This window comes from Parajatrophihabitans canadensis (genome assembly GCF_053764775.1).
This window is the reverse complement of record NZ_CM132445.1, coordinates 1,656,569-1,713,268: the sequence shown is the minus strand read 5'-3', so window position 1 is coordinate 1,713,268 and position 56,700 is coordinate 1,656,569. Positions and strand designations below refer to the sequence as shown.

Here is a 56,700-nt window from a genome sequence, read left to right as displayed (position 1 = left end):
AGCGAAGACGCACGCACCCGTTCAGAAGCGGGAAAGGACCGAAACAGGATGGCAAAGGTGCTCGGAACGGTCGCCGCCGCACCTATTTGAGAAATTGTTCGAAACGCGATGAGGCTCGTGGCACTCCAGGCCGCTGCCGTGAGCAGCGAGAAGCTCCCGGCGAGAATCAAGCCGAACAGATACATCCGGCGGTGACCGCGTAGGTCACCGATACGACCCAGCACCGGGGTCGCTACGGCCGCAGCGAGCATCGGTGCCGTGGTGACCCAGGTGATCGTGGTGGGAACGGAATGCAGATTCTCTGCAATGCGCTTTACCGAGATCGTGAGGATCGTGGCCGGGAACGTCGTCGAAAACATGCCGATGAGGCACACCGCGAGGACCCGACGCCTCTGACGTGGATCTACCTCGGCCTGCTGCGGTGGGCCAGACGAGCGGTCACCCGATTGCATCCATCACTCCTCAACCCCGCCCCCGTCATCGAGGCTCACCCCCGATGGCGGCCATCTTGACGAGCACCAGACACATCGTCGTTGGCTGTGGCGCACCTGTGGCATACAGGGTGACGAAGTCCACTCGTGGATCGAGGCGCCAGGCGTCGATAGCGACCGGTCGTCAGGCCATCATGTTGGCGTGTTTGACGAGGGAACCGGCATCGACGCGAATCTGCTGACCGGTGATGTAGCGTGCCTCCTCACTCGCTAGGAACAGCACCAGATTCGAGATGTCAATGGGCTCGATGAACGGAATGGGCATCGCCTGCCACTCGACGAATGCAGGCAGCACATCGTCAAGCGTCGGGTTCTCGAGGTCGGGGCGAAATACCTTGTACAACTCGTCGTTGTGCAGCAGATGCGTGTTGACGTTGGTGGGATGAATAGCGTTGACCCGAATGAACCGCGGCGCCAAATGCAGCGACATCTGCTCGACATATGACACAAGCGTTCGCTTGGCCCAGCTGTAGCCTGCACCGCCGGGACCGAACACCGGGTTGTCAGTGGTGCCTTTCATCAGCCCCGCCGTCGAGCCGGTGACGATGATCGAGCCGAAGTCGGCGATGTGTGGGATCGAAACTGCGACCGCATTCATCACTCCGAGCAAGTCGACGTCAGTGGCGTCGACAAAGTCCATCGCTTTCGCCGTCTCGCCCATGCGCATCGGCATGATGCCCGCGTTTGCGGCGACGATGTCCAGACGGCCGAGCTGCCCGATGCCCTCGGCAACGATCTCGCTCAATTGCGATCTTTCACGCACATCGCCTTGACGCGCGACGATTCGCCGATCGAGTGCTTCGACCAAGCGCCGTGTCTCGTCCAAATCTTCAGGAGTAGACAACGGATACAGGTTTGACTCGATCTGCTTGCAGATATCCACGGCGATGATGTCCGCGCCCTCTTGCGCGAGCCTTATCGCGTGGCTGCGGCCCTGCCCGCGCGCCGCTCCGGTGATGAACGCAACCTTGCCCTCGAGACGACCAGTCATGAAACTTCCTCTCAGGTAGACGAGGGCGCTGGGCCCTTGTAGGTACTGGTCTCGGCAAGTTCAGCCGCACGCTTCATCAGATCGAGCACCACTCGACCGAAGGACACCAATTTCGGATCATCGCCAGCCCGCGCGAACCCCTGTTCAAGGACGATCGCCAGCTTCCAACGCGCCAAAACCGTGTAGTAATCGAAGTCATCGACCTGTCGCCCCGAGACCTCCGAATAATGCTCCAGCAGCTCGGTTCGTCCGGGCATTCCGCTGACATCCATGAATCCCTCGGCTGCCCCCGCGCTGCCGGTGTCCTCCGGCCAGCTCTGCAGCGCCCACGCGAGGTCGAGTTTGGGGTCGCCGACGGTGCCCATCTCCCAATCGATGATTGCGGCTAGCTTGGGCGGCGAGCCATGCTTGAACATCACGTTCGCGAATTGATAGTCGCCATGCATGATGCCCGGGACGAAATCGATCGGACGGTGTGTCTGCAACCACTGCGTCGCTTCGTCGAGGCCGGGGATCTCCCGAGTCTTGACCCGATCGAGAAAGCGCGTCCAGCGCTCCACTTGACGGTCGTGAAAGCCCTCCGGCCGACCGAAGTCCTGAAGTCCCTTAGCCTGCCAATCCACTGCGCCCATCAGAGCGACGCCCTCGATCAGCTCCAATGCCAGCCCGCGACGACCGTCGGGATCGGTGTCGAACGGCGGCGGCCATTGCGAGCTGCCGGCGGGCGACCAACCCTCGACAAAACCCATGATGTAGAAAGGCCGGCCAAGCACGCTCGAGTCAGCGCACACTCCGATCGCCTCGGTGTGTGGCACATCGGTTCCGTCCAGCGCTTCGATAATCCGCCACTCGCGCAGAATGCCCTCGTCGCGGGGCGCCGGCGCCGTCGAGGGCGGTTTGCGTAGCGCACCGCGCAGTACATCACCGCGCCTGATCTCGAAGATCTCGTTCTGGCTGCCGCCGGATACATAGCTCTGGGTGACCGGAAGTCCCTTGCCGGGAAGATCTTGGGTATCGAGCCAGCTGGCAAGCGCCGCTACATCGATCTGCGGGTCAGCGATCGTTTGCTCACTCATGCCTGCACACTCCCTTGTTCTGCCGACAATGCCTGGTCACCCGTAGGAGCGCGGCGTCGCTCGCCCCGCTCAAGTACAATATGATTCTGCATGCACAGAGTCAACATTCTGGCAGAGCGGATTCTTATTCACCGCTACGCGATCGGTTCGTTGTCCTGTTCTGATAACGCGCGACGGTAGGCGCGACTGCGGAAGACCAGCACACCGGACGCGAGGACGGCCGCAAGCAGCGAACCCGCCAGGACGCCGACCTTCATGTGATCGGCACGCAGCGCATTCGACGAGTAGGCAAGTTCGCCGATGAGCAGCGACACCGTGAACCCGATACCGCCGAGGACAGCAACTCCAGCGACATCGCTCCAGGCGAGGTCTTCATTCAACTCGGCGCCGGTGAACCTCGCGGCGAGATACGTCGTTCCAAAGATCCCGATGGATTTGCCCACGACGAGCCCCGCGATGATGCCGACCGCCACCCGGTCACCCAGTGCCGACCGGAGTCCCGACCAGCCGCCAAGCACCACTCCGGCTGAACACAGGGCAAATACGGGCACGGCGACGCCGCTCGACAGTGGCCGGACGCGGTGCTCGAAATGTTCGGCCAACCCGGGCCCGGCTTCTGGGCCGCCTGCCGCTTCGCTGCGAACAACGGGAACGGTGAACGACAGGAGCACGCCCGCGACCGTGGCGTGCACCCCTGAGGCGTGCATCAGCGCCCAGGCCACCACGGCAAGCGGGATCAACAACCACCAGGACCTGATTCTGCGCTGAACCAGCACCCCGAAGATCGCGATCGGCACGAGCGCGAGGACGAAGTAACCCGGTTTCAGGCTCGATGTATAGAAGATTGCGATCACAACGATCGCCAGCAAGTCATCGACAACGGCCAGGGTCAGCAGAAACGTGCGCAGCGCCGTCGGCAGGTGTGTGCTCAGAATCGCAAGCACTGCGACCGCGAAGGCAATGTCCGTTGCCGAGGGGATCGCCCAGCCGCGCAGCGCACCATCGCGCGAGCCAAGGTTGACGGCACTGAATACCAGCGCCGGCACGACCATTCCCCCAACGGCGGCAAGCACCGGCAATGCAGCGCGGCGCACAGTGCTCAAGTCGCCGGCAACGAACTCCCGCTTCACTTCCAGCCCGGCGGCAAAGAAGAAGATCGCCAGCAAACCATCGCCGGCCCACTCAGCGACACTGAGGTGCAGGTGCAGCGACTCCGGGCCGAACTCGTAGTGGACGAACCGGAGATAACTCGTAGAGTGCGGCCAGTTTGCCCATATCAGAGCGGTGAAGGCAGCAATTAGAAGGAGAAACCCGCCGACCGTCTCCTTGCGTAGCAGTGCTCCGATCCGGACACCTTCGCTCGCGGAGGGCCGTCGGAACAGTGTCGTCGGACTAGTCATTCTTGCTCATCGCCGGCATGCTCATCAACGGCGTGCTCATGAACGCACGCGCTCGTCAACCCACGCCGCTATCTCCGAAACGTCCGGGCCTGGCTCGGTAATGTCCTGATGCCACCAAGGTTGTGCTTTCGCCTCGGCGTAGAGCTCCCTATCGCGCGACTCCGACCAGGGGCCGCCGAGAAGCAGGCAACGTCCTGATTCCACATAGACGAACTCGTGGTCGTCGTTCCACCGCCCTTCGACCGCATAGGCGATCAGGTAGCCGTGCGTATCGGCACCGGCTGGCACAGCGAACGTGACGAGCCATCTGGATCGGGCTTGATGGCCCTTCATGCCCATCCCGCTGCCGCGGTACGTCCAGTCGGATTCGCGCTCGAAGCCGTGGACGAGTCCGTCGCCCGCCTCACCGCCAAGGCCGATAGCGGTGGCGAGCTCCTCGACACTCGCGAACTCGTGCATGATGCCCCTCGATCAGATCCGATAGGTGCGCGTGTCGCCTGCTGTCATATTCCCATACTGCAGCACTTCACCTGTGCGGCGAAGGCATGTGCAGCGGCACCTTCCGCGGCGACCAGCGGCGACCAGCGGCGGCAACTGACGACACCTCAACGTCGAACAAGACCTCGAAGCTGCGTTCTTGAGGGACTAGCCGATCGCGGCTGCGTGAATCTTCCTAAGGGCGCCTCCTAGCGCGAAAGGCAAGTGTCTCGCATACTCGGTACGGTTGCGGGGGCAAACAGGCTCCCCATCCCTGGATTAAGGGGTTGCGATGACGAGCGGAACAGCAGCTGCGCCACCACCATCTGCCGGCCCGTCGGCCGCGATTGTCGACAAAGGCCTGAAAGGCGGGGCACTCGGGCTGGCGGCGAGCGTCGTGATCGGGGTCGCCTCGACGGCACCGGCTTACAGTTTGGCCGCGACCCTCGGATTTATTGTCGTCGGTGTCGGGCTGCAATCACCGGTCGTCGTGATCCTGGCGTTCGTCCCGATGCTGTTCACCGCGATCGGCTACTCCGAGCTGAACAAGGTCGACCCGGATTGCGGAACAACATTCACCTGGGCGACGCGCGCCTTTGGCCCCAAAGCCGGCTGGTTGGGCGGCTGGGGAATCCTGGCCGCTGACATTCTCGTCATGGCGAGCCTTGCCCAGGTCGCCGGCCAGTACGTGTTTCTGCTCTTCAACGCCGACGGAATCGGGCACAATCCGACGAGCGGCTGGGTGCTGCTCGTCGGCATCCTGTGGATCGTGCTGATGACCTACATCTGTTTCGTCGGCATCGAGCTGTCCGCCCGACTGCAGCAGGTTTTGCTGACGATCGAGCTGATCATGCTGCTGGTCTTTTCGATCGTTGCACTCGCCAAGGTAGGCAGCGGTCACGGGACGTCCGGTTCCATCGATGTCGCCTGGTCCTGGTTCAATCCGTTCGACATCCCGTCCTTCTCGGTGTTTTTCAGAGGCCTGTTGTTGATGATCTTCATCTACTGGGGCTGGGACTCAGCGGTCTCGGTTAACGAAGAGACCGCCAATCCGACGAGGACGCCAGGGCGGGCAGCGGTAATCTCGACCGTCACGCTAGTGGTCACCTATACGCTGGTCACGCTTGCCGCGCAATCGTTCGCCGGCACCGGCACCGACGGCATCGGGCTGGGTAACGAGGACAACTCAGGCGATGTGCTTTCGGTGCTGGGTAAAGCCGTCTTCGGTAATGGGGGTCTGGGGACCTTCTTGAGTCACCTTTTGATATTGATGGTGCTCACGTCGGCCGCTGCATCGACCCAGACCACCATCTTGCCGACTGCCCGTACCTCTCTGTCGATGGCGGTCTACCGGGCGTTGCCCCGGGTGTTCGCGAAGATCCACCCGAGATACCTCACTCCTTCAGTCTCGACGTTGACGTTCGGCGCCATTTCGATCGTGCTGTACGCCTTGATGAACAGCTCGCACAACCCAACCAGCGTGATCGCCGACGCCGTAACCGCCCTGGGCATGCTGATCGCCTTCTACTACGGCCTTACCGGCTTCGCCTGCGCCTGGTACTTCCGCAAGACGTTACGTGGCAGCCAACGTGACCTATGGATGCGCGGCATCCTGCCAGCACTTGGGGGCGCGATCCTGTTCTTCGCCCTGGCCTGGAGTATGCACGACAACTGGCTCGACCCGAACGCCGAGGGTGCATCGAGTTACACCGTCTGGCAGATGCCGTTCTCGCCGCACTGGAGCATCGGCGGCACGTTCCTCCTCGGCGTCGGAACATTCCTGTTGGGCGTCGTGCTGATGGGGATCTGGCGGATCGTCGCACCGCCGTTCTTCAAAGGCGAAACGCTCAATCGGGACACCCCGACCCTGGTCCCCGACGACCCGACGTTGGACCCAGCTGTCGTCGCGAACACCTAGGACTTCGGCTGTGGGCTGAACTCGCTAGATAGCGCTCGTGACTGACGGCTGGCAGGCGTTGCTGCACGCGCTTAGCGTGATCGGCTCGATGACGTGGCAGATCACGTGGTCGCTGATCCTGGGTTTCGCCTTGTCTGCAATGGTCGAATCGCTTGTCCGCAAGTCGACCATCGCTCGGCTGATGCCCGACCACGGGCCTCGGACTCTCGCCACGGCGGCCGGATTGGGCGCCGCTTCGTCGTCGTGCTCCTACGCCGCCGTGGCGTTGGCCCGCTCGTTGTTTCGTAAGGGAGCTGACTTCGTCGCGGCTATTGCGTTCCAAATCGCCTCGACGAACCTGGTGATCGAGCTCGGCCTGATCCTGGCACTGCTGATGGGCTGGCAATTCACGGCCGCCGAGTTCGTCGGAGGCCCGATCATGATCGTGATCGTTGCAGTGCTGCTAGGACACCTGGCCTCACCTACCTTTCTCAGTGCGGCGCGAACGCAAGCAGACAAGGCGGTACCAGGTTCGATGGAAGGGCACGCTGCGATGGACATGTCCATCGCAGCGCACGGGTCATTCATCCGCCGGCTCGTCAGCAGGGACGGCTTCACGTCCGTCTCGCACAACTTCGTCATGGAGTGGGCGGCGATCTTGCGAGACCTGATCGCCGGCCTGGTCATCGCCGGCTGCGCGGCGGCGTGGATACCCGACGCGTTCTGGCAAAACCTCTTCTTCTCCGGGCACCCGCTGCTTGCCAAGATCTGGGGGCCGCTCATCGGCCCGCTGGTAGCGATCGCCACGTTTGTCTGCTCGATTGGCAACATCCCGCTGGCGGCAGTGCTGTGGAATGGCGGAATCAGCTTCGGCGGCGTGGTGTCCTTCATCTTCGCCGACTTGCTGATCGTTCCGATCCTGTTTATCTACCGCAAGTACTACGGCACGCGGGTGATGTGGACGCTGACCGGCTGCCTTTACCTGGCCGCCGTGGCGGCCGGCTACCTCGTCGAGCTGATCTTCACGGCGCTCGGCCTGATCCCCACCGGAGCACGGCAGGCCAGCGTCGCAGACATGGGGATCTCCTGGAACTACACGACCTGGCTGAACATCATCTTCCTCAGCCTTGCGGCGTTACTGGTCCTACGTTTCGCCACTACCGGTGGAAGGCAGATGCTCGCGATGATGTCCGGCTGAGGCGCAAGCGTGACCCGAGTTTCCGGTTCTCCGTGATCGAGGCGGAAACTCGGGCCGCACTATTCGTTAGGAGACTGCAGTTTCGGTCCGGTGCGGAAGCTTCCAGCCGGGCCGGACGAAGTGACAGGTGTAGCCGTTGGGATAGTGCTCGAGGTAGTCCTGATGCTCAGGCTCGGCCTCCCAGAACGGACCTGCCGCCGCAACCTCGGTGACTACCTTGCCGGGCCACAGCCCTGAGGCGTTGACGTCGGCGATGGTGTCTTCGGCTACCTTCTTCTGCTCATCACTCGTGTAGAAGATGGCCGATCGGTAGCTCAGGCCAACATCGTTACCCTGCCGGTTCTTTGTCGTCGGATCGTGAACCTGGAAGAAGAACTCCAGCAGGTCGCGGTACGACGTCTGCTCCGGGTCGAAAATGATCTCGAGCGCCTCGGCGTGCGTTCCGTGGTTGCGATACGTTGCGTTCGGTGTGTCTCCGCCCGTGTAACCGACCCTGGTGCTCAGTACACCTGGACGGCGCCGGATCAGATCCTGCATCCCCCAGAAGCATCCGCCCGCCAGAACCGCTCTCTCCGTGGTGTTGCTCATCGTTACTCCGTCCCGTCTGTGTCGTCGAACAGGGTGCGGTAGGACCCGTACCCCTCGGTCTCCAGGTCCGCGAGCGGGATGAACCGCAGTGCGGCTGAGTTAAGGCAGTACCGTAACCCGCCGGCGTCTCGTGGGCCATCGTTGAACAGGTGGCCAAGGTGGCTGTCACCGTGCGCCGAGCGCACCTCGATCCGCCGCATGCCGTAACTGTTGTCCGCCTTCTCGACCACGTTGCCCGGCTCGATCGGCACCGTGAAGCTTGGCCAACCCGTCCCGCTGTCGAATTTGTTCACCGAGGCGAAGAGCGGCTCACCTGAGACGATGTCCACGTAGATGCCCGGCTCCTTGTTGTCGCAGTAGGCGTTGTTGAACGCCGGCTCTGTCGCGCTCTCCTGGGTTACCCGGTACTGCTCGGGCGTCAACTGGGAGATGGCTGCTGGGTCCTTGCGATATGTGTCTGTCATTTTTCCTCCTCGCTCTCTACAACACACTCGCTACCGGATTTGGTCCCACCCCATCTGGTCCGTGCCGCCAAACCCCCCGGATCAGAACAAACGGGCCGCAGCGAGCTCTGGCGCCTCGAGATCGAGCAGAAACTGCTTGCGGGTGAGACCGCCTGCATAGCCCGTCAGTTTGCCGCCTTTTCCGACCACGCGGTGGCACGGCACGATGATGGACAGCGGATTCCGCCAGACCGCCTGGCCAACCGTCTGGGCCAGGGCCCGGTCGCCGAGCTCGTCGGCGAGCTCACCGTAGGTGGTCGTCTTACCGAAGGGGATCTCGGCCAGCATCGCCCAGACGCGGCGCTCGAAAGCGTCGCCGATCGCCGCCGTCGGCAGCTCGAAGGACGTGCGCTGCCCGCTGAGGTACTCCCCCAACTGCGTGCCGGCCAACTCCAGCACGGCATCGGCACGGAGGTCGACGCCGGCCCCGAAAGTATCCGGAGCTGGCTTGGTCCAGTGCTGAGGGAAGTAGACGCCGATGAGGGTGTCGTGGTGTGCGACGAGCGTCAGGTCGCCGATCACCGTCGATGCGATCGCGTGGCGGGTGTTCATGGTCTTCGCCCTTCCGTTTGCCGGGAGATTCCGTCACCCAGAAGACGTCCCATCGCGGGTCAACGTGAGGTTCTCGGCTCGCCTTTACGTCACCGGCGCTTGCCGCACTCCGAACAGGTTGCCAAAAGGGTCCTTCAGCTGGCAGAGACGTTCGCCGGTGAAGATCGTTTTCGGGCCACGATGCGCGATTGCGCCCCGGGCAACGAACTGGGCGACGACCTCGTCGACGTCATCGACACCCCAGTAGGCGACGGTGCCGTGCAGCTCGGCCGGTGTGTTGAAGTCATCGCCGAGATGCAGGGTCAGCCGGACGGAACCCACGGCGAACGTGACCAGTTGCGGTTGCACCTCGATCGGTTCGAACCCGAGCAGCTCGGCGTACCACGCACGTGCGGACTGCAGATCGTCGACGAAGTAGAAGACGTTCGTAACCCCACTCAGCATCGCCAACGAACTCCTCTCCAACGAAGCCCCTCAACAACGAAGCCCCTCAACAACGAAGCCCCTCAACAACGAAGCCCCTCTACAAAGAAGATAGTCGTGGCCGATCGGAGCCGCGTGCTGCTCAACACTCGGTCGGCTCGACTCGGGCCCCACGGCAGCGCCACACTGAGCTGTGACCACTAACCAGCAACGGCCACCGGCCGCGGAACTGTTGGCCCTGTCCGCAGATCTGCCGACCGTCTCGATCCAAGCCGGTGAGAAGGTGGTTGAGCAGGGCGTCGCGGCGCCGGCGATTTACGTTCTCGTCCGCGGAAGCCTGGTGATGGACCGCGACGGGACGCCATTCGCCACCGTTGACTACCCGGGGGCGGTCTTCGGTGAGATGTCGACGGTGCTCGCTCGGACGGCGACGGCAACCGTCACGGCGGGTGCGCCCTCGGTGTTGCACGTAGCGGCCGACGTTGATGCGTTTCTGGGTCGACCTGAGGTGGCCCTGGCTGTGCTGCGCTTGACCGCGAACCGTCTCGATGCGATGACTCGCTATCTGGCTGATGTGCGAGGCCAGTACGCGCACCTCGACAACCATCTCGGCATGGTCGGCGGCGTGCTCGAGGCGCTCTTGCATTACCAGGCGCCGGCCGCTCGTCCGGGATCCGCGCGTGATCCGCTCGGGTGATCGATGGGTCAGCCGATCGGGCTACCCCGCTGCGGCATCGAGATCGACCAAGACAGGCTCATCCTCGACGGTCGCGAACCATTGCGCGGTTGCGTGGCCGGTATCGAAGACGATGTGCGGCGGGACGCGCGCCGCGAGGTGGCCCGCGTTGAATACCCAGGTCGCACCCAACCGGTCATACCAGCTGCCGCCAGGAGCCCACGGCGCCTGATGGATGTGCCCGCACATCACTAAGTCCGGTTGATGCTCCTCGATCCATCCAGCGAGGTCACGATCGGGAAAGGACCGACGGCCATCGGAACACAGCACTGTTCCGGCGGGGGGCGAGTGGTAGACCCAGATCCACGAAGCGGGGCGATCAGCGGCGGCCGAGCGCAACTGCACATCGACACCTGTGCGGGTCACCGGACCGTCCCACCATGGGCAGACGGTGATTCTGATCGCACCGAGATCCACGGACTGGCCGTCGGTGTGCAGGGCACCGGTTCGTGGCCGACTCAGCCATGAACTCACCTGCTCGCCGTGTACGCCGGGGCCATCAAGGTCATGGTTGCCCGAGGCTACGAATACCGTCGACAGCTGGGCCAGTCGCCGTAGGTAGGAGGCAACGACAACGATCTGCGCATCGAGCGGCACCGGACTGGCTGTGTCGAGTAGATCGCCGGCAAGCACGAGAGCGTCGTAGTCGGCGGCAACTGCGCAGAGCCAGTCCATTGATGGCAGGCGGTAGTGGATGTCCGAGGTGAGCAAGATCCGCACCGTACAAGAATGACCTACCCGCAAAATGACCTACGAGCAACCGGGTGCGGGTTTATGGTTGCGGTGGCTGGCCGCGACTCGCGGTTTGCGGTTCGCGCGGCTTGCCGAGCCCTGGATACGCGCGCACGTTGTCACACCCCCGCGCAATACTCGGACCATGCCATACGACCACGACTTGGCGAACCAACTCCGCGAGGCACTCCAGGGCGAACAGGGCCTGACGGAGCGGGCAATGTTCGGCGGTATTGCCTTCTTGATAAACGGACATCTGGCGATCAGCGCCAGCAGTCAAGGCGGTCTGCTGCTTCGCGTCGACCCCAGCCAGAGCGAGACGTTGCTGGAGCAACCGCATGCCCAGCGCTTCGTCATGCGAGGACGGCAGCTGGACGGCTGGCTACGTATCGACGGCTCGGGACTCATGACCGACGACGACGTTGGGCGGTGGGTCAGTATCGGCGTCAAGTACGCTCGCAGCTTGCCGCAGAAGTAGTCGAGTCTCGACGACCGTCGCCGCCAGAGCCGCGGCCGGTGCCCAAACCGGAAGTGGCTATCGCACACAAATGAGTACAACCTGTGGCTTCGCTCTCGGGGCAGTTCGGCGGGCAGTTTCAGGAATGTCCTCAGTTTTGAATTTGTTTTGTGTTTCGGGATTATTAAGGCCGTTCTCGTCATAGCCAGGAGAAAGCTTTGTCTGTCCAAACCCCCGCCCCAGCAGGCTCGGCTCAGGCCGAATCGGCAGCCAAGACCACCTCAGCCAAGGCGGCGGCGGCCAAGCGAGCTGCGGATCACAGGTGGCTCATCCTCGTCTTCGTATCCGTTGCACAACTCATGGTCGTGCTGGACTCGACCATCGTGAATATTGCGCTGCCATCGGCACAGCGCGACTTGGGTTTCGCTGACAGCAATCGCCAGTGGATCGTCACGGCGTACGCCTTGACCTTCGGTAGCCTCCTGTTACTCGGTGGCAGGTTTGGTGATTTAGTCGGTCGCAAAAGGGCATTCCTCATCGGCCTCGCGGGTTTCGCCCTTGCCTCAGCAGTGGGCGGTGCGGCCACTTCCTTCGGCGTGCTGGTAACCGCGCGCGCTTTCCAAGGCATGTTCGGCGCGATTCTTGCGCCGGCTGCGTTATCGACACTTGTCACGACGTTTCACTCACCGAAGGATCGCGGCAAGGCATTCGGCGTGTTCGGGTCGGTTGCAGTCGGCGGCGGCGCGGTCGGGCTCATCCTGGGCGGCATCCTGACTGAGTACTTGTCGTGGCGATGGGCGATGTACGTCAACGTGATCTTCGCTGCGGCTGCCGGTATCGGTGCGTACCTGTACATGGTCAACGAACGGTCACCGGTTCGACAACGGATAGACATCCTCGGCGCCGTACTCGCCTCGACTGGCCTCTTCGGCCTCGTCTTCGGCTTCTCCCATGCCGAATCTGCCGGCTGGACGGAAATGACAACGGTCATCTCTTTGGCACTCGGGGTCGCTTTGCTCGCCGGGTTCTTCCTCGCAGAAAAGCGTGTTCGCGCCCCACTGCTCCCGCTGCGGGTGATCACCGATCGCGCCCGTGGTACCGCGTACCTGTCCATTGGCATAGCGGGAATCGCCATGTTCGGGCTGTTCCTCTTCCTCACGTACTACCTGCAACTGGTTCGCGGTTACAGTCCGGTGGCTTCAGGGTTCGCGTTTCTGCCGATGATCGGCTGCATCGTGATCAGCTCGAATACGTCGAACATGGTGACGCTGCCACGATTCGGCCCGCGAATCGTCATCACCACCGGCATGACCCTCGGCTGCCTTGCGCTCGCCTACCTGACCAGAATCGATGTCCACTCCAGCTACGTAACCGGCGTGCTACCGACGCTGCTTTTGATGGGCTTCGCGATGGGCATGGTCATGGCGCCCGCAATGAACACCGCAACCGCTGGAATCGCTCCTCAGGATGCCGGCGTCGCCGCCGCCTTGGCCAGCACGATGCAGCAAGTCGGCGGATCGGTCGGCACCGCAGTACTGAGCACCCTCGCCGCCTCGGCTACCTCGAGTTATCTCGCCGATCATTCCAGCGTTCCGAACGCGGTTGCCGTCGCGGCAACGCACGGCTACATCGTCGCCTTCGCTGTTGGATCGGGACTGTTCCTGGTCGGTGCGATCGCCGCGGTTTCGTTCTTCCCGTCGAAGGCCCGCATCGCAGAGATCCGCGCGGCCGCGGGCGGTAACAGCCCGGCACCGCAAGAACAAGAAGCGAAGTCATCTCTCTGAGGTGATGGCCACCGAAGTGCGGTGACGCACCCTCGTGTTACCCGATTCCCGTGCGTTCACAAAGGATTTCAGCCTCGTACGCCTCGACGAGCTCAACGGCTAGGTCTTCGCGGTCGCGGCCGATCGCATCGTTGACGAGGTAAACAAGCTGTTGGTGCTTCAGCTCGGTATCTGCACTGCGGTTTAGGTAGATCGCAACGGCCATAATGGGTTCCCCCCAATTCAGAGCGGCTCTCGCTGAGCCGCGCTATGTGGCACCCCTCAATGCTGACTCGGCCGGATGTCCAAGAGGTAACCGTAGTTTTGAATCCGGGCTCGCCTTGGATCACACACCGCTAACTTCGCGTTAACAGGTGCCGGCCAGCTAGCCGAGTTCAGCCGTCAGGCTCGGTCTCGGGGGCTGACTCCAGCCGCCGAGACCGCTACTCTTGTGAGATAGCTGATCCCTTGCTGGGGGGCACCCGTGACCGTGCTGTGTGGCTGCCACATTGATGGGCTGTGGGCCATCAATGAGACCGCCAATGCGTGGATCTGGGTGCGTAACCGTGGTTGGCGCAAGCTCGACAACCGTTCACCCGCCGACTGCACCCGGCTGTTGTCGATCGCCGCTATGGCGAAGGAGCGCAACCTGGCGATCTCCGTGCACGAGGAGCAGCGGGGCAGTGATCGCGTCATAACCGAGATGTACGACTTCCCCAACGGCGAGACCGGACCGTTGGAAGAGATCTCGTTCGCCGTGAACGAATGTGTCTACGGCTGGACTGCGGCCTATGCCCAGCGCGGGACGCACATCACCGTACGGATTCGGCTGGTTCCCGATCGCGGAATCTCGGCGGCGACGATGGATTCGTTGCGCGCAACCTGGCAACAAGGCATCGAACAGAAATGGAGCAATCGATTCGGCTGCTGCGATACGAAGGACTGTGATTGCGAATGTGCCCTGACGTTCTCTGTCGAATGGGTCGACAATAACGAGCATCACACCGTTCAGGTATCAGCCGGGGCGTCCCGTAGCGACATGACGCACTGGGATACCGAGGACACCGGAGATGTCGCCTCGCACGAATTCGGCCATATGCTCGGTCACCCCGATGAATACGCCGACAGCGCCTGTCCAAGCCGAAGTCCCGTCAACACCGGGACTGTGATGGACGACAACACCGAGGTCGTCGCACGGCTGGTCACCCCGCTGTGCGATCGACTGTCCGAATCGACCTCGACCTGGGGGTCCTGATGGCTGACGGATCACTCGGGCGCCCAGCGGGCGTTCCGAACCTACCGGGGCGGATAGCCGACGGAATGCGGCAGGCCGCAGCGAACCCGGGCAGCCGGCCGCGAGCATATGTTCAGCTGACGGCGAGCGGCGGCGCGCACAGCGAACGTTACGTCTTCGAGTATCGAGTCGATTCGATGGGAAACGTCTCGTCATCGCTGCACGATGACCTGAAGGACCGGCACCACGAGGCAACTCGCGAACGTAAACGGCAAGCCGATCCTGAAGCGTTTCGACGACTGGTCGATTCCATAGACGTGGACGCGCTGGTGCGCGCTGAGCAGGCGGCGACGGGCTTTCCCCCCGACAGCCTGGTCGGCCGGCTGGAGATCAGCGACGGCGAACAGTCGACGAGCTTCGTCTTTCTCGCCGACGACGTACAAGCAGCCAGGGCTGAGCGGCAACTGAACCAGCCGCTGCGGCACGCCATCGACGCAATCTACCGATCGGCGTCAGCACATCTCGAGGCCGACGACCTGAAGCCCTGACGCCCGCAGACAAAGACCGAGGAGTACACGATGGCATGGCATGACAACGTGAAAGTCGACGCTCTCTGGACGATCAATGAGGCATCCAACGCCTGGGCTTGGATCGACGGTGCGTGGCGGAAATTCGACGACAACCACGAAGACTCGGTTACCAACATGACCATTCTCGCTTCACACGCCAAAGCCGGAGCGCGGAACGTGAACGCTCGGGTGGAAGGCGACCGCTTGAAGGAGATCTACGTATGGTGACATCTGGAGCGTCCTCGCCGGCCGAGTTCACCCAGCGTCAGGTCGATGACCTGGCGCGGGGCAATCACGAACACCTCGCTGCGATCAGGCGAACGCCCACCCGCGAGGTCCCGCCGGATGGGATAGCCGGAGCGCGGCCTGCTGCGCTCTCAGCGAAAGAGATCGAAGCGATCCGCCGAGCTGGGCATCCTTCCGCAGCGGTGGCCAAGCGAATCGGCACCACCGAACGGCCGCAACCAACGCGGGCCGCACGTCCAAGAAAGGGCGCCAACGTCCCTACTTCAAGGCGCGGGGGCAAGGGGTCGAGCTCGCCCGAGCTTCGGCCGCCGCCCTGATTGGCACGACTCGTACCGCAGCAAGGTCCGCGCGAAGGGGTCCATTCGGCCTACTGGCAGTTAGCGGGCCTGCGGCAGCTTTGGGGCTTTGCGCGCACCACGAGGCGCGGACGGCGGCGGAACCATCGGCCCGATGTCGCCGTCCGGTGCAGTATCGAGATCGACGATCACCGGGGCGTGATCGCTCGGGCCGGTTCCCTTGCGGGCCTTGCGATCGATCCACGCTGCTGCAACCCGCTCGGCCACTTCGCCTGAAGCCAGCACCAGGTCGATGCGCATACCGAGGTCTTGGTGGAACATGCCCGCTCGATAGTCCCAGTACGAGAAAACGCGCTCGTTCGGCCAGCGGTCACGCACCACATCGTGTAGCCCGAGCTTCAATAGTTGAGTCAACGCCGCCCGCTCCGGCTCCGTGACATGGGTCTGGCCGATATAAGCCTTTGGATCGAAGACATCGGCGTCGGCGGGGGCGATATTCATATCGCCGCAGACCACCGTCTCGGCGGGACCGCCCGCTACCTGTCTGCGCAGGGCTTCGAGCCAGGCCAGCTTGTATTCGTAGTGGTCCGAGCCTACGGTGCGCCCGTTCGGCACATACAGCGAGTGCACCCGGATACCACCGCACATCGCCGAAATCGCACGGGCTTCGGGGTCTGGGAAACCCGGCGCATCGGGTATGCCACGCACGACCTCATCGAGGCCGACCTTGGACAGCAATGCCACCCCATTCCACTGCGCCTGGCCGTAATAAGCGCCCTGGTAGCCCCGCTGTTGCAGTTCGTCCTGCAGCAGTTCTGAGATGGCTTCGTCGTTCAACTTGGTCTCTTGCAGGCAGACCACGTCGGGTTGGCGCTCGTCCAGCCACGGTAGAAACCTCGGCAACCGCTGCTTGATCGAGTTGACGTTCCAGGTCGCTATTCGCACGCGTCCAACCTAGTGCGCGCGCTGCGGATCGTGCCAGAACCGGGTCAGATCTCAGGCTGGACCGCGTTGGCCGTCGCGCAGCCCAGCCTTCGACAAGAGCTGTGCGACTACCAGTAGTGTCGCCGGCCACCCACCTCCCGGCCCATGGCGCCGAGCAGAAACAAGACGGCTCCGATGACGAGCAAGACAATGCCGATAGTCCACAGGATGGGAATGCTGAACACGAACCCGATAATCAGCAAAACGATACCCAAGATGATCATGACGTCTCCCCAGCGATAGGCGGAACGCTGCCGCAACAGCCAGGAGGGGCCGTCCACGCAAGTGGACAACGCTAGAGCTGAGCAGCGACGCAGTGAACGGACCGCGGGGTCTGGGCGGCGTCAGTGACGGCTAACCAAGTATGCATGTCGGCACCGAGTTCGCCAAGGATCACCGTCGGGCGGCCTCCTCGACTACGCCTGCGGCGACCAACGACAGCTTTTGACGCTCACGCCGAGATCGATCGCGCAACTGCTCGTAGGCTTGGCGAGCAGATATTCCGTGTTGGCCGATCAATACGCCCTTGGCCTGCTCGATTACCGCGCGAGAATCCAGCGCACCTTGCAGCTGCGTCGCCAATTCAGACTTTTCTTCGGCGCGCAACATGCTAGCGATGAGCAACGCTGCCAGATCGGTGAACGCCAACAACGCAAGCTCGCCTTCCGGTGACCACGGGCGAGAATCCTGTGACACGACGCCCACGACGCCAATTGCCTGCTGGTTGAAGGGGATTGGGCTGGCGAGTACGGCACGAACCCCGCGATCGACCGCGGCTGGCCCGAAATGGGGCCAGCGGTCGTCCTTTTCGAGATCCTCCACGCAGATTAGCTGTTTATCGTCATACGCTGCGATGCACGGACCCTCATCGTGTGCCAGCTGTATCTCCTCGAGATGCCGGAATCGGTCATCGGAGACAGCGACACTACGCAGTTGCTGGTCATCGTCAGCCAGCATCAGACCCGCACCGTCAACATCGAATAGCACATGGGTGGTCTGCACGATCCGGTCCATTGCGTCCTGGACCGGCGTCGCGCCGAACCGTAGCTCGCCCAGCTCGCTCATTGCCTGCCGAACGTCGCCAGCCGATATCGCCACTTGTCCCCCAAGGTCCGACCTTCTCATCGTCATCAGAGTATGGGCCGCGCGGAGGCTCGGACACCTCGCGACCCTTTGCACACCTCGCCATCGCTAGGATCGCAACACGGAGTGCAGCGACTGGCTCCGACGTGCCCGCGCGCTCACTAGCCCGCCGGCCGTGGTTCAGCCTGCTCCGTTTCGAGGAGGATCAAAGCGATGGCGTCGCTACTCTCGGTCAACGTGGGTCTCCCCATGGACGTGGACTGGCATGGCGAGACGGTCCATACCGGGATCTGGAAGTCGGCCGTGCCTGGCCCCCGCATGGCACGCCGGCTCAACCTCGACGGTGACGGTCAGGGTGACCTCGCCGGTCACGGCGGCGAGAACCGTGCTGTGTTCGTCTATCAGATCCAGTCCTACGACTACTGGCAACAGCACTTCGGCCGTAACGATTTCGAGTTCGGCCAGTTCGGCGAGAACTTCACGGTCGACGGCCTGCCAGACAGCCAAGTCTGTGTGGGCGATCGCTACCGCATCGGCACTGCGGAATTCGAAGTAACGCAGCCTCGGGTGACATGTTTCCGGGTTGCGATGCGCCTGGGTGTTCCGGACATGCCAAGCCTGCTGGTCAGCCATCACCGCCCGGGTTTCTACTTCCGGGTTATCACCGAGGGAATTGTCGAAGCCGGCGACGAGATCGTCAAGACAGCATCAGGCCCGCAGGAGATCAGCGTGGCCGATATGGATGCCTTGCTGTACCTGCCCGATCGCGATACCGACCTGCTGCGGCGTGCGCTCGAGATTCCCGCGTTGAGCCCCGGTTGGCAGGGATCGTTTCGTGAGCTTGTCGCCGCCGAAAGGTCATCAGCGACTACCGGTACCGCCGGCATCGAGCCGAGCTGGGCCGGATTCCGGCCACTGCGCGTGACTCGGGTCGTGCACGAAAGCAGCACAGTCGACTCCATCTACTTGGCGGCCGAGGACGGGCAGCCGCTACCGGCGGCCTTGGCCGGTCAGTACCTGACGCTCCGCGTTGCGGGCGCGGCCGATCCCCCGCCCGTCCGTAGCTATTCGCTCTCCTCTGCACCCGGAGACGATGTGTATCGGGTTAGCGTAAAACGAGAAACGCAAGGACTGGTCAGCGCCTATCTGCATACACACCTACAGCCGGGCGCTGAGTTGGACGTGGCCGCACCCCGTGGTGACTTCGTGCTGCAGGATGGATCCGAGCCGGTTTTGTTGATCTCCGGCGGAATCGGCGTCACGCCGCTGCTGGCGATGTTGCACCGACTGGTCACTGAGCGATCGGAGCGCGAGGTGTGGTGGGTGCACGCCGCCCGCAGTGTGCGCGAGCATGCCCTTGCTCAGGAAGCACATGATCTACTTGCAGCCCTTCCACATTCCCACGAACACATTTTCTACAGCGCCCGCGACCGCGGCGAGCTCGAAGGGGCCGAGGGGCACGAGCACCTGCACCGCGGACGACTCAGTGCAGCCGAACTGGCGAGGATCAGAACACCAGCCGAGGCGACCGCCTACATCTGCGGGCCAGCCGGATTCATGACCGATGTGCAACAAGCCCTGGCCGGTCTCGGCCTGGATGCTTCGAACGTCCACACTGAATTGTTCGGCACGCTCGGTGCGATCAACCCCGGCATCGTCAATCATCACTTCATCGCTCCCCACCTACCACCCGGCGATCCAGGCACCGGGCCGCTGGTTACCTTCGCCCGCAGCGGCATCTCGGCCAAGTTCGACACGAATCAAGGCAGCGTGTTGGAATTCGCCGAACAGTGTGACGTACCGACTCGGTGGTCCTGCCGCACCGGTGTCTGTCATACCTGTACCACCGGGCTGCTGTCCGGTCAGGTCGCGTATTCGCCGGATCCCCTTGAACCCGCGGTACCGGGTGACGTCCTCATTTGCTGCGCGAGGCCGGTGACAAACCTCGTCCTCGACATGTAAGGCACGCTACCCCGGCAACTAGGAGATCGTTGTGACAAAGTCATTCGCGGCCGAAACCCCGTTGGCCCGGCTGCGCCGCGCCCGCAAGATCAATCAGCGGCTGGGCGATCGATATCCCGATGCGCACTCCGAACTCGATTTCAACAACGCCCTGGAGCTCTCGGTGGCGACCATTCTTTCGGCGCAGAGCACCGACAAAAAGATCAACGAGATCACGCCGGCGTTGTTCACCAGGTATCCCGATGCCGGTGCCTATGCCGCAGCAGATCGGGCTGAACTCGAGGAGATGATTCATGCCAGCGGATTCTTCCGAGCCAAAGCAAACACCCTGATCAAGCTCGGCCAGCAGCTGACCGAACGCTTCGGCGGTGAGGTGCCCAACCGGCTCGATGAGCTGGTGTCACTGCCCGGGTTTGGTCGCAAGACTGCGAGCGTCGTCCTCGGCAATGCATTCGGCATTCCCGCCCTGGCTGTTGATACCCACGTACTGCGGTTGACTGCGCGGTGGGCCTTTACGACGAATACTGATCCGGTGAAGGTCGAAGCCGATGTCGCAACCTTGATCGCCCGCAAGGACTGGACGGATTTCTCTCAACGAACGACCTGGCACGGGCGGCGGATCTGCCATGCGCGTAAACCCGCTTGCGGTGCCTGCCCGATCGCTGCGCTCTGCCCATCTGCCGGTATCGGCGAGATGGATCCCGTTCGAGCAGCAAAGTTGGTACGGGAGCCGGACTAAGAACGGGTCGCCGCGATTGCCGCCAAGATCAGATCGATGGTCTCGCTCGGATGGCTGATCATCGCCACATGCGAGCTCGTTATCTCGACAGTCTTGGCACCGGATCGAGCCGCCATCGCTCGTTCGGCAATCGGCGGGATTGCCTCGTCGTTGCTGGCCACCAGGTACCAGCTGGGGATCGTTTTCCACCCCGCTGGACCCGAAGGTGTGCTGAGACATGACAGAGCTACTGGCCGCTGGCTCACAGCCATCACCCCCGCCACGGCTTCGGGCACATCGGCGCAGAACAGCGCGTGGAAATGATCGGGATCGATGTACGCGTCGCCATCACCTTCGGACGCGTCTGGATAGGGCCGAACCACGAGGTGGTTGCCCAGCTCGTTCGAGGCGCCGTCGAGCGTGCCCGCGGCGGCCAACGTCTCACCCTCGTCCGGCATGTAGGCCGCGATGTAGACGAGGGCGCGAATGTTGGGAGCGCCCACACTGGCATTGGTGATCACAGAGCCACCGTAAGAATGGCCGACGAGGACGACTGGGCCATCTATGGTGCTCAGGAAGGTGCGCAGGTAATCACCATCGCTGAGCACGCCGCGTAGCGGGTTGGGCGGCGCGTAGGAGTTGAAACCCAACTCGGCCAGGCCTTCGATAACGTCAGACCAGCCCGAAGCGTCCGCGAACGCGCCGTGGATCAGCACGATCGTTGGTTCTGCGTCTGGTTGCATAAGATCATCTCCGCTCGACGGCGAGTGATGCTGGACCGGGTCACCTCATAGGATGGCGCCCCGGCGGCAATCTTGTCGATCGCAGACAGAATTGCTTCGCGAGTGCCTCGAGGCGCACAACTGCAAACTGTGGGGCTATTGACTCTTCAGCGAGGCCGCGCGCACGATGGAGCCTCGGCAGGGCAACGTTCATAGGCCACGTTCATAGGCACACTCGGAAGCGGACCGAGACGCGATGGTGGAACACGTCAGCTGGCAGCTGATCCTGTCACGCCTGTCATCGCAACGCTCGTACTGGCTCTCCACGGTGGCTGGCGACGGCAGCCCGCACGTCGCGCCGATCTGGGGAGCCGTAACCGAAGACGCCTTTTACTTTTATACCGAACGGTCCACCGTCAAGGCTCGCAACCTTGCAAAGGACTCGCGTGTCGCGCTGCACCCGGCCGATGCCGAGGAAGTAGTGATCGTCCATGGCCTTGCGCGCGATCTTGGCTACCCGGGTACTCGCCCGGAGGTCGTTGCGGCGTTTTCTGCGAAGTACACGCGGCCAGGCGATGCGGCTTTCTTACCCATGGCGGACCCAAGCTTCGATGTCTTGTACCTGCTGGTGCCCGATCGCGCCATGCTATGGCAACTAGACGACTACGAGGGAGCCCAGCAGCGCTGGCGATCTGACTCCAGCTGACGCTCTCAGTGCGTTTAAGGGTCAAGCCCACCTCGGCAACTCAGTCGCCGGCACCTGAGTGCGAGCCGAACTTCTCGACTCGCACTCAGTTGCCCTTGACGTTGACGATCTGGCGCAGTTCGTGCACCACGTCGACGAGCGGTTCGGCGTCGCGCATCACGACGTCGATCGGTTTGTATGCCTCAGGGTGCTCGTCGAGAAACGCGTCCGACTCGCCCCACGCGACGCCTGCCATACGTTCGTCCAGATCGGCGCGGGTGAAACGTTTGCGCGCCGCCGTCCGCGAGAAGTTACGCCCGGCACCGTGCGGCGCCGAACAGAGCGAGTCGGCGTTGCCCTTACCTTCCACAACGTATGACCGGTCCCCCATCGACCCGGGGATGAGTCCGAACTCCCCGAGGCGCGCGCTGATCGCTCCCTTGCGTGACAGCCACACGTCGCGGTCGAAGTGACGCTCCTGCACCGTGTAGTTGTGATGACAGCGAACCGGCGCATCCAGCTGTGCCAGGTCGCGCACCACGTCAAACCATTGCAACACTTGGTCGACAACCCGATCCATCATCTCGTCACGGTTGAGCAACGCGAAGTGCTGTGACCAGTTCAGGGCTTCGATATAGGAATCGAACTCCGGCGTTGCCTCAACGAGATAAGCAAGGTCTCGGTGCGGCAATCGCACACCTGCCTCGTTACATTGCGCCTGGGCCGCCTTGATGTGGCTACCTGCAAGGCGATTCCCGACGCCACGCGAGCCCGAGTGCAGAAACATCCACACCCGATCTTCCTCGTCGAGGCTGACCTCGATGAAATGGTTACCCGAACCGAGCGTGCCGAGCTGCTTACGCCAGTGCGGCAACGCCTGCTCGGCCTGGCTGATACCGGGCATCGCCTCGAGCTCGGCGATACGTGTCGCGGCAGTGTCCGTGATGCGGTCATTGGCGGCACCTGCCGACAAGGGAACTGCCTTTGAAATTTGCGAATGCAGCGCGCCGAGCGGGCGACGCTCAGCCCGACGCTCAACGTCGGCTCGTTTGAACTCGGTCCGGACCGCCATCATGCCGCAACCTATGTCCACGCCGACTGCTGCCGGCATGATGGCACCCTGGGTAGGGATAACCGACCCCACGGTGGCGCCGAGTCCGAGGTGGGCGTCGGGCATCAATGCGAGGTGCGGGTAGATGAAGTCCATCGTCGCGCTCTGGCAGGCCTGCGCCCGAGTCTGGTCCTCAAGGATCGAGGCCCAGCTCACGAGCTTGTCTGAAATGCGCTCCATCGTCGCACCTCCTTTCATCTCAGTCAGATTCTCGGTCTGATTCTGGTCTGCTTTGGTCGAGCCTGGCGAGCTAGCGCGTCGCGACCATCAGCGCCACGGCCGTACCGGCCCGCACAGGCTCAGGTGGCCGAGTCTCGTCAATGACGAGCGCCATCTCGTTGCAGATCGGGCACCAACTGACGCCCGCTCCGGGCACGACAGCTTCGTAGTGCCCACATTCCAATAGTTGCTTGTTCATGGTGTTACCTCCCTGTATTGAGGACTTGTAGTGATGACTTGTAGTGAGGACGGCCGCGTCGAATTCAGAGCGGCAGGAAACAGAAAAGCCGCCTCGGATCGAATCCGAAGGCGGCTGTGAAGCAGGGTTTACCTACCGCAGAGTCAACCTCGGATAGCTCGCTTCCGAGTACAGCCGCCAGGAATGACCGGCCCGCACGACAGGCGCGAGAATCGATTCAGCGCCAGGCAGGCCAGCAATGACAAAGGAGCCTGGGCAGGCGAAGATCGACGCCATGCGCGTTACGCGCTCGCCGCCATCTTGATCTCGCCGCTTCATCATCTTCGCCTTTCTATTTCAGCGCAGGGTCTTTCGGTGCTCGATCACTGTAGCGACCGAACACACGCACACCAAATGCATTTCGGGACGAGCGGCAAGGCACGAGCGAAATATCCACAGGCGTTTCGAGCCCAACCGGTTGCTCTGAAGAATCAGGAACCGCTGATCTCAGTCGACACGATCATCGCGCCGGCCTGCGGACCGTGGGCGTTGCCGATGGCTGCCACCTGCGCGTTCGGGACCTGTCGCGGCCCGCAATCACCTCGTAACTGCAGAACGGCCTCGGCCAGGTGGGCCAAACCGTGAAGCCGTCCCTCGGAAAGTTGCCCGCCGTGCGTATTCAGCGGCACCCGGCCGCCAGGATTGATCGTCTTGCCGCCATCGACCCAGTCACCGAAGCCGCCGATCTCACACATCTTCAGCGCTTCGACCCACGAGATGGTGATGTGGGTGAACCCGTCGTAGAGCTCGAGAAGGTCCACGTCGGCCGGTGTAAACGACGACCTGGCCCACAGCGTCTCACCGGCATTGATGGTGCCGCCGAACAGAAAATCGTCGGCCGTGACCCAGTCCGGGTTCCGGCCGGTGCCGTAGGCCGCAGAATCGATGTAGACGGGCTTCGTCGGGAGATCGGCCGCCCGTTCCGCCGTCGTGATGACCACCGCGCAGGCACCGTTCACGGGATAGTCACAGTCAAGCAAGTGCAATGGGTCAGCGAGCAACCGCGAGTTCAGGTAGTCATCCATCGTGATCTCGTCGCGCAGCACGGCTCGATCGTTCATCGAACCCCACTTACGCGCGTTGACCGCGATCTGACCGTAGTCTTCGATCGTGGCGCCGGCGAAGTCATGGATGCGCCGTCGCATCCGCATTCCCATCGTCGGGATAAGGCCATTCACACCGTAGATGCCGCCAGCGGCCATTCCGCCGGCGCCGGGCGTGGGCGGTGGTGGCGTGGTACTGATCTTGCCGGTGGACCCAGCCGACCGCGTGATGCCTCGATAGACGATCGCCGTCTCGCAGGCTCCACTCGCCACCGCCGAATAGGCTGACATCGCACCTGCCAAACCGGACGGCCCGCTGCCCATGATGTCCTGGAAGATGACGAGGTTGTCGATCCCTAGACCCTTCTGGACGTAGATCGCATTCGGTGCGTCGATTCCGAAGCTGTATTGGAAGATCCCGTCGATGTCCTTGCCGGTCAGCCCGGCGTCCTTCATGGCGTTGTTGGTCGCCTGCAGGGTGAGCCGCTCGGGCGCAGGATCCCCGGCGCGAGTGACTTTCGAATAGCCGACGCCGCTGATGGCAACTTTGCGCATGACCTGAAACCTCCGGGAACCTTCTGGGACTTGCAGGGACAACGAGGGTGGAGCGCGTCCGTCGAAACCGTGAACCTGATTTACGGTGGGTCTGCGATCGGGCGACTGTGACTCGCGTGAGTGTGAGTCACGCTCAGTGCGATCAGACCGGCTTGAACTGCGGCAAGACCGTGCCCTCGCCGATGTCTTCGAACGTTGCCTGGACCGGCATCCCAATTTCGACGGCTTCAGGCTTGACGTCGAGGATATTCGTGTACATCCGGATACCCGGTGCATCGTCGAGGTCGGTCAACGCGATCACGTACGGCGGAGTAAAGGCCGGGTGGAAGTTCTGATGAACGATGGCAAACGAATAAACCGTTCCACGACCGGAGACTTCGGTAAAGCCGAGGTTCTCGCTCTGACAGTTCGGGCAGAGCGCCATCGGAAAGTGGATGAAGGTCGAACAATCACCGCATTGTTGGATCACGAGCTTGTGTTGCTTGGCGCCGTCCCAGTACCCCTGCGAAATTTCGTTTACGTCAGGCTGCGGTCGCGGTGGAATCATTTCGGTATCCGGTGATGCAGACAAGCGCTTCCCCTCACCTTCATCGCTTCATTTCCCGAACGTTAACACGCACGTCCGGTCAATCCACCGGTGGAGCGGGGCAGTGCCCTGACAGCAGTTGGTCCGGCCGTCTCTCCGACGCCGAATTGCGCGGGCTACATCCAGTTTCGGTCATCGAATCTGTGACGAATCGGTAAGTGACCCAGAAGTTGTGCCCGGTTGCGAATCCCGGTGAGAAGTCACTGTTGGAGCCAACCAGATCGAGGTAGCCATCCCCGTTCAGGTCGGCCGCCGAAGGCGCGCCGGAGTCGAAGACCACATGCGTTCGTGGCGGACTCTGCAACGCACCGGATTGCAGCAACAGCATCTCGGCTACGCCCGCGTGTGCTCCGACATCGGCCAGCACCATGCAGTTCGGCAGCGGGCCGGTCGTGAGGCAGGTCAGCTGTGCTTCCCATCCAAAGCCCTGCTCAGCAACCCACCATTGCACGTGTTTCGAGTTCTTGAGCAATTCGACCACCGGTGTGCTGGCCAAGCTCGTCGGCTTCGCCGGATCCGGTTGCGCGCTTGCCCAGAGCCGAACCGCATAGCCGTCGATCAGGGCTATCGCCGGCTCCGGATGGCAGGCCCATACGGCGCACGGGACGGCTTCGGCCGGCCCGTTCGGGGCGCTATCGGTGGCCGATTTTCCCGCGGACTGACTGGCCGGTGCGTCAGAACGTGCCGACGGCCGGCTCGCCTTCGGCGCACAACCGCCCAGGAGCAGCAGGCACACGACAACACAAAGTCCCGCGGAGGACATTGTGGTGGTCACCTTCATGCCGCACCTCTTTGTGCAACCGAACTTGCCTCCTCCAGCATGCACACGTTGGCCCTGCACAGACCACGATCGCTGGGATCAAGTCGATAACGAAAGTCGACGGGCTATCGCTTGTCTGAGTCCGGATCCTCGCTGGATACTCCCGTCGGTGGTGGCTGGTCGAACTGGACGTCGACGTCCTGGAACCCCTTCATGCGCTGCGCTTCGGCCTGATTGGTATAGGCCCTGCGGTCGCCTGCAGTCAGCGTCACGTTGTCGGTAAACGGCGTCAGCAACGACCGTGGGTGCAGTCGATCAACCCGAACCACGTTTATCTCAGTGCAGATGACGACGAGCACGGCGCTCAGATACAGGAAAGCGAGCAGACCAATGACGAAGGCGAAAACTCCGTTCGTCGCACTCGCGTTCTTGACCACGTGAGCGACGTAGACGACACCGAAGCTCTGCAGCAGCTGCCACAGCACGGCGGCCAACAAAGCTCCCGGGGCCACATCCGCAATCGACAGGTCACGCGCGGTCGCCACGCGGAAAACGAAGACGAACACCGCCGCATTCAGTAGGACCGAAGCAGCGAGCACCAGAATTCTCACTAGAAGATCATCAACGCCCGCCCCGCTACCGCCGATGGTCGACAGCGCGGTAGTGGCGATCACCGTCAAACCGCCTACCGCCAGCAGCAACAGGCTGAGTCCACGCGCCTTGAACGGGTTGGGCCGATTGTTGCGTGGCACCCGCCACGCGGTGTTCATGGCGTATTGCGTCGCCTGCGCCACTCCCAGCCCACCGTAGATCGATCCCAGGATTCCCACGACGAGTCCTACCGCTCCACCCCCTATTTGCTTGGGATCGTCCAGCTGGCTGCCGACCACCGGAAACTGGTGCAGCGCGGAATTCAAGACTTGCTGTTGTAGGTGTGGATTTCCCGCAAGTACAAATCCCAAGATCGTCGAGAAGAGCAGCAAAAGCGGAAACAGCGATACGAATGCGTAGTAGGCAATCAGTGCCGAGAGATAGGCGCCGGTGTCGTCGGTGTACTTGTAGAGGACGGCCAAGGGGAACGACGCCGAGGGATGCCGTCGTTGAAAACTGTCCAGCCGCGCGACGATGCCCACGAGATCAGTCCATCACACGCCCGCAACCCAGTCCCCGCTCTGATTTCGGGTAGCGCCCGCAGGCAAGAATCCTTCACAAGAATCCTTCAATCGCCGATCTCCCGCTAGGCGGAGCGTGGGTGAATCGTGAGATTACGTACTGCAGGTATACACGTAGTGTAGAGTCCCGGAGTATGACCGTTCCGCTGACTCTTCTGGGGCTGCTCGAACGAGAGCCCAGCCATGGGTATGACCTCAAGCGCGACTACGACATTCTCTTCGGTCGGGGCAAGCCGTTGCCCTTCGGCCAGGTCTACGCCACTCTGGCGCGACTGGCCCGTGACGGAAAGGTGATTGCGGCTGAGACCGAGCCGGGCGCCGGCCCTGACCGCAAGCGGTACGTGATCACCGAGCAGGGGGTCAGCGATATCGAGACCTGGCTGGCCGAACCGGTACCTGCTGAACCACATTTGCAGACCGTGCTGTTCGTCAAGGTCGTTCTCGCGCTGATGTCGGGACGCTCAGCCGAGCAGTATCTCGACACTCAACGGGCCGCGCACATGCAGCGGATGCGCGAACTGACCGAACTGCGCCGTAGCAGCAGTCTGGTTGATGCATTGTTGGCCGATCACGGCCTGTTCCATCTGGAAGCGGACTTGCGGTGGATCGATCTGACCGCGGCCCGGTTGGACGCGCTGGCGAAAGAGATTCAGCCATGAGCGCCGCGCTGTTCCCTGACGACCCGAACCAGCCGAGCTCGTCGACGATCGTCCCGGTGTTACAGGCTCACGATGTCCGGTTGTCATTCGGACAGACGCCTGCGCTACGCGGCGCCAAAGTGTCAGTGGCCCGAGGTGAGATTTTGGCGGTTATGGGCCCGAGCGGGTCAGGCAAGTCGACGCTGCTCCATTGCCTGGCCGGCATCCTGACCCCCGACGGAGGCGAGATTCACTTTTCCGGGCAGCGGATCGACACGATGAACGAGCAGCAGCGCAGCGCCTTGCGCCGCGATCGCTTCGGGTTCGTCTTTCAGTTCGGGCAGCTCGTTCCAGAACTCACCGCCGAGGAGAATGTCGCGCTGCCGCTGCTGCTTTCCGGTAAGCGCCGAGTGGAGGCGTTGGGTGAGGCGCGAGGCTGGTTCGATCGCCTTGACCTGGACGGACTGCAGCGACGTCGATCCGGGGAACTGTCCGGCGGGCAGGCCCAGCGAGTGGCGTTGGCGCGCGGTCTGGTCGCTCGTCCGGAGGTGCTGTTCGCCGATGAGCCGACCGGCTCGCTCGATTCGCTCACCGGCGAGCAGGTAATGCAGCTATTGGTCGACGCGGCGCGCGACCAGGGCAGCACGGTCGTCCTCGTCACGCACGATCCGCGGGTCGCTGCCTACGCCGATCGCGAGATCATCGTCCGCGACGGCAAGGTGACGACGCTGGCAGGAGTCGGCGGATGATCCGTCTCGGGCTGCGCCTCACGCTCGCGGGCGGACGTGAGGCGATGACCCGGCTGACCCTGATCGCGATCGCGGTGGCCATCGGGACCGCGCTGCTGCTCACCACGCTGGCCGGCATCAACGCGGTCAATGCCCAGAACGCCCGCTACGCGTGGCTGGAGACCGGTTACACCGGACCGGCCGCACCGGCAAGCGTTGCGGCCGCGGCTGATCCCCTGTGGTGGTCCTTGCAAGCCGACTACTACGACGGCGAGGAGATTGGACGGGTCGACCTGGCCGCTACCGGGCCCGATTCGCCGGTGCCGCCAGGCATCCCCAAGCTGCCAGGCCCGGGACAGTACTACGCCTCGCCAGCGCTGGCGAAACTACTGCGTGACGTCCCGCACGAGCAACTACGCGACCGGTTTCCAGGCGCCCAGATCGGCGTTATCGGCGCGGCCGCACTGCCATCGCCGACTTCGTTGATCATCATCATTGGGCGAAGCGTCGCTGACGTCTCCGAGCTGGGCCATGCCGATCAGGTCAGCAACATCAGTACTACGGTTCCGAGCAGCTGCGCTGACGGATGTGCAGTCGGGGTTGGCATCGACAACCGGGGCATCACGCTGATCCTGGGGGTCGTGGCCGCCGCCTTGCTGTTCCCGGTGCTGATCTTCATCGCCGGCGCGACCCGGCTGTCGGCCGCCCGGCGTGAGCAACGCTTCGCGGCAATGCGCCTGATCGGAGCGACACCCCGCCAGATCTCGGTGATCTCTACCGTCGAATCCAGCCTCGCCGCGATCGGCGGCGTCGCCCTTGGCTTCGGCCTGTTCTTCGCAATGCGACCACTGCTGGCGAAGATCCCGTTCACCGGCGATCCCTTCTACCCGAGCGACCTGTCGCTGAGCTTGCCGGACACTCTTCTGGTCGTGCTCGGCGTACCGCTCGCAGCGGCGGTCGCCGCGAGAGTGGCCTTGCGCCGAGTGAACATCTCCCCGCTCGGCGTGAGCCGGCGCGTGACACCCGGAGCACCCCGCGCCTGGCGACTCATTCCACTACTAGCCGGCATTATCGAACTCGGTTACCTTGCCTACTTCAGCAACATCCGTGACAGCACGAACAGCAATCTGCAAGCCCTGGTGTATCTGATCGGAGTCTTTTCGATCATGATCGGGCTGGTCATCGCCGGGCCGTGGCTGACGATGCTTGGCGCCCGACTGATCGCCCGCCGCGCCCGTCGGCCTGCCAGCCTCATCGCCGCCAGGCGCCTCGCCGACAATCCGCAGGCCAGCTTCCGCGCAGTCAGCGGACTCGTCCTCGCCGTCTTCGTCGGCACGTGTGCCCTTGGCATCATCACCACGATCGCGGCATACAACGGCGGTACGGGCGCAACAGGCTCAGGCGCTGCCGCCTCTGCCGGCACCCTGATCGAGGACTTCGACGGCCACCCGCAGGCCAGCCGGATGACGGCGTTCCCGCCGGCCACCCTGGCCGCGCTCAGCTCGATCCCCGGCGTCACTGGTGTGGCCACTATCCGTTCCGAACCGATTGCCGACCCGGGGGCGGGACCCTCGGCGGGGCCACCGCCGCCGAGTTTCGCGTCATGCGCCCAGCTCGACGCGATCCCCTCGCTAGGGCACTGCCCGCACGGCGCCACCACCGTCTTGATCGCGCCTCACTTCGGAGGTGCGGTCATCGACAAGACCTCGATGGCCGACTCCACCTGGCCCGCCGCGGACATATCGAGCGAACAACTGCGAAGCTTGCCGATCATCACGATTGCGATCGGCACCGACGGCTCGACAGCGGCGATCGAACACAGCCGCACCCTTCTCGAAGCCGCGTTCCCGATGCCGTTCCCACCGCTGACACTTGGCGAGTACAAGGCGAACAACGACAGCCAGATGAACAGCTACCGGCAACTGGCGAACGTCGTCCTGCTGACGAGCCTGCCGATCGCCGGCTGCAGCCTGGCCGTCAGCGTGGCAGGCGGATTGGCCGAACGCAAACGCCCCTTCAGCCTGCTCCGTCTTACCGGTACCCCGCTGAGCATGCTGCGCCGGGTGATCACCCTGGAGGCCGCAGTCCCGCTACTGATCACCGCCCTCGTCTCCGCGGGCGCCGGCCTGATCGCCGCTCATCTCTTCGTCCGCGCGCAACTCGCCGAGACGCTACAACCGCCCAGCGCCGCGTACTACCTGCTTGTCATCGCCGGGCTGCTCGCCTCACTGGCCGTGATCGCGTCCACTTTGCCGTTGCTCAAACGGATGACGGGCCCTGAAACCGCGCGCAACGACTGACGCGGCCCTCTTTGGCAGTCTGGCCTCGACACCGGTGGCGAGGCCTCGAACAGGCACGCCGGAGCTACTAGGATCTGGCTGAAATACCGTTCTTGGAGACTTCTTCGGAACATCTTTGCGGAACTCTTGTGAGGGCGTACGTGCGATTCACGCGGGGTGAGCTCGAGACCTATCGCGGTGGCACGCTGCCCGACCTTCTGGGGCCGAATGTGCGGCTGCTGTTCGTCGGCATCAACCCCGGCTTGTGGACCATCGCCACCCAGAGCCATTTCGGCCGTCGGGGGAATCGGTTCTATCCGGCTCTCTACCGCGCAGGAATCACCGACCACATCATCGACGCCTCGTCCGGCTTCATCGCAGCGGACCTAGCGCACCTGCACGATCGCGGAATCGGCATCACCAGCCTGGTAGCACAGGCCACCGCGCGAGCAGACGAGATCGAACCTGCCGCTCTGGTTGCCGGCGCCAAGGCATTGGCAGCGCGGGTGGCAGCCATCGAGCCGCCCGTTGTCGCAATCCTCGGGATCAGCGCCTACCGCATTGCCTTCAACGAGCGCCGTGCAGCCGTGGGACGGCAAGCCGCCGATCTGGGACGATCGCAGCTCTGGGTCGTCCCCAATCCAAGCGGCCTGAATGCCCATGCCACGGTGACCAGTCTGGCCGAGGCCTACCGGGAAGTCGCGATCGCGGCGGGGATCGCGGTCTACCCCCAGCCGGATGTGACCGGGCGAGCATCGACGTCGCGGGAACGGTGAGCATTGGTTCACCGTCGATGAAGGCCGATTTATCGATCTGAATTGCACCATATATTCACTGGTGACTGTGCCGTGTGAAACTGGTAGTTTTCAAAGTGAATGACCCAGGCTCCAAACGACCAAAGGCTGTATTGCAGTCGCGGGCACCAGGCCCACGAGCGTTTATCCAGGAGTAGCCCATGCGTATGGAAGATCTGACACTTGTCAGCGTTGATGACCACATCGTCGAGCCGCCGTCCATGACTGAGTTCATTCAGGATCACGTTCCGGCGAAGTTCAAGGACCGGGCGCCGAAGGTAATTCGTCGTGATGACGGCACCGACGCGTGGGTTATCGAAGGCCAGGAGATCCGGACGTTCGGCTTGAACGCCGTCGCGGGTCGGCCAAAGGAAGACTGGGGCCACGATCCGGACACCTTCGAGGAAGTCCGCCTCGGCGCCTACGACGTGCACGATCGGGTGCGTGACATGAACGCCAACGGCGTCCTGGCGAGCCTGAACTTCTCTTCGTGGCCCGGCTTGGGCGGCCAGTTCTTCGTGACCAACTCCGACGACGAGTTCTCTGCCGCGATCTTGCGTGCCTACAACGACTGGCACATCGACGAGTGGTGCGGCTCCTACCCCGGCCGGTTCATTCCGTTGGCCCTGTCGGGCTTCGCGGTCGGCCCGGAGTTCATGGCTGAAGAGATCCGCCGGGTCGCCGAAAAGGGTTGTCGCGCGGTCTCCTTCCACCCCGAACCGCACCGCTTCAATGGCATGCCCGACATCCACGGCGACGAGTGGGACCCGGCCTACCAGGCGTGCGCGGACTCCGACGTAGCGATGGTCTTCCACTTCGGTGCACAACCGAACTTCATGCCGCGCAGCCCGTTCGACGTCATGATCCACACCATGCCGTTCGCCACGGGAATCTTCGCCAGCGAACTGCTCTGGTCACCGATCTTGCGCAAGTTCCCCACCCTGCGTTTCTCGCTGGCCGAGGCCGGTATCGGCTGGGTCCCGTACTGGCTCGAGCGCGCCGACATCACCTACCAGAAACACCACGCGTGGACCGGTCAGGACTTCGGCGACATGCTGCCCAGCCAGGTATTCAAGGAACGCGTTCTCACCTGCTTCATCGAAGACACGGTCGGTCTGGCGATCCGCGACCGGATCGGTGTCGAGAACATCGCGTGGGAATGCGACTACCCGCACTCAGACGCCACCTGGCCCCAGTCGCCAGAGATTCTGATGAAGTCCCTCGAAGAGGTGGGCGTGCCCGACAACGAGATCGAAATGATGACCTGGCAGAACGCCTGCAAGTTCTACCGCTTCGATCCCTTCCAGTACATCCCGCGCGAGCAGGCCACGGTCGGCGCACTTCGTGCACTTGCGACCGATGTCGACGTCACGCCGCATTCGCTCGAACCCGACGAGAACCGTGTCGGCATTCTCGAGAAGATGCAAGCAATGCAGCACGCCCGCACCGCCGGCATCACCGAAGAGAAGTAGTCCTTCAGCGACTAAAGCGAGGACGTGCAGAACGGCCAAGGGGCTTCATTACCGCGGTAGCGATACCGCAAACCCCTTGGCCGTTCTGATACCGGGCCGCGAGGCACGCAGGAGCTCACCCGGCCAGAAGTACCACTCCCCCTTTCTCAGATGCTCGTACTAGCGAAGGCTGACTGATGGCAGGCATGGATTCGACTCTGCAGACAAGCTCGATCGACCCGGCCCGGCAGGCTCACCTGCGGGAGTTGGCCCACGAACGAGCGGTCAATCCGCGTGAGTACTTCGCGCGGCTCCGGTCTGAGACCGAGATCGATTTCAACGAGGGAATCGATGGCGTCGTTCAAGCCCTACGCCGTGAGGATGTCGAACGAGTACTGCGTGACACCGATTCTTTCTCGAACGTCATGGCAATCATGGGCAGTACCGAGCCGGTCATACCGCTCGGCGTCGATCCGCCCCTGCACTCGGAATACCGACGCCTGCTCGACCCGCTGTTCTCACCCAGACGGATGGCGGCCTTGGAACCGACCGTGGTTGCCCACGTCAACCAGATCATCGACTCGTTTATCGACAAGGGCGAATGCGACTTCGGCGCTGAGATGGCGGTGCCGCTACCGTGCTCGACCTTCCTGAGCCTGCTCGGCTTGCCACAAGAGGAGCTGCTCGATCTGGTTCGCTGGAAAGACATCATGATCCGGCCAGAAACGATCGCCGGCAGCGTCGAGGCCGGGCAGAAGCTGCAGGCAGAGACCGCGGTGCTCATCTATCAACGATTCGGCGCTGAGATGGCGGTGCGGCGCGAGTCTCCACGCGATGACCTCATCTCATTCCTTCTCACCGCAGAGGTCGAAGGCGGGCGCAGGCTGGACGACGGCGAGATCCTCAGAACGCTGTTCCTGCTACTCGCCGCCGGACTTGACACGGTCACCGTCTCGCTGGAATGCATCATCAACTATCTGCTTGAGCATCCGCAAGATCATCAGATGCTGGTGGACGATCCAGCCACCTTGGACGCCCTGATCGAGGAAGTACTGCGCTGGGAATCACCAGTGCAGGGTGGACAGCCTCGACGGGCTACTCGCGACACCGAGCTGGCAGGTTGCCCGATCGCGGCCGGCACGCTGGTGGCGCCGTTGATCTCGGCGGCCAACGTCGACCCCGACGTACCCGGCGCATTGACCCTGGACGTTCGAAGCGGCGACAAAAGGCATCTCGCCTTCGGAGGCGGCCCGCACCGCTGCCTTGGCTCCCACCTGGCGCGCATGGAACTGCGAGCGGTCATCAGGGAATGGCACCGCCGCATACCCGAATACCGCCTGAAGCCAGGCGTAACCGTAACGTGGAACGGCACAGCGCTGCGCGGAATCGACTATCTACCCCTGGAATGGGACGTAGCGACCACCCGTAGCGCCGGCACAACCAGCACAGGGGAATAGATGAAGCTGTCGATCGACGCCGAACTCTGCCAAGGTCACGGACGCTGTTACGAGCTCGCACCCGAGCTGTTCACCGACGACGAACGCGGCCGTGGCTGGGTGACGAATGCCGAGCCTGACGAGTCGTTGCGGGAACAGGCAACAGCCGCAGTCAACGCATGCCCGGAACGGGCGATCTCGATTAGCGACTGAAGTCTTTCCCTCCAGCGACTGCAATTGCCGCGGCCGCAACGAACGAAGCTAACAAGCCGATCTCAAGGTCTGTTGCTGCGTGCGAAAAGGGCGTAGCTTGCCGTGTAGTCCAATGCGGGGGCAGGCACGATCGTAGCTGGATGCCCTCGTCCGGGAGGAGGCTTGCATGGTAGATACGGAACTGGTCGTCTTATCCGAAACCATTCAGAGCGTCGTTCGCTACCTTCTCTGGTTGGGCGTCGGCGCACTGACAGTCGCGGGTCTGTGCCAGTGCGGGTGCTACGGCTTGTACGGGACGAGCGGTTTTGGCCACGTTCGGTCCGGGGGGTACCGGGAACGGACGCATCGCCGACAAGAGGCGAAACGAGGCATCGCGGAGATCGAGAGCTTTCTCAACAGCTATCCGTCCGAGCCGAACCCAAAGCCTCCCGCTGAGTAACCCCGTGCAACGGCTAACCCGCGTAACGGCCGCGGTCGGCGGTTGGCTGTCATGAGTCAGCTCCACTTCGGCTTCGCAGCCTAAGCTTTTCACGATCAAGGATCAGAGTCGTCTTGCTCTCGTGGTGTAACCACCCTCGCTTGCCGAAGTCTGCCAGTGCCCTGTTGACGGGTTCACGCGTCGCACCGACCAGGTCGCCAATTTCCTGCTGCGAAAGGCCATGGGCAACTCGAAGATGATCGCCTTCGGGTACTCCGAATCGATCCGCCAGTTGAAGCAAGGCACCTGCTACCCGGCCTGGCACGTCAACGAAGTAGAGGTCGGCCATCATTGAATCCCGGCGGCGCAGTCTTCGGGCAACCGCCTGCAGCAGAAGTAATCGGGCCTCAGGTCGGCTGCCGATCCACTTGTACAGTGCTTCCTTCGGCAGCCGCGCCACCCTCGCGTCGGAGATCATCGTCGCCTTCATCGCACGCGGGCCCGGGTCCAACACCGACATCTCCCCGAACTGCTCTCCTGGTCCAACAACTTCGACCAACAACTCGCGGCCGCTCGCCGAATTCATGGCCAGTTTCACCTTGCCAGAGATGAGGACGTACAGCGCGTCACTCGGCTCGCCTTGTCGAAATAGCACCGCGTGCCGAGGGATATCGATCAAGTCGAATTGGCGTACCAGCAGATCTACATCGCCGGGCTCGACACCCTGAAATAGCGCCGTACGCAGCAAGACGTCGTCCCTGACGCCCGATGTCGGTCCAACACCGTGCTGTCCGGTTTCGGCGCAGGCTCTAGCCGCCACCGGTAGACCCGCCTGGGCAACGACAGATGGCACTGGCCCGTATCTGCGGCGAAGGACCTGGCGACCTCGCGCGTCGACGTCGATCTTCACGGTCTCGGCCTCCCTACCCTTTAGGTGCATCCCGTTAGGTGCATCGCATGCGGCGACATCGCACCGGGAGGTAGCCGAGACGACGAATGACGGACGGCGCAGCGAACCGGCGGGCCGTGCGCTGATACCTCCCGTAACCGCGCTGAATCTTGATTCAACTCTGGATAGTTCGCCACTATATACGAGTAGGGTCAATTCGTGAAGGCTGCAACGATGCCAGCGACATGACGCTTCGACGGTCCGCGCCAAGGGCGCAGGCAGGCGCAAAAAAACATCAACCTACCCGCATAGCGGATAGGTTGATGTCAGAGCGGAGTTTGCTCGATTGAGCCGCGGCCGTTTTCGGCCGCCTGGTTATGCGCGGGTCATGACCAGCTGATGGACTTGACCTCGGTGAAGTCCTCGACGCCGTGCCGGCCCCACTCGCGTCCTAGGCCACTTTGCTTGTAGCCCCCGAAGGCACCTTCCTGACCGATGCCCTTCGGCGTCGAACCCCAACCCGGACCCTGCCCGTTGCCCGAACCGAGCTCGCCTTGCGCGGCTTCGGCAACGCCCTGAACCGAAAGGCTGCCGGCACGAATCTGGCGCGCAACGTTGAACGCATGACCTGTGGTTGCCCCGACCACGTTGCCGCCCAGTCCGTAGATCGAGTCGTTGGCGATCCGCACGGCATCACTGTCGGCCCCTGAGTAAGGGATGACAGTCAGGACCGGGCCGAAGATCTCTTCCTGGGCAACGCGAATCGAGTTGTCTCCCACGATCACCGTCGGCTCGTAGAAGAACCCTTTCTCCTGAGAGCTTGGCTGCTTTCCGCCGGTGACAACCTCCGCGCCTTCGTCGCGTGCGGACTGAACGAGGGCGGCCACCCGAGACCGCTGCTGCTCGCGGATCAGCGGGCCCAGCGTCGTCGACGGGTCACGAGTATCGCCGATCTTCACCGCCGCCACGGCGTCCTCGATACCGCTGCGGTATGCGTCCATCAGCGCTTCGGGCATCAGGAGCCGGGTCGGAATCGCGCAGCCCTGACCGCAATGGGTCAGCACCCCACCAAAACCGATCGAGCGCACATGGTCCTCGGGTACATCGCTGAGGATGACATGAGCGCTCTTGCCGCCCAGTTCGAGCTGTACCCGCTTGATCGTGCCGGACGCCGACGCCATGATCCGCCGTCCGGTAGCGGTGGAGCCGGTGAACGTGACCATGTCCACCATCGGGTTGGAGGTCAACTCATCGCCGACATCACCCCCGCCCGTGATGACATTGAAGACGCCAGGCGGAATGTCGGCGGCTTCTGCGGCCTTGGCGATCATCAACGCGTCGAGTGGCGTCCAGGGATGGGGTTTCAGGACGACCGTACATCCGGCAGCCAGCGCGGGCGCGGACTTGACCAGGTTCAGCATGAACGGAAAGTTGAACGGCGTGATGGCGGCCACGACGCCAATCGGTTCCCGGAACAGACCTTGTCCGTTCACGCCGTTCGGTCCGCCGCTCGGCTGCCCCACGGGCTCGAACCACTCGACGCCGTGCTGGATCTGCTCGGCGTTCGAGCGGAGCATGCCGATAGCGCCAAAGCCCTGGATCATATCGGTCATAAAGCCCGTGGTGCCGGTTTCGGCAACGATCAGCTCGCGTAACTCCTCCGCGTGCGATTCCAGGTACTCCGCCATCCGGACGAGCGCTGCAGCCCGTTCGGCCGGCTTCATCCATGGCCACGGTCCCTCATCGAAAGCGCGACGCGCCGCCTCCAGCGCACGGATCGCGAGCTTCGGCGAAGCATCCGGCACCGTCCCGATCAGGTCCTCGGTGGCCGGATCGATCACCTGAATCGGTGGCAGATCGTCGGAGCCGACCCAATGACCATCAACATAGAGGTCCGAGTTCCATTGACGCGCCATGAGCACTCCTCGCAGTTCCTAGACAAGATGTTGCCGGTTGATTCCTGATAAACGGCGCGGTGCCTGCCGCAGAGAATTCTGCGCCCGATCGTCGCCGCCTGGCATCGCACTTTAACTCATAGCAGCATCTTTTTTAAGACTTGCTTTATTCGGATGAGGCGGGACTCAAGATGGACCGGGGAGCCTCGGATTCGTTCAGACTGCGCGCGTTCGCAAGTCTCGGCGTGAGTGAATGCCCAGCTTGGTGTAGATATTTCCGAGGTGGTACTCGATTGCCTTCACGCTCAAATACAGCTCGGCGGCGACCTCACGATTGGTCATGCCGTTCATAACCAACCGCGCGACCACCTTCTCGCGGGCCGTCAAGGCGTTGAAGCTCGGCGAGGAGTTGAAGGAATCGTTCGAGCCTGACAGCGTCGGCCCGACCGCAATCCCGCACACGGAGAGGCTCTTCTCGCACTCCTGGCGGAACCGGTCGGCGCCGAGCCTCGCCAGGATGGCCTGTGCGAGTGACATCGGCGCTATTGCGTCCCTACGCATCTTTAGTCCGATGAGAAGCCGGCCGTAGTCACGCGCAAGTAGCCCGTCATCAAGAACCATCGATTCTGACGGCACACTCGCCAGTGCCGAGGCGAACAGGTCCATCGCCTCGTCAGGATGGCGCGAGTGCTGCTCGCATAGTGCGTCGAGACGAAGGCGCCCGGCTGGTGTTGTGCCGCCCCACGGAACTGGTGCGCGCTGGGTAAGAAGCTCCCGGGCCTCGCCAACTCTGCCGAGTTCTAGGTAAGCCTCGGCGAGTCGGTACCGCCACAGCGCGAGGTTGGGATGCTCGGCCACGCTGCCGGTATCGCCAACAGAACTTGCCAGCGGCTGCAGGGCCGAGGTGACGCCCACCCAGTCCGAGCGCGCCCACGCAAGGTGGCCAGCGGCCAGCGCGGCGTAGCCGAACGCCTCCCTCGTCCCCGCGGCAGCGACCTCATCGCCTGCGGCCGCCACCTGAAACTCTGCGAAGTGATGTTCGCCGCGTGCTGCGTACAAGTAGGCGGCGACCGACCGCGAATAAGGCAGATACCACGGATGCTCGAGGTCCTCCCCCAATGAGATGGCCAATTCTGCATGCGTCGCGGCCTGGTCCCACTCGCCCGCCCGGAATTCGTCCTCAGCCAGGGCCGCATAGACCTGAGTGGTGTAACTCGTGTGCGCACCGGACTGAACCCACCGCACGACGGTGCGCAGGTCGTGCAATGCGCTCTCGAGCGCGCCGGACCAAGTCTGCACGATGCCGCGGACCGCGAGAAGCTCCGGCTCGAACGCAACCGGACGGCGATGGCTGGCCGAACAGTCCTGCAGGAGAGCTGCAGATTCGTCGATCCGGCCGAGGTGGGCATAGCCCCAGGCCAGGGCTTGCTTGGCAACGGCGTCCTCTCGAGTACCTGGACGGCTGACCTCTCGCGCCCGATCGCCCCACAGAATCGCGCTGTCGTACGAGCCGGTCATCACCCCCAGCAGGGCCAAGGCGGCCGCGCACCGGCCGAAGACGTCCGCATCACGTTCGGGTTCGAGCGATTGGGCGAGCGTGTGCAATTGGGCAGCCGAGCGGTCCAGCCGGCCGCTGGTCAAGTCGAGCAACGCCAACGTGTAGCGCTGGCGCGGGCTCGGTGTTCTGGCTGCGATCGCTGCGGTTTGAGATTCCGCAGCTGCGATGTCACCGCCGAACACCAGGAGCTCGACCGCCTCATACAGGCTCTTGTCGGCGCGGCCGGAGTCACCGTCCACTGTCGAGGCTGCACGAAGATAATCCGCGGCCGCAAGGAACAATCCGTCGCCCAAAGCTTCTTCGGCCACCCGCCTGAGCTCGGCAGCAACGTTGTCGTCACCGTCCGTGCCGACGGCGGCGACCCGATGACGATACGACGCCGGAGGCGGGAGGATCCTTGCCGCCGCACTGTGCAACCGCTGCCGATGCGACGGAGACATGTCGTTGTAAACAGCCGCCCGCACCAGCGGATGGTCAAAGGAGAGTACGTCATCGGTATCGGTGATCGTCACCGCGAGCAGGCGCGCGGCAACCACCTCATCGGCAGCTGCGGAGACATCGTCGACCCCGGCGATACTGCCAGCCGCCCGCATCGCGCATCTCATACCAACCACTGCGATCGCTGCGACAAGCTCTCGGGCCTGCGGCGAGACCCGGGCCAACCGAGCGAAGACGGTAGCCGCGAATGCACGCGGTGCCGGAAGATCCGTCAACCGCTCGGTCAACGCCTCTTGCGGCAGCTCAGCCAGTAGCGCGCTGAGATAGAGCGGGTTGCCCGCCGTGTGACGCCGAAGGTGTTCGCCAACATCGGACCGCACGGACCATCCGCTGGCAGCAGCGACCTGTTTGACTTCGCTGGTCGTCAGGCCGCCGAGGCGTAGCAAGGTGGCACGATCCTGATCAGCGAGCAATCGACGCCAGCTCGGGCCGAATCGGTCCATCTCCGTGGGCCGACTGGCAAGAAGGACGAGCACGCTGTCGGTGCGAAGCCGACGCAGGCAGAACAGCAAGGCTTGGGCCGATGGCACGTCGACCCAGTGCAGGTCATCGATGACGACGACGATGGTTCCCTTCTCCTCGCGGTAGCCGATTGCCGCTAGCAGTGCAACGCCAACGGCGTACACATCAGACTGCGGATTGGCAGGCACCTGGTCGGGCAGCGATTCGATCAGCTGATTGCAGACGCCGAACTCCAACGACGACTCGTTCTCATCGCCGCTTGCCCAGATCACGTTGCCTTGTGGAAGGTCGAGCACGAACTGGCGCAACAGGGCGGTCTTGCCGATTCCGCCGTCACCTTCGACCATCACTACCTGTGTGCGGCCCTCGTCCGCCCGTGCAAATGACGCTCGCAGCAGCGCCAGCTCATCCGAACGCCCCACGAAGGAAGCGGACGGAATCTTCGGCATCGGGATCTCCCCGGGTCGGCCCAGACGGTGCTTCAATGCTACGTGCAACAGCGGCGAACAGAGGCAATCAGAAGCGATCTGAACCCTTCAGCGGCGAACGCATGGTCAAATATCGGGGGCTACCTCGCAAAACGCGCCGCCCCGTCCGCGGGCGCATGAAGTTGGCGGCGTGGAGTTTGCTTGGAGTTACCAGCCGCGGGCGCTAAGAGCTACTAACCGAAGGCTGGTTCGTGAGCTTGTCTTCGTCCTCGGCTGCGGCGATCTTTGCCAGGTGTTCAGTTCCCTCGATGTCGAGATTGGGAGTGATCCGGTCAAGCCAGCGTGGAATCCACCACGCGTGCCGATCGAGCAACGACATCACGGCAGGAACCAAAACCATTCGAATGACGCTGGCGTCGATGAGCACTGCGGCCGCCATGCCAACAGCGAGCATCTTCACCGTCGGGTCCTTGTCGAGAACAAAGCTCAGAAAGACCACCACCATGATCGCCGCAGCCGTCGTGATGACCCGTGCGGTACTGCCGATACCGATCGCCACGCTGCGGTGCGCATCGCTGGTCTTCATCCAGGCCTCGTGAACCCGCGAGATCAGAAAGACCTCATAGTCCATTGACAATCCGAACACGATCGCGAACATCAACATGGGCACGAACGCTGGAATCGGTAGGTCCTCATGGATGCCAACAAGCGCAGAGCCCCACCCCCATTGGAAGATCGCGACCACCACACCGTAAGCGGCAGCAACCGACAACAGATTGAGGATGGCCGCTTTGGTGGCAATCACGACTGAACGGAAGGCAACCGTCAAGAGGACGAAGGCGAGCGCGACGACGACGAGGATGAGCCACACCATCCGTTGGGACACCTTCGCCGTGAAATCGACATAGGACGCGGTCGCGCCGACGATGTAGGTCTTGGCCGGGATGGTCGGCAGGACCGAAGACCGCAGGTTGTCGACCAGCTTGGTCGTCGCGGCATCCTGAGGCGATGTGGTCGGCACGACCGTCATGACCGCCGTCGTGTTCGTTGAGTTCAACGTCGGGCCACTTGCCGCCGCCACCCCCGGCGTCTTCGCCAGGGTGGCTTGCGCGTTGGTCAGCAACGTCGTCGTTTGATCTGGACTTTGCCCGGCCGGAAGCGCGTAGACCACCGTCAACGGACCGTTGCTACCTGGGCCGAACCCGGTGGCGATCAGGTCGTAGGCGCGGCGAATGCTTTCTGAGGTCGGGTTGGTTCCAGCGTCGAGTTGGCCAAGCCGCAAAGCGAACAACGGGATCGCCAGCACGACCAGTACACACGTGGCAGCGATTGCCCACGGCGTCGGCCGCTTGCTTACCATCCGACCCCAGCGGGCGAACGCACTCCGCTCGTGCGCCTGGTCGCTAGCTGCGGTCAGGTCGGCGAGCCGAGCGGCTTCACTGCGATCATCACTGTCGTCGTTGCGGACTCTCTTCGCCGCCCGAAGGTCCCGCAGTGACCGGACGTTCGCGCCGGCCACGCTCATGAATGCGGGCATCAGGGTAAGCGCGGCCAGCATCGTCACGGCCACGACGATCGCCGAGGCCAATCCCATTGCGCCGACGAACGGTACGCCGGAGACATACAGTCCCAGGATCGCGATGACGACGGTGCTCCCGGCGACGACGATTGCGGCTCCGGAAGTTGCCGCCGATCGCCCGATCGACGTTTCCACGTCCATGCCATGATCAAGTTGCTCGCGATGTCGGGCGACCAGGAACAGCCCGTAATCCACGGCGACGCCGAGACCGAGGAGCGTGGCCACAGTCGGCGCGGTGGTCGGAAAGGTGAGACCGGCGGACAACAGCCCTACCAGCGACAAACCAGCAAGCACGCTGAACACCGCAGACAACAGCGGCAATACTGCGGCCACGATCGAGCCGAACATGAAGAGCAGTAACACCAGTGCGCACGACAGGCCGATGATTTCAGACGACTTGTCGTCGGTTTTTTGTCCGATCTGGCCAGCGCCGGCACCGTATTCCACTTGAAGCCCGACGGCCCGAGCTGGAGCGACCGCTGCGTCCAGCTGCTTGAGGTACGCGGTGTCCAGCGAGGTCGGGACCACATTCCAGGACGCGGTGCCGTAGGCGATCGTGCCGTCCTTCGACACCTGCGGAGAGTTCGGGACGGCAAACGGGCTTACGGTACCGATCACATGCGGCAATTTTGCGATGTTCGCCATCGCAGTGTTCACAGCATTGGTCTGGGCCGCGACCGTACCGGTGTGCGCATGAAACACGATCTGCCCGGCGTAACCGCTTTGCTGGACAAAGTCCTGCCGTAGCAACGTGGTCCCTTCCGAGGATTGGCTGCCGGGCACGGTGTAATCGTTGACGTACTCACCTCCGAAGGCATTGCGAGTCACGGCTAGCAGAGCCAAGATGACAATCCAGCCTGCAACCACGATCCAACGGCGCCGAGCGCACCAGCGACCTACTAGGTCCAAGAACGCATTCATCGTTGATTCCCCTCGTAGGGGTCGGCCAACTCGTCGGGCTCGGCCAACTCGTCCGTCTCGTCCGGCTCGTCACGTTCGAAGCGTTCGATAGCCGCGACGAGTTCCAGAACACCGTCGAACCCGAGACAGAGTTGGTCACGGGATCGGGTCAGGGAGCCTCGATACTGCGCGCCTACTCGCTGGACTTGCAGCTCCAGGTGCATGGGGACTCCGTCTCACACGGCGCGGCGGGACCAGAACGTGCCTATACAGTCTCGCGAACTCCTAGGGATGTCCCTAGGGAACATCCCTAAAACCCCCCGAATTGTGTAACGCTCGGCATCTATGCGATGCCGAGCGTTACACAATTCGGGGGGTTTGGGCTTCTCTAGCCTCCGATGCCGCGAGCGCCGCCTCCGAAATTCCCGAATCCGCCGGTGCCAGCGCCGAATCCGCCTGTACGGGTGGTCGTCGTGCTCGTGCTGGTCGGCAGCGGCTGGGACAGATCAGCGAGCACTACCTGTTGACCGGTCTTCAAACCGCTCTTGACCTGCGTGACATCAGCGCCGGCGATTCCCAAGGTGACACGAACTGTGCTGGTCTTGCCACCACTCAGGACGGTGACCGTGTGGCTGCCGCCGGCCCCTGAGTGAATGGCCGAATTGGGGACGGTCAGGACGTTCGTCGCCGTCCCGGTAGCGATGACCACGTCGGCGCCCGAACCGTCGAAGAGATGAGGGCTACCCGCATTGAGCGAGACCGTCACGGGAAATGTCGTGCTGGAACCAGATGTGGTACTCAGCAGTCCGATGGCGGTCACCTTGCCGAGCAGCTTTGTCGCGACGCCGTCTGCAGCTACGCTGACCGACTCGCCAATCTTGATCAGGTCGACCTGGGCCAGCGCCACGGTGGTGTCGACGGCTTGGGTTCCGGTAGAGATGATCGTGATCGTCTGGCTGTTGGAACTGGCGCCGACGGTCATCCCGATGGCGGCAACCGTTCCCGCGGCGGGGCTTTTCAGGGTCGCCGCGGCGAGATTCTGCTGAGCTACCTTCAACTCCGCTTCGGCAGCGTCGATCGCCGCCTGATCGGCAGCCAACTGGGCAGCGCTGGCGGGTTGGCTGGTGGTCGAGGCGCCCGAGCCGCTCTGGCTGGAGCCCCCGGTACCACTACCACTGCCGTTGGCACCCGAGCCGTTCGCTCCGGTTGCGCTACCCGTCCCAGAGTGGCTGGTTCCCGACGCGCCGCTCGTACCGGATCCGCCAGTGCCGGACGATCCACTCGCGCCAGCTGACCCACCCTTCGTGCCCGAACCAGTGGATCCGCCCGACCCGCTGGAACTGCCCGATCCACTGGAGCCCGTCGTGGACGCGGCCGATTGCAGTTCGCTGATCAGCTTGTCCAGGCTGGGTATCGCCGTGTCGAGGGACTTCACGTAGTTGTCCTGAGCGGCGATCTTACTGTCCAGCGTGGCGACACCAGCGGCAAGCGTGTCGGCCGATGCCTGGTAATTCGCCATTGCGCTTGCGCACGCGTCTGATACGGACGTGCCCGAGGCGCTCGACGAGCCCGACGCGGAGGAGGACGGCGACGTCGTCGTCGTGGTAGTAGGTGTCGTAGTCGACGTGACAGTAGGTGTGCCTGTTGTTGTGCAAGCCGTCTGCTGGGCGTCCCGAAGCTGGGTGTTCTGCGCGACGGTGGCGTCCACCGCCTTTTGTGCTGCGTCTACCTCGGTCTGCGCAGCGTCGATGTTCTGTTGGGCAGCGACGACAGCGCCTTGGGCTGCTTGTATTTGCTTGATCAACGCGCTCAGGCTGTTGCCGCCCGTCGACGCGACAGCCTTGGTGAACACCGCAGTCTCGACAATCAGCGAGCTGGCAGGCTCGTAGCTCGCCGTAGTGGCAGTTGCCGCGGTCGCGGCTGTGGTGGCGGTCGCACTGCCACCAGATGACGTGCTGGTCTGACCAGTCTCGTCGGCCTGCAATTTCTGCCGCGCGGTAGCCAATGCCGAGTTACTGGAATCGAGCGCACCCTGCAGAGATGTTGTGTCGAGCTGCGCGAGTACCTGCCCGGCGCTGACGCTCTGGCCGACCTTCACATCGATGGACTTGACCGTGCCCGAGGCAGCGAACGACGGCGTTGACTTGAGTGAGGACGTGATCGTTCCGGACGATTCGACGGTCTGGGTCACTGACGCCAGGCTCGCGGTTGCCGTTTGCCGGGCCGGCCCACTATTACCGGTGGTGGCGGCGGCGACCGCACCTCCCCCACCAACCACCACCACTGCGACTCCTGCCGCGATGGTGCGCCTGCGACGCGCTTTGCGTCGGCGCGAACGATTCGAACGTGGATCGTCAGCCAGCATTCGTCCCACCGTTGTTCCCGCCGCCAAAGCCGCCACCAAAGCCGCCACCGACACTGCACTGCCCGTTGGTCGGGGCAGTGATGCGCACGCTGGTTGCCGCCACAGTCCCCGTCGAATCGGCTTTACCCTGAGCCGTCACGCATTTGCCGACCTGCAGCGAAGCCGCCGTCGCCGTTGCCTCCGTCGTGACCTTGGTACTCGAATCGACTGTGACGGTCTTGCTCGTTGTTGATCCGGTGCTGCCGGGTTGCTCGGCCGCCACCACGAGAGTTGAACCAGACACCGAGCTGACCAAGCCACTGGCGACCGTTGCGAAACCGGCGCGGCCCGCGGCACCACCAGTGCCTGAGGGGGCACCCGACGGCCGCGTACCGCCCGACGGCCGCGTACCGCCTGACGGTCGCGTACCGCCGCCGCGGGCGCCGGTGCACGCGCCATTCACGGGTGCGCTGACCGAAAGAGTGGTCGCGGTAAACGACGCTGAAGTCGAAGACGATGCGGACGAGGACGAGGAGGACGAGGTTCCGGACGAGTCGATTGCGATGACGCAGTCGCCCGCCTTCACCGTGCTCGCCGACGACGCCACCGTCTGCGCGAACTTCGTCGATCCGCTCCAGGTGACCGCAACCTGGCCGTTCTGCTGACTCTGAACCTGCATGGTCGTACCAGAAATCGAGGCCACCGTTCCGGATGCACCCGGGCTGCCGCCACCGGCGTTCGCCCCGGCGCCCGCACCACGCCCGGTATTCGCCGACGAGCCGGACGGCGCAGCGGGGGAAGCGCTGGAGGATGAACCGCCGCAGGCGCTGAGGGTTAGCACCGCAGCGAGCCCGATGATCGTGACGGCGATCATCCGGCGCACCGTCCACAGCCGTAGTGGGTTGAAGCGGGTGATCATTCGTTGTCCTTTCCAGAGAACGCTATTCCTGAACCGCGAGCAGTGCGCGGTTGAACTATTCGATAGGCCTTGCCGCCACGCTCATTCACTGCGCAGCGCGTCGATGGGCGAGAGTTTTGCCGCGCGTCCAGCGGGATAAACCCCGAATCCGACGCCGATCGCGACAGCCACCGCAATTGCGATGAGAATCCACGGCACCGAGATGGCAATCGGGTTGGACATGAAGTGCGGTAGGACGAGCGCTCCGCCGACCCCGACTGCGACCCCGAGCAGGCCACCAGTGAGCCCGAGCATGGACGCTTCGGAGAGAAACTGTCTTCGGATGACAGTGGGCGTACCGCCGAGCGCTTTGCGCAGACCGATCTCCCGCGTCCGTTCCTTGATGGACACGAGCATGATGTTCATGACGCCGATTCCACCGACGACCAAGGACAACACCGCGACTGCGATGAGCAGAGTGGTCAGCGTTCCGTCGACTGAGCTGGATGTGCTGATCACCGATTGCTGCGTCGTGATGGTGAAGTCCGGTGTGGCGGCTGCAGTCGTGCCGTGCCGGTACTCCAGGATCGCATTGGCCTCCTGATAGGCGGCGCTGAGTCTGTTGGCCGACGACGCCTTCACGTAGATCGTCTGCACAGACGTGCGATTCGTTCCGCCGACGATCTGCTGGGAAGCCGTACTGAATGGGACGATCGCCTGATCGTCGAGGTTCGTTGTCGAATCTGAGCCGGCTGACGCGAGCACTCCGATCACCTGGTACGGCACGCTGTTGATCGTCACGCTCTGGCCCACTGGGTTTACGAAACCGAACAATTCGCTTGCCGTGTCGGCCGCCAGCACGGTGACTGGCGCTGCACTCGATTCATCGGCAGCACTGATGAATCGCCCCGATGACAGCGTGCGGCCACGCACCGACTGCCAAGCCGGTGTCGTACCGACGACGGTGGTCGTCCAGTTGGTCGTGCCGTTGACCAGCGACTGGGAATTGCTCTGCAGAATCGGCGCAACGCCGCTGATGTCGGGAGCCGCCGTCGGCGACGACAGTGCCGTCGCGTCGGCCATTGTCAGGGTAGAGGCGGAGCCGAAACCGCCTCGCACCCCGCCCGTCGTCGAACTGCCCGGAGAGATTATCAACAGGTTCCCGCCGAGTGCGGACAACTGCTTGGAGACCTGTTGCTGTGCGCCTTGACCGAGACCTACGGTGAGCACAACCGCAGCGATGCCGATCAAAATGCCCAGTGAGGTAAGGGTCGAACGCAGCTTGTGCGAGCGGATCGCATCCCAACCGTTACGCAGGATGTCCGACCAGGTCATCGCGCACTGCCAGGAGCGGCGTGTTCGAGGGCGGCAACGTCTGAGTCGATCTGCCCGTCGCGAATCCGAATGACCCGCGCGGCTCGCCGTGCGACTTCCTCCTCGTGCGTGATGAGCACGACGGTGCGGCCTTGCTCATGCAGTTCAGCGAACAACCCCAGCACATCCTCCGTCGCCGTCGAATCGAGATTGCCGGTCGGCTCGTCCGCGAGCAGCAGGGCTGGTTCGCTGGCGAGCGCTCGTGCAACTGCGACGCGTTGTTGCTGGCCACCGGAGAGTTCACCGGGCCGATGGTCAACGCGATCGCCGAGGCCGACTCGTTCCAGCGCCGCTTGGGCGCGTCGCCGGCGTTCGTCACGCGACACTGCGGCATAGGACAGCGGCAGCTCGACATTGCGCAGAGCGGTCATCGACGGCAGCAGGTTGAACTGCTGAAAGACGAAACCGATTCGTCGGTTGCGCACTTGGGCGAGATCTATCTCGTCCATCGCGCTGACGTCCTCACCGGCCAGCAGGTAGTTGCCGGAGGTCGGCACGTCGAGGCACCCGAGGATATGCATCAAGGTCGACTTTCCCGATCCTGAAGGTCCCATGATGGCGACGTATTCGCCCTGGTCGATGGAAAGGGTTATGCCGCGTAGTGCCTCGACCTCGATCGTGCCTATGCCGTAGACCTTCCGGACGTTCTCGAGTTCAATGACCGGTTGCGTGTCAGCCATTGCTACCACCGCCGGTCGCGCCGCCCCGGGCACCCCCACCGAAGCCTCCGCCGCCGAACTCGCCGGTGCCGAAGCCCCCTGCGCCTGAACCGCCTGCGCCTGAACCGCCGGTGCCGACCCGGCCAGTGCCAGGTTGGTTGGTAGACGCGCCGCCGGTGCGGCCACCGAATTGGACCTCAGGTACCACGATCTTGTCGCCGGCCGACACCCCCGAAAGGATCTGGGTTTGGCCGCCGGACGACAGTCCCACCTTCACCGTGGTTTGTACGGTCTTGCCGTTCTCGACCTGTTCGACGTACTGGTTGCCTGCCGAGTCGCGGTGCACTGCGGTGCTGGACACGACGACGACGTCGGCGAGCTGCTTGTAGATCAGCGTGGCGGTCACGTTGGCCCCGTCGTGCATGCCGGTGGGCGCGCCGGTAACGGCGATGACCACCGGGTAACTCGCTGTGCCGGTCGTCGACGACGAGACCAGACCGATCGATGAGATCGTGCCGTAGACAGTGCCATCAGCGCCGGTCACAGCGAGCTGTGCCTGGTCGGCCGTCTTGATGAGCCCGACCGAAGTGGCACCGACCGTGGCATTCACGACCCACGAGTTGGTACTGATGACGAGCACCTGCGGTGATGAACTGGACGAGGCGGACGAACCCTGCCCAGCGGCGGACGAACCCTGCCCGGCGGTGGACGCGCCCTGCCCTGACCCGCCGCTCGCGGAAGAACCCGTGCTACTCGAGCTGGTGCCCGATACCGACTGCCCGACGCTGAGGTTGACGGTTGCAACCACGCCGTCGATCGGTGAGGTCAAATTCGCGGCCGCGAGCTGGGATCTGGCCGAGGTCAGCTGGTTGTTCGCCGCTGTGAGGGCGGCATTGTCGGCGGCGAGCTGAGTTGCGCTCGCACTCGTGTCGCTGTCCACCTTGGCCTGATCATTGGCGACGGTGGCTTCTGCCTGTGCCACGCTGGCCGCCAGTGATGCCGAGTCGACGGTGGCGAGGATCTGGCCCTTCTTCACGGTCTGGCCTACTGCGGCCGAAACGCCCGTCACCTGACCCGAAACCGCAAAATCAAGGCTTTCCTGGGAGGCCGGAGCTAGCGTGCCGGTCGCCGACACGCTCTGCTTGATCGTTGCCGTGCTTACCGTCTGCGTGGTCGTCGGTGTGGCCGCCGTCGCGCTGCCGCCACGGGTGCCGGCATAAGTACCGAACCCGACGCCAGCCAGAACTATGACAACAGTGATTCCGGTCAGGCGAGGGTGGGCCCTCAGCCGACTCAGCATTGCCTTCATTGCATCCTTTCGAACGTGGTTGCACGACCGGCGCGCAGGTGTTGAACGCCATTACGCGAGGTTTGATCAACCCGCTGACCCACGCATCGGGGCATGGTCGTCGACGAGTTCACCGTTGCGTGACAAGCACAACTGCCGGCGCCCGCTCGGTGCGGTCACTGTTCACGCCGGTTCGGTTGTGAACTGGTACCAGCAGACCCCACTCACCTGCTCGCGACCTTCATGGCAGCTGAACGTTTGATATGTGTCCCGTCCCCGCAGACTGTCCACCGCACCAGCACCCACACCCACACCCACACCCGCGCCAGTCGTCGACAACTACTGGCTGTTGTGAGTATCTGTTACTGCGGGTAGTCGAGAACACAAGTAAGTAACGATCGGCGACCTGCTCTGGCTGTGAACTTTCTGAGGCGCGAGGCTTCGGCTAGTCAGTGGACAGGTACATCTCTTCCCAGGGGACAGCATGCGCTTTCGCGTCGTTCTAGCAGTATTCGTAGGTCTCTGCTTCATGATTCTGGGTCAGTCGATTGCCCACGCCGGGACGCCGACGACGACCCTGACCGGTGATCTGACCGGCGACGGAATACCGGATCGCATCGTGCTCGGAGGCACCGGACCAACCTGCACTGTCACGGTCGCCCCAGGACGCTCCAACGGGACGTTCGCCCACGCAGTCGTTCACTCCTACACGGTCGCGGGCGCAACAAACTGTCCGGATCTCGGCGCAGTCGGTGCTTTCACCCACCGAGGTTCGCACGAGTTGGTCGTCGCCTATTTCAACGGGCCGCCGCCAACGGCGGCCCAGAACAACCTGATCGTGCTGCGGAATTACCAGATGGTGGACGCCGCCGCCGGGCAGCGGTTTCCAAGTGCGATCGGTGCCCGTGACCTGAATGGTGATGGGTTGAGCGACCTCTTTGAAAGCACAGATGAAGGCCAAGGGTTGACCACCTGGATGTCAGTGCATGGTCATCTCACGGCGGGCCCCGTACACGTGGTCTCGTCCAGAATCGACAGTTTGAAGTTTGCGGATCTGAAGAACAACGGCAACCTCGATCTGCTCGTTGGCTATCAGACATTCGGCGCAGGCGCCCACGCGTCGGTGGTGAACAGCAAGACCGGAGTTGAGACCGTGCTGGCAACTGATCCCCAACGCAAGCTTCACCGTGGTGGCGGTGCGGGCGAACCGGGATTGCTTCATTGACATCAAGGTTTCCACGTCAGGCAGCCCCGACCTGATCTTCCTCAACGACGGCCACGGGCATTTCACCCCCCGCGCTAGCTGAGATTCGCTGAAGCCTGCCTCGCTGTCCGCCAATCGGGGGGCAGTGAGGTCAGCCCTTTGTTCAGCCACTCGGTCGACTCTGTCTGATCGCTATCGCCACGAGACTCATCTCAACGGAAAACATCGAGATGGAGTCAGGTCATGATCGGGTCGATTTCACTGGTACACGGGTTCTTGCTGCCGCTTGTAGTGGCGCTTGCCGGGGTGTCGCTGTTGCTGCTTCTGGGCCGCCGCGACGGAGCCTGGAAGCGCCAACTGCTGATCGGTGTCCCGATCACCGCGGCGCTGGTCGGTGTGGTCGCCACGCTCGTGGACGGCTTCGCTCTCATCCCGTACCAGTTCCCGAATTCGTATTACTTCTGGTTCGGCCTGATCATCCTGGGCATCGCATTCAGCATCATCGGCTGGCGCAGCTTCGCCGTCGGCCGCAGGACACTGAGCGCGGCCTCACTCGTGCTGACCGTGACGATGGCCGTGATGCTCGTCAACGCGCAGTACCAGTACTACCCGACAGTCGCATCGGCCTTCGGCGGCGGCGCCCACCGGGTCTCGGGCGCTCAGCTGGAAGAGGCCGCAGCAGCACAGGACGCCGCCAACCGTGAAGCCTCGCGCGAGGAGCTGGAGCAGGCAAGGATCAAGCTGGCCGGCGGCAACCCCGCGGTTGCCCTGCACGGGACGACCCTTCAGGTTCCGATCCCTGGCGTCGTCTCAGGCTTCAACCCGCGCGACGCCTACGTCTGGTTGCCACCGGCATGGTTCACTCAGCCACTGCGTAAGTTGCCGGTCGTCGAGTTGATCGCCGGCGTGCCAGGAACCCCCGCTGACTGGACGCGCGCCGGCTTTGCAAATCAGACCGCCAGCGAGTTCGCTCAAGCCCACAACGGGGTCGCGCCGATCCTGGTAATGCCCGACGCGAACGGCTCGGACAATGCCGACACCGAATGCGTCGACAGCTCTCGCGGCAACGCCGACACCTACCTGAGCGTCGATGTACCGGCCTACGTTCGCTCGACCTTCGACGCCAAGACCGGACCGGACTCCCTCGCGATCGGAGGCCTGTCCGCCGGTGGCATGTGCGCCACGATGCTGGCGCTGCGCCACCCGGCGATCTACAGCACCTTCGCCGATTACGCCGGACTGACCAGCCCAACCGTAGGCGAGACGGTCGACCCACAGGACACCATCAACCAACTCTTCAATGGCTCGTCCGCCGCCTATGCCGCCCACGATCCGCTGCAGCTCCTGGCCAGCAAGTCCTACCCGGGCATGGCGGGTTGGTTCGAGGTCGGCACGGAGGACAGCGGCCCGTTGGCTGCCCAACGTCAACTCGCCCCGCTGGCCCGGCAGGCCGGCATCGGCACCACGGCGATCGAGGTGCCAGGCGGAGCTCACAACTTCGACTTCTTCGCTCGCGCCTTCGCTGACTCCCTGCCATTCCTTTCCTACCGGCTCGGACTTACCGGATCACCGGCCGGCTTGCCTACCTGATGAACTCCGCCGCGAACCGGCGCAGCGCGTCGGGGTTGAGCGAGTCATGAAAGGCAACGATCAGCTCATCGACACCGGCCAGCTCGAAGGCGGCGATCCGTTCGCGGATGGTGTCGAGGGTGCCGATGAGGCCGTATTCGGCGAGGCGGCCGGGAAAGACCATCGGCGCCCACGGCGGGATCGCCGCCAAAGCTTTCTCGTCGGTGTCGGCCATGATGCAGTATCCGGTCGAGGTCTTGGTGATCGTGGAGTAGTCGCGACCGACCGTCGCACAGTGTTTGGCGAGGACGTCGAATTTTCGAGCCACCTCATCGGGCGGTTCCTGCACGTTGCACAGATCCCCGTACTGCGAGACCAGCCTCAGCGTGATCTTCTCGCCTCCCCCGGCGATCATCACCGGAATGTGCGGTGTCTGAACGCCTGCGGGTTGAGCAGCGATGCCGTTGACGCGGTAGTGCTTTCCCTCAAAGGTGGTGGCGGGATCGGTCCACATCGATCGGATGATCTGCAACGCCTCGTCGAGTTGACCCAACCGCTGCGGCGCGCTCGGAAACTCATAGCCGAAGGCGTGATACTCCTCTTCGTACCAGCCGGCGCCGATGCCGAAATTGAGTCTGCCGTTGGAGATGACGTCTACCGTCGATGCCATCTTCGCCAACAGCGCAGGGTTGCGGTAGCCGTTGCCGGTGACGAGTTGACCGAGACGGATGCGGCTGGTCTCGCGCGCCAGGGCGGCAAGTGTGGTCCACACTTCGAACACGTAGTCGGCACCGGGGCCGAACGGTAGGAAATGATCGGGCGCCCACATGGTCTCGAAGCCACTGTCGTCGGCGGTTGCGGCCAGCTCACAGATCTTGTCGAAGGCCGCGACCGGGTCGGTGTACCCGGTGAATTCGTGGGTCGTGCCGGTCGGTATGTACACGCTGAACTTCATAGTCGCAGGGATCCCTTTCTTGCTTGGGCACCGCCTCGGTGCGCTGCTGCAATACGGACTTGCAAGCACCGGCAAAGGAATCGCTTCGGCTGGGCTAGTTTGCGATCGGCGGCAGCTCGGGAAACCCGAAGAGATCGACAAGACCAGGATCGGTGAACACGGTGATGCTGCTCAGGTGAGTCGCGTCCGTTGCCAAGACTGCGATGGCGAATTGCCGGTACGGATTAGCAGCACCGTCGCGCCGGTAGGCCACCGCCGCGGGCTGGCCATTCGCGATCGTCGGGTACATCCGATACTCGCCAGGAGAGTTGAGCACGTGACGCGCCAGATATGGCAGGCAGGTTTGATTGCCGGCGAACCAGGTGCTCATCGGTGTCATCTCCAACGACGCATCCGCCCGCAACAGGTTCGCCAGGGCGTTCACATCAGCCGATTCGAACGCCGCGATATACCGATCAAGGACCGCCCGGGCCTCACGCGAGTCCGGCTCGACGATGTCGTCGGCGACCGGAGAGACCTCGCCGAGTCTGCCCCGGGCGCGCTGTAAGGCACTTTTCACTGCCGCGACAGTCATATCAAGCATCATTGCTACCTCGGTCGCCGGGAACGCGAGGACGTCACGCAAGATGAGCACAGCTCGTTGCCGTGCCGGCAGATATTGCAAGCTCGCGATCAAGGCGAGGCGCAGGCCCGCTCGCGAAGCGACAACCTCGGCCGGATCGTCGGATTCGGAGCGGTATCTGGCGTCCGGGAAAGGCTGAAGCCACAGCGTGTCGTGGTCGGCGAGCGCCAGCGTCATGTCCGGCTCATCGCCGGCAGCACCAAGCCCGGACGGCAGGACTCGGCGCCTGTTGTGCTGCAGCGCGGTCAGGCAGGCATTCGTTGCGATCCGGTACAGCCACGTGCGGACGGACGAACGACCTTCGAACGCGCTCCGGCCGCGCCACGCTCGAAGGTAGGTCTCCTGCACCAGATCCTCGGCTTCGTGCACGGACCCGAGCATCCGGTAGCAGTGCGCGATCAATTCGCGGCGGTACGGCTGAATCTCGCGCATGAAGTCGTCCAGAACGGGCGCCGGTGTTGCACTCATCCCAACTCCTCGTCCGTTCTGTCCGTCATGCAGATATTGACTCCGGTAATTTGACTCCGACGATGACTAGAAGGAATCGCCGATCTGCGGACCGATTGTCACCTCTTGCTCAGGCGCCGATCCTCAGCGGCAGATATTGGGGTGTCGGCTAGCTCTCGTTGGCAGAGCGGACCACGCCTCGTATCATCCGACAGAGCCCCCGATGCTAATCGGGGAGCGCACAAAGGAGACGGCGTGGAACTTGACCTGACGTCTGACCAGAAGTTTTTCGCAGAGACATCGCGGAGCTTTCTGAGCGACAGTTGCCCTACTTCGGAGCTTCGCGCTAGACGCCACGACCCTGATGGGTTCGACAGTGGCTACTGGCAGCAAGGTGCCGACCTCGGCTGGACGACACTTCTGGTGTCCGAGAAGGACGGCGGTGGCAGCATCAGCGGCCGCGGACTCAGCGACCTCAGCTTGGTGGCTTTCGAGTTCGGGCGGTTCGCCGCGCCCGGGCCGCTGACCGCGAGCAACGTGGTGGCGGGTGCGCTTTCTCGCTCTGGAAGCGAGGAGCAGAAGGCCGAACTGCTACCGGATCTGCTGACCGGGACGCGCGTCGCAAGCTGGGCGCACGCCGAGCCGCGTCCGTTCGACAGGTTGGGTGCCGTCGGGCTCGAAGCGACGCTGCGCAACGGAAAGTACGTGCTCAACGGTCGCAAATCAGCCGTCGAGGCCGCTGGCCAGTCCGAGGTGCTGCTCGTGTCAGCCAAGGTCGACGGCGCACTCACGCAGTTCCTGGTGCCCGTAAACACCCCCGGCGTGACCGTGACGCCTATGAAAACGGTCGATCTGACCCGTCGATTCGGCCGAGTCTCCTTCGAACAGGTCGAGGTCCCCACCTCGGCGGTGCTCGGCGAGGTCGGAGGGGCCGCCGATGACCTCGAACACCAACTCGAGGTGGCGATCGTGGTCCAGCTGGCCGAGATGGTCGGTGCAATGGACAGAGCCCTTGAGATCACGACGGAGTGGCTGTTCAACCGCTACTCCTTCGGGCGCCCGCTCGCCTCGTACCAGGAACTCAAGCATCGCTTCGTCGACATGCGAGCATGGCTCGAGGCCGGCAACGCGATCGCAGATGCCGCCACCTCGCGCGTCCAGGACGAAACTGCCGATGCGGCTGAGTACGTCAGCGCGGGCAAGGCATTTCTCGGTGTCTACGGTCCGGAGGTACTTCAGGACTGTGTGCAGATGCACGGCGGTATCGGCGTGACGTTCGAGCACGACCTGCACCTTTTCTTGCGCCGCGTGGTGCTTGGCGCTCACCTATACGGGACTGTCGAAGATCACCGCGAGCGGTTGACGAGCATCCTCGAGCTGCAGGAGGCAAGCAATGCCTGAACTTTCGTTTGAAGTCGAGGATCTCGACAGTTTTCGGTCCCGGCTGCGGAGCTGGCTGAAAGAAAACATGCCCCTTGCCGAGCCGCAGCACGGCGTGCGCGGGCAACTCTCCGACGAGGAGGAGCTCGCCGACGTCGCCGTCGCCCGGCAGCTGCAGCGCAAGCTCTATGACGGAGGCTTCGCCGGTATCACCTTCCCGAAGGAATACGGCGGTGCCGGCCTGACTCCTGCTCACCAGGACGTCATGAACGAGGAGATTGTCGGCTACCAGTATCCGGAGCGGATCCAGGTACCGACCTTCAGCCC

57 protein-coding genes (2 of these 57 only partly in view) are annotated in these 56,700 nt (G+C 63.2%); 24 read left to right on the top strand and 33 right to left on the bottom strand.

The window, feature by feature from the left end; translation table 11 throughout:
- The 5 genes from ACSMXN_RS08290 to ACSMXN_RS08270 form a co-directional block, all read right to left on the bottom strand.
- Window positions 1-452, bottom strand: the 5' portion of a protein-coding gene (locus ACSMXN_RS08290; protein WP_022911380.1) for an MFS transporter. 1,039 nt of this gene lie to the left of the window's left edge; only the first 452 of its 1,491 coding nucleotides appear in the window; its start codon is at window positions 450-452; the stop codon falls past the left edge of the window.
- A 163-nt stretch (window positions 453-615) separates the two neighbouring features.
- Complete coding sequence (locus ACSMXN_RS08285) at window positions 616-1,482, bottom strand: mycofactocin-coupled SDR family oxidoreductase (RefSeq protein WP_022911378.1); 867 nt, start codon at window positions 1,480-1,482, stop codon at window positions 616-618.
- 11 nt (window positions 1,483-1,493) lie between these two features.
- Window positions 1,494-2,558, bottom strand: coding sequence for a phosphotransferase family protein (locus ACSMXN_RS08280; protein ID WP_022911377.1), 1,065 nt, complete (start codon window positions 2,556-2,558; stop codon window positions 1,494-1,496).
- 134 nt (window positions 2,559-2,692) lie between these two features.
- Complete coding sequence (nhaA, locus tag ACSMXN_RS08275) at window positions 2,693-3,958, bottom strand: Na+/H+ antiporter NhaA (protein WP_022911376.1); 1,266 nt, start codon at window positions 3,956-3,958, stop codon at window positions 2,693-2,695.
- 36 nt (window positions 3,959-3,994) lie between these two features.
- Window positions 3,995-4,417, bottom strand: coding sequence for a hypothetical protein (locus ACSMXN_RS08270; RefSeq protein ID WP_022911375.1), 423 nt, complete (start codon window positions 4,415-4,417; stop codon window positions 3,995-3,997).
- Between the two features lie 310 nt (window positions 4,418-4,727).
- Between ACSMXN_RS08270 and ACSMXN_RS08265 the strand changes: the two genes are divergently transcribed.
- Window positions 4,728-6,353 (top strand): APC family permease, encoded by a 1,626-nt coding sequence (locus ACSMXN_RS08265; protein ID WP_022911374.1) that lies wholly within the window; start codon window positions 4,728-4,730, stop codon window positions 6,351-6,353.
- A 37-nt stretch (window positions 6,354-6,390) separates the two neighbouring features.
- Window positions 6,391-7,530, top strand: a complete 1,140-nt coding sequence (locus ACSMXN_RS08260) for a permease (protein WP_022911373.1) — start codon at window positions 6,391-6,393, stop codon at window positions 7,528-7,530.
- 66 nt (window positions 7,531-7,596) lie between these two features.
- On the opposite strand, the gene msrA is transcribed toward ACSMXN_RS08260, so the two are convergent.
- From msrA to ACSMXN_RS08240, 4 genes are all read right to left on the bottom strand, one after another.
- On the bottom strand, window positions 7,597-8,118 hold the full coding sequence (gene msrA, locus ACSMXN_RS08255; RefSeq protein WP_022911372.1) for a peptide-methionine (S)-S-oxide reductase MsrA: 522 nt from the start codon (window positions 8,116-8,118) through the stop codon (window positions 7,597-7,599).
- Window positions 8,119-8,120: 2 nt separating this feature from the next.
- Entirely contained in the window at window positions 8,121-8,582 is a 462-nt protein-coding gene (gene msrB, locus ACSMXN_RS08250; protein WP_022911371.1) for a peptide-methionine (R)-S-oxide reductase MsrB, read from the bottom strand.
- An 81-nt stretch (window positions 8,583-8,663) separates the two neighbouring features.
- Window positions 8,664-9,173, bottom strand: coding sequence for a methylated-DNA--[protein]-cysteine S-methyltransferase (locus ACSMXN_RS08245; RefSeq protein WP_022911370.1), 510 nt, complete (start codon window positions 9,171-9,173; stop codon window positions 8,664-8,666).
- Window positions 9,174-9,257: 84 nt separating this feature from the next.
- Window positions 9,258-9,617, bottom strand: a complete 360-nt coding sequence (locus tag ACSMXN_RS08240; RefSeq protein WP_022911369.1) for a VOC family protein — start codon at window positions 9,615-9,617, stop codon at window positions 9,258-9,260.
- Window positions 9,618-9,789: 172 nt separating this feature from the next.
- On the opposite strand from ACSMXN_RS08240, the gene ACSMXN_RS08235 reads away from it, so the two are divergent.
- Window positions 9,790-10,293, top strand: a complete 504-nt coding sequence (locus ACSMXN_RS08235; RefSeq protein ID WP_022911368.1) for a cyclic nucleotide-binding domain-containing protein — start codon at window positions 9,790-9,792, stop codon at window positions 10,291-10,293.
- Window positions 10,294-10,314: 21 nt separating this feature from the next.
- On the opposite strand, the gene ACSMXN_RS08230 is transcribed toward ACSMXN_RS08235, so the two are convergent.
- Window positions 10,315-11,052, bottom strand: coding sequence for a metallophosphoesterase (locus ACSMXN_RS08230; protein ID WP_022911367.1), 738 nt, complete (start codon window positions 11,050-11,052; stop codon window positions 10,315-10,317).
- Window positions 11,053-11,209: 157 nt separating this feature from the next.
- Here ACSMXN_RS08230 and ACSMXN_RS08225 point away from each other — a divergent pair, with 157 nt between their 5' ends.
- Window positions 11,210-11,542 (top strand): TfoX/Sxy family protein, encoded by a 333-nt coding sequence (locus tag ACSMXN_RS08225; protein WP_027138944.1) that lies wholly within the window; start codon window positions 11,210-11,212, stop codon window positions 11,540-11,542.
- Between the two features lie 197 nt (window positions 11,543-11,739).
- Window positions 11,740-13,305, top strand: a complete 1,566-nt coding sequence (locus ACSMXN_RS08220; RefSeq protein WP_022911365.1) for an MFS transporter — start codon at window positions 11,740-11,742, stop codon at window positions 13,303-13,305.
- A gap of 37 nt (window positions 13,306-13,342) precedes the next feature.
- Here ACSMXN_RS08220 and ACSMXN_RS08215 read toward each other — a convergent pair whose 3' ends face one another.
- On the bottom strand, window positions 13,343-13,510 hold the full coding sequence (locus ACSMXN_RS08215; protein ID WP_022911364.1) for a hypothetical protein: 168 nt from the start codon (window positions 13,508-13,510) through the stop codon (window positions 13,343-13,345).
- Window positions 13,511-13,768: 258 nt separating this feature from the next.
- Between ACSMXN_RS08215 and ACSMXN_RS08210 the strand changes: the two genes are divergently transcribed.
- From ACSMXN_RS08210 to ACSMXN_RS08195, 4 genes are read left to right on the top strand one after another with little or no spacing between them, the layout of a single operon-like run.
- The gene (locus ACSMXN_RS08210; RefSeq protein ID WP_022911363.1) at window positions 13,769-14,539 is read left to right on the top strand and encodes a hypothetical protein; all 771 of its coding nucleotides are present in this window, start codon (window positions 13,769-13,771) and stop codon (window positions 14,537-14,539) included.
- The gene (locus ACSMXN_RS08205; RefSeq protein WP_022911362.1) at window positions 14,539-15,066 is read left to right on the top strand and encodes a hypothetical protein; all 528 of its coding nucleotides are present in this window, start codon (window positions 14,539-14,541) and stop codon (window positions 15,064-15,066) included. Before ACSMXN_RS08210 ends, ACSMXN_RS08205 begins: the two co-directional genes overlap by 1 nt.
- 30 nt (window positions 15,067-15,096) lie before the next feature.
- Window positions 15,097-15,315, top strand: a complete 219-nt coding sequence (locus tag ACSMXN_RS08200; RefSeq protein ID WP_022911361.1) for a hypothetical protein — start codon at window positions 15,097-15,099, stop codon at window positions 15,313-15,315.
- A complete protein-coding gene (locus tag ACSMXN_RS08195; RefSeq protein WP_022911360.1) occupies window positions 15,309-15,650 on the top strand; it encodes a hypothetical protein in 342 nt (113 codons plus the stop codon). The genes ACSMXN_RS08200 and ACSMXN_RS08195 overlap by 7 nt, the downstream gene beginning before the upstream one ends.
- Window positions 15,651-15,710: 60 nt before the next feature.
- On the opposite strand, the gene ACSMXN_RS08190 is transcribed toward ACSMXN_RS08195, so the two are convergent.
- The 3 genes from ACSMXN_RS08190 to ACSMXN_RS08180 all read right to left on the bottom strand — a co-directional run bounded on the left by ACSMXN_RS08190 (window position 15,711) and on the right by ACSMXN_RS08180 (window position 17,738).
- On the bottom strand, window positions 15,711-16,574 hold the full coding sequence (locus tag ACSMXN_RS08190) for an exodeoxyribonuclease III (protein WP_022911359.1): 864 nt from the start codon (window positions 16,572-16,574) through the stop codon (window positions 15,711-15,713).
- A gap of 107 nt (window positions 16,575-16,681) precedes the next feature.
- Window positions 16,682-16,837: a DUF6131 family protein gene (locus ACSMXN_RS08185; protein ID WP_196811115.1), complete on the bottom strand. Its 156-nt coding sequence runs from the start codon at window positions 16,835-16,837 to the stop codon at window positions 16,682-16,684.
- A 169-nt stretch (window positions 16,838-17,006) separates the two neighbouring features.
- On the bottom strand, window positions 17,007-17,738 hold the full coding sequence (locus tag ACSMXN_RS08180; protein ID WP_196811114.1) for a GAF and ANTAR domain-containing protein: 732 nt from the start codon (window positions 17,736-17,738) through the stop codon (window positions 17,007-17,009).
- 171 nt (window positions 17,739-17,909) lie between these two features.
- On the opposite strand from ACSMXN_RS08180, the gene ACSMXN_RS08175 reads away from it, so the two are divergent.
- Window positions 17,910-19,658, top strand: a complete 1,749-nt coding sequence (locus ACSMXN_RS08175) for an MOSC and FAD-binding oxidoreductase domain-containing protein (RefSeq protein WP_022911355.1) — start codon at window positions 17,910-17,912, stop codon at window positions 19,656-19,658.
- A 31-nt stretch (window positions 19,659-19,689) separates the two neighbouring features.
- Window positions 19,690-20,397: an endonuclease III gene (gene nth, locus ACSMXN_RS08170; RefSeq protein ID WP_022911354.1), complete on the top strand. Its 708-nt coding sequence runs from the start codon at window positions 19,690-19,692 to the stop codon at window positions 20,395-20,397.
- Here nth and ACSMXN_RS08165 read toward each other — a convergent pair.
- Complete coding sequence (locus ACSMXN_RS08165) at window positions 20,394-21,119, bottom strand: alpha/beta hydrolase (protein ID WP_022911353.1); 726 nt, start codon at window positions 21,117-21,119, stop codon at window positions 20,394-20,396. The genes nth and ACSMXN_RS08165 overlap by 4 nt on opposite strands.
- Before the next feature lie 235 nt (window positions 21,120-21,354).
- Between ACSMXN_RS08165 and ACSMXN_RS08160 the strand changes: the two genes are divergently transcribed.
- Window positions 21,355-21,804, top strand: a complete 450-nt coding sequence (locus tag ACSMXN_RS08160; RefSeq protein ID WP_022911352.1) for a pyridoxamine 5'-phosphate oxidase family protein — start codon at window positions 21,355-21,357, stop codon at window positions 21,802-21,804.
- An 85-nt stretch (window positions 21,805-21,889) separates the two neighbouring features.
- On the opposite strand, the gene ACSMXN_RS08155 is transcribed toward ACSMXN_RS08160, so the two are convergent.
- From ACSMXN_RS08155 to ACSMXN_RS08130, 6 genes are all read right to left on the bottom strand, one after another.
- The gene (locus tag ACSMXN_RS08155; protein WP_027138942.1) at window positions 21,890-23,074 is read right to left on the bottom strand and encodes an RtcB family protein; all 1,185 of its coding nucleotides are present in this window, start codon (window positions 23,072-23,074) and stop codon (window positions 21,890-21,892) included.
- 70 nt (window positions 23,075-23,144) lie between these two features.
- Complete coding sequence (locus tag ACSMXN_RS08150; RefSeq protein ID WP_155958202.1) at window positions 23,145-23,312, bottom strand: hypothetical protein; 168 nt, start codon at window positions 23,310-23,312, stop codon at window positions 23,145-23,147.
- Between the two features lie 470 nt (window positions 23,313-23,782).
- The gene (locus ACSMXN_RS08145; protein ID WP_027138941.1) at window positions 23,783-24,949 is read right to left on the bottom strand and encodes a thiolase family protein; all 1,167 of its coding nucleotides are present in this window, start codon (window positions 24,947-24,949) and stop codon (window positions 23,783-23,785) included.
- A 142-nt stretch (window positions 24,950-25,091) separates the two neighbouring features.
- Window positions 25,092-25,496, bottom strand: coding sequence for a Zn-ribbon domain-containing OB-fold protein (locus ACSMXN_RS08140; protein WP_022911348.1), 405 nt, complete (start codon window positions 25,494-25,496; stop codon window positions 25,092-25,094).
- Window positions 25,497-25,575: 79 nt separating this feature from the next.
- Window positions 25,576-26,310 carry a hypothetical protein gene (locus ACSMXN_RS08135; RefSeq protein ID WP_155958201.1) on the bottom strand — a complete coding sequence of 245 codons (735 nt, stop codon included), beginning with the start codon at window positions 26,308-26,310 and terminating at the stop codon, window positions 25,576-25,578.
- 110 nt (window positions 26,311-26,420) lie between these two features.
- Window positions 26,421-27,428 (bottom strand): YihY/virulence factor BrkB family protein, encoded by a 1,008-nt coding sequence (locus tag ACSMXN_RS08130; protein ID WP_022911346.1) that lies wholly within the window; start codon window positions 27,426-27,428, stop codon window positions 26,421-26,423.
- 173 nt (window positions 27,429-27,601) lie between these two features.
- Between ACSMXN_RS08130 and ACSMXN_RS08125 the strand changes: the two genes are divergently transcribed.
- The 8 genes from ACSMXN_RS08125 (at window position 27,602) to ACSMXN_RS08090 (ending at window position 35,445) form a co-directional block, all read left to right on the top strand.
- A complete protein-coding gene (locus tag ACSMXN_RS08125; RefSeq protein WP_022911345.1) occupies window positions 27,602-28,126 on the top strand; it encodes a PadR family transcriptional regulator in 525 nt (174 codons plus the stop codon).
- The gene (locus tag ACSMXN_RS08120; RefSeq protein ID WP_022911344.1) at window positions 28,123-28,854 is read left to right on the top strand and encodes an ABC transporter ATP-binding protein; all 732 of its coding nucleotides are present in this window, start codon (window positions 28,123-28,125) and stop codon (window positions 28,852-28,854) included. The genes ACSMXN_RS08125 and ACSMXN_RS08120 overlap by 4 nt, the downstream gene beginning before the upstream one ends.
- Window positions 28,851-31,133 (top strand): FtsX-like permease family protein, encoded by a 2,283-nt coding sequence (locus ACSMXN_RS08115; RefSeq protein ID WP_022911343.1) that lies wholly within the window; start codon window positions 28,851-28,853, stop codon window positions 31,131-31,133. Before ACSMXN_RS08120 ends, ACSMXN_RS08115 begins: the two co-directional genes overlap by 4 nt.
- 140 nt (window positions 31,134-31,273) lie before the next feature.
- Complete coding sequence (locus tag ACSMXN_RS08110) at window positions 31,274-31,888, top strand: mismatch-specific DNA-glycosylase (RefSeq protein WP_022911342.1); 615 nt, start codon at window positions 31,274-31,276, stop codon at window positions 31,886-31,888.
- A gap of 179 nt (window positions 31,889-32,067) precedes the next feature.
- Entirely contained in the window at window positions 32,068-33,378 is a 1,311-nt protein-coding gene (locus tag ACSMXN_RS08105; RefSeq protein ID WP_022911341.1) for an amidohydrolase family protein, read from the top strand.
- A gap of 176 nt (window positions 33,379-33,554) precedes the next feature.
- Complete coding sequence (locus tag ACSMXN_RS08100; protein ID WP_081648883.1) at window positions 33,555-34,814, top strand: cytochrome P450; 1,260 nt, start codon at window positions 33,555-33,557, stop codon at window positions 34,812-34,814.
- Window positions 34,815-35,006, top strand: a complete 192-nt coding sequence (locus ACSMXN_RS08095) for a ferredoxin (protein ID WP_022911339.1) — start codon at window positions 34,815-34,817, stop codon at window positions 35,004-35,006.
- A gap of 166 nt (window positions 35,007-35,172) precedes the next feature.
- On the top strand, window positions 35,173-35,445 hold the full coding sequence (locus ACSMXN_RS08090; protein ID WP_022911338.1) for a hypothetical protein: 273 nt from the start codon (window positions 35,173-35,175) through the stop codon (window positions 35,443-35,445).
- A gap of 49 nt (window positions 35,446-35,494) precedes the next feature.
- Here ACSMXN_RS08090 and ACSMXN_RS08085 read toward each other — a convergent pair whose 3' ends face one another.
- The 10 genes from ACSMXN_RS08085 to ACSMXN_RS08040 all read right to left on the bottom strand — a co-directional run bounded on the left by ACSMXN_RS08085 (window position 35,495) and on the right by ACSMXN_RS08040 (window position 50,208).
- On the bottom strand, window positions 35,495-36,172 hold the full coding sequence (locus ACSMXN_RS08085) for a Crp/Fnr family transcriptional regulator (protein WP_027138938.1): 678 nt from the start codon (window positions 36,170-36,172) through the stop codon (window positions 35,495-35,497).
- Between the two features lie 527 nt (window positions 36,173-36,699).
- A complete protein-coding gene (locus ACSMXN_RS08080; RefSeq protein WP_022911336.1) occupies window positions 36,700-38,229 on the bottom strand; it encodes an aldehyde dehydrogenase family protein in 1,530 nt (509 codons plus the stop codon).
- A 195-nt stretch (window positions 38,230-38,424) separates the two neighbouring features.
- On the bottom strand, window positions 38,425-41,175 hold the full coding sequence (locus tag ACSMXN_RS08075) for a helix-turn-helix transcriptional regulator (protein WP_022911335.1): 2,751 nt from the start codon (window positions 41,173-41,175) through the stop codon (window positions 38,425-38,427).
- A gap of 202 nt (window positions 41,176-41,377) precedes the next feature.
- A complete protein-coding gene (locus ACSMXN_RS08070; RefSeq protein WP_022911334.1) occupies window positions 41,378-43,654 on the bottom strand; it encodes an MMPL family transporter in 2,277 nt (758 codons plus the stop codon).
- Window positions 43,651-43,857, bottom strand: coding sequence for a hypothetical protein (locus tag ACSMXN_RS08065; RefSeq protein ID WP_022911333.1), 207 nt, complete (start codon window positions 43,855-43,857; stop codon window positions 43,651-43,653). The genes ACSMXN_RS08070 and ACSMXN_RS08065 overlap by 4 nt, the downstream gene beginning before the upstream one ends.
- A gap of 164 nt (window positions 43,858-44,021) precedes the next feature.
- Window positions 44,022-45,917, bottom strand: coding sequence for an HlyD family efflux transporter periplasmic adaptor subunit (locus ACSMXN_RS08060; RefSeq protein WP_196811113.1), 1,896 nt, complete (start codon window positions 45,915-45,917; stop codon window positions 44,022-44,024).
- 70 nt (window positions 45,918-45,987) lie between these two features.
- Complete coding sequence (locus tag ACSMXN_RS08055) at window positions 45,988-46,896, bottom strand: DUF5666 domain-containing protein (protein ID WP_022911331.1); 909 nt, start codon at window positions 46,894-46,896, stop codon at window positions 45,988-45,990.
- 81 nt (window positions 46,897-46,977) lie between these two features.
- Complete coding sequence (locus ACSMXN_RS08050) at window positions 46,978-48,210, bottom strand: ABC transporter permease (protein WP_022911330.1); 1,233 nt, start codon at window positions 48,208-48,210, stop codon at window positions 46,978-46,980.
- Window positions 48,207-48,929, bottom strand: coding sequence for an ABC transporter ATP-binding protein (locus ACSMXN_RS08045; RefSeq protein WP_035942679.1), 723 nt, complete (start codon window positions 48,927-48,929; stop codon window positions 48,207-48,209). The genes ACSMXN_RS08050 and ACSMXN_RS08045 overlap by 4 nt, the downstream gene beginning before the upstream one ends.
- Entirely contained in the window at window positions 48,922-50,208 is a 1,287-nt protein-coding gene (locus tag ACSMXN_RS08040) for an efflux RND transporter periplasmic adaptor subunit (protein WP_081648955.1), read from the bottom strand. Before ACSMXN_RS08040 ends, ACSMXN_RS08045 begins: the two co-directional genes overlap by 8 nt.
- Before the next feature lie 472 nt (window positions 50,209-50,680).
- On the opposite strand from ACSMXN_RS08040, the gene ACSMXN_RS08035 reads away from it, so the two are divergent.
- On the top strand, window positions 50,681-51,421 hold the full coding sequence (locus ACSMXN_RS08035; protein ID WP_455407731.1) for an FG-GAP repeat domain-containing protein: 741 nt from the start codon (window positions 50,681-50,683) through the stop codon (window positions 51,419-51,421).
- 222 nt (window positions 51,422-51,643) lie between these two features.
- On the top strand, window positions 51,644-52,990 hold the full coding sequence (locus ACSMXN_RS08030) for an alpha/beta hydrolase-fold protein (protein ID WP_022911326.1): 1,347 nt from the start codon (window positions 51,644-51,646) through the stop codon (window positions 52,988-52,990).
- On the opposite strand, the gene ACSMXN_RS08025 is transcribed toward ACSMXN_RS08030, so the two are convergent.
- The gene (locus ACSMXN_RS08025) at window positions 52,983-53,924 is read right to left on the bottom strand and encodes an LLM class F420-dependent oxidoreductase (protein WP_022911325.1); all 942 of its coding nucleotides are present in this window, start codon (window positions 53,922-53,924) and stop codon (window positions 52,983-52,985) included. The two genes, ACSMXN_RS08030 and ACSMXN_RS08025, sit on opposite strands and share 8 nt — an antisense overlap.
- Before the next feature lie 94 nt (window positions 53,925-54,018).
- A complete protein-coding gene (locus ACSMXN_RS08020) occupies window positions 54,019-55,014 on the bottom strand; it encodes a sigma-70 family RNA polymerase sigma factor (protein ID WP_022911324.1) in 996 nt (331 codons plus the stop codon).
- A 234-nt stretch (window positions 55,015-55,248) separates the two neighbouring features.
- On the opposite strand from ACSMXN_RS08020, the gene ACSMXN_RS08015 reads away from it, so the two are divergent.
- Together ACSMXN_RS08015 and ACSMXN_RS08010 are read left to right on the top strand one after the other, a co-directional pair.
- Window positions 55,249-56,394 carry an acyl-CoA dehydrogenase family protein gene (locus ACSMXN_RS08015; protein ID WP_022911323.1) on the top strand — a complete coding sequence of 382 codons (1,146 nt, stop codon included), beginning with the start codon at window positions 55,249-55,251 and terminating at the stop codon, window positions 56,392-56,394.
- On the top strand, window positions 56,387-56,700 hold the beginning of the coding sequence (locus ACSMXN_RS08010) for an acyl-CoA dehydrogenase family protein (RefSeq protein WP_022911322.1). 958 nt of this gene lie beyond the right edge of the window; only the first 314 of its 1,272 coding nucleotides appear in the window; it begins with the start codon at window positions 56,387-56,389; the stop codon falls past the right edge of the window. The genes ACSMXN_RS08015 and ACSMXN_RS08010 overlap by 8 nt, the downstream gene beginning before the upstream one ends.

Bases quoted from the DNA above. Each gene is read 5' to 3' on its own strand.
- ACSMXN_RS08125 (WP_022911345.1), top strand. From the start codon at position 27,602: ATGACCGTTCCGCTGACTCTTCTGGGGCTGCTCGAACGAGAGCCCAGC.
- ACSMXN_RS08175 (WP_022911355.1), top strand. From the start codon at position 17,910: ATGGCGTCGCTACTCTCGGTCAACGTGGGTCTCCCCATGGACGTGGAC.
- ACSMXN_RS08055 (WP_022911331.1), bottom strand. From the start codon at position 46,896: ATGATCACCCGCTTCAACCCACTACGGCTGTGGACGGTGCGCCGGATG.
- ACSMXN_RS08035 (WP_455407731.1), top strand. From the start codon at position 50,681: ATGCGCTTTCGCGTCGTTCTAGCAGTATTCGTAGGTCTCTGCTTCATG.
- ACSMXN_RS08195 (WP_022911360.1), top strand. From the start codon at position 15,309: ATGGTGACATCTGGAGCGTCCTCGCCGGCCGAGTTCACCCAGCGTCAG.
- ACSMXN_RS08205 (WP_022911362.1), top strand. From the start codon at position 14,539: ATGGCTGACGGATCACTCGGGCGCCCAGCGGGCGTTCCGAACCTACCG.
- ACSMXN_RS08040 (WP_081648955.1), bottom strand. From the start codon at position 50,208: ATGCTGAGTCGGCTGAGGGCCCACCCTCGCCTGACCGGAATCACTGTT.
- ACSMXN_RS08155 (WP_027138942.1), bottom strand. From the start codon at position 23,074: ATGGAGCGCATTTCAGACAAGCTCGTGAGCTGGGCCTCGATCCTTGAG.
- ACSMXN_RS08075 (WP_022911335.1), bottom strand. From the start codon at position 41,175: ATGCCGAAGATTCCGTCCGCTTCCTTCGTGGGGCGTTCGGATGAGCTG.
- ACSMXN_RS08115 (WP_022911343.1), top strand. From the start codon at position 28,851: ATGATCCGTCTCGGGCTGCGCCTCACGCTCGCGGGCGGACGTGAGGCG.
- nhaA (WP_022911376.1), bottom strand. From the start codon at position 3,958: ATGACTAGTCCGACGACACTGTTCCGACGGCCCTCCGCGAGCGAAGGT.
- ACSMXN_RS08105 (WP_022911341.1), top strand. From the start codon at position 32,068: ATGCGTATGGAAGATCTGACACTTGTCAGCGTTGATGACCACATCGTC.
- ACSMXN_RS08070 (WP_022911334.1), bottom strand. From the start codon at position 43,654: ATGAATGCGTTCTTGGACCTAGTAGGTCGCTGGTGCGCTCGGCGCCGT.
- ACSMXN_RS08160 (WP_022911352.1), top strand. From the start codon at position 21,355: ATGGTGGAACACGTCAGCTGGCAGCTGATCCTGTCACGCCTGTCATCG.
- ACSMXN_RS08280 (WP_022911377.1), bottom strand. From the start codon at position 2,558: ATGAGTGAGCAAACGATCGCTGACCCGCAGATCGATGTAGCGGCGCTT.
- ACSMXN_RS08200 (WP_022911361.1), top strand. From the start codon at position 15,097: ATGGCATGGCATGACAACGTGAAAGTCGACGCTCTCTGGACGATCAAT.
- ACSMXN_RS08215 (WP_022911364.1), bottom strand. From the start codon at position 13,510: ATGGCCGTTGCGATCTACCTAAACCGCAGTGCAGATACCGAGCTGAAG.
- ACSMXN_RS08020 (WP_022911324.1), bottom strand. From the start codon at position 55,014: ATGAGTGCAACACCGGCGCCCGTTCTGGACGACTTCATGCGCGAGATT.
- ACSMXN_RS08245 (WP_022911370.1), bottom strand. From the start codon at position 9,173: ATGAACACCCGCCACGCGATCGCATCGACGGTGATCGGCGACCTGACG.
- ACSMXN_RS08100 (WP_081648883.1), top strand. From the start codon at position 33,555: ATGGCAGGCATGGATTCGACTCTGCAGACAAGCTCGATCGACCCGGCC.
- ACSMXN_RS08285 (WP_022911378.1), bottom strand. From the start codon at position 1,482: ATGACTGGTCGTCTCGAGGGCAAGGTTGCGTTCATCACCGGAGCGGCG.
- ACSMXN_RS08140 (WP_022911348.1), bottom strand. From the start codon at position 25,496: ATGATTCCACCGCGACCGCAGCCTGACGTAAACGAAATTTCGCAGGGG.
- ACSMXN_RS08030 (WP_022911326.1), top strand. From the start codon at position 51,644: ATGATCGGGTCGATTTCACTGGTACACGGGTTCTTGCTGCCGCTTGTA.
- ACSMXN_RS08240 (WP_022911369.1), bottom strand. From the start codon at position 9,617: ATGCTGAGTGGGGTTACGAACGTCTTCTACTTCGTCGACGATCTGCAG.
- ACSMXN_RS08090 (WP_022911338.1), top strand. From the start codon at position 35,173: ATGGTAGATACGGAACTGGTCGTCTTATCCGAAACCATTCAGAGCGTC.
- msrA (WP_022911372.1), bottom strand. From the start codon at position 8,118: ATGAGCAACACCACGGAGAGAGCGGTTCTGGCGGGCGGATGCTTCTGG.
- ACSMXN_RS08045 (WP_035942679.1), bottom strand. From the start codon at position 48,929: ATGGCTGACACGCAACCGGTCATTGAACTCGAGAACGTCCGGAAGGTC.
- ACSMXN_RS08050 (WP_022911330.1), bottom strand. From the start codon at position 48,210: ATGACCTGGTCGGACATCCTGCGTAACGGTTGGGATGCGATCCGCTCG.
- ACSMXN_RS08025 (WP_022911325.1), bottom strand. From the start codon at position 53,924: ATGAAGTTCAGCGTGTACATACCGACCGGCACGACCCACGAATTCACC.
- ACSMXN_RS08095 (WP_022911339.1), top strand. From the start codon at position 34,815: ATGAAGCTGTCGATCGACGCCGAACTCTGCCAAGGTCACGGACGCTGT.
- ACSMXN_RS08185 (WP_196811115.1), bottom strand. From the start codon at position 16,837: ATGATCATCTTGGGTATCGTTTTGCTGATTATCGGGTTCGTGTTCAGC.
- msrB (WP_022911371.1), bottom strand. From the start codon at position 8,582: ATGACAGACACATATCGCAAGGACCCAGCAGCCATCTCCCAGTTGACG.
- ACSMXN_RS08270 (WP_022911375.1), bottom strand. From the start codon at position 4,417: ATGCACGAGTTCGCGAGTGTCGAGGAGCTCGCCACCGCTATCGGCCTT.
- ACSMXN_RS08080 (WP_022911336.1), bottom strand. From the start codon at position 38,229: ATGGCGCGTCAATGGAACTCGGACCTCTATGTTGATGGTCATTGGGTC.
- ACSMXN_RS08165 (WP_022911353.1), bottom strand. From the start codon at position 21,119: ATGCAACCAGACGCAGAACCAACGATCGTGCTGATCCACGGCGCGTTC.
- ACSMXN_RS08150 (WP_155958202.1), bottom strand. From the start codon at position 23,312: ATGAACAAGCAACTATTGGAATGTGGGCACTACGAAGCTGTCGTGCCC.
- ACSMXN_RS08265 (WP_022911374.1), top strand. From the start codon at position 4,728: ATGACGAGCGGAACAGCAGCTGCGCCACCACCATCTGCCGGCCCGTCG.
- ACSMXN_RS08180 (WP_196811114.1), bottom strand. From the start codon at position 17,738: ATGAGAAGGTCGGACCTTGGGGGACAAGTGGCGATATCGGCTGGCGAC.
- ACSMXN_RS08120 (WP_022911344.1), top strand. From the start codon at position 28,123: ATGAGCGCCGCGCTGTTCCCTGACGACCCGAACCAGCCGAGCTCGTCG.
- ACSMXN_RS08065 (WP_022911333.1), bottom strand. From the start codon at position 43,857: ATGCACCTGGAGCTGCAAGTCCAGCGAGTAGGCGCGCAGTATCGAGGC.
- ACSMXN_RS08145 (WP_027138941.1), bottom strand. From the start codon at position 24,949: ATGCGCAAAGTTGCCATCAGCGGCGTCGGCTATTCGAAAGTCACTCGC.
- ACSMXN_RS08225 (WP_027138944.1), top strand. From the start codon at position 11,210: ATGCCATACGACCACGACTTGGCGAACCAACTCCGCGAGGCACTCCAG.